The sequence below is a fragment of the Zoogloea sp. genome (assembly GCF_041908905.1).
Lineage (GTDB): Bacteria > Pseudomonadota > Gammaproteobacteria > Burkholderiales > Rhodocyclaceae > Zoogloea.
Map to the genome: position 1 here is coordinate 1 of NZ_JAYREK010000023.1, position 55,397 is coordinate 55,397.

46 protein-coding genes are annotated in these 55,397 nt (G+C 68.7%); 38 read left to right on the forward strand and 8 right to left on the reverse strand.

Features of this window, described 5'->3' with window-relative positions:
• Nucleotides 1–128 precede the first annotated feature (128 nt).
• On the reverse strand, nucleotides 129–902 hold the full coding sequence (locus ACE3OU_RS12675; protein WP_374241919.1) for a glucose 1-dehydrogenase: 774 nt from the start codon (nucleotides 900–902) through the stop codon (nucleotides 129–131).
• Between the two features lie 74 nt (nucleotides 903–976).
• Entirely contained in the window at nucleotides 977–1,972 is a 996-nt protein-coding gene (locus ACE3OU_RS12680) for a flavin reductase (protein WP_374241920.1), read from the reverse strand.
• A 269-nt stretch (nucleotides 1,973–2,241) separates the two neighbouring features.
• On the opposite strand from ACE3OU_RS12680, the gene ACE3OU_RS12685 reads away from it, so the two are divergent.
• From ACE3OU_RS12685 to ACE3OU_RS12695, 3 genes are read left to right on the forward strand one after another with little or no spacing between them, the layout of a single operon-like run.
• A complete protein-coding gene (locus ACE3OU_RS12685) occupies nucleotides 2,242–3,666 on the forward strand; it encodes an aldehyde dehydrogenase family protein (protein ID WP_374241921.1) in 1,425 nt (474 codons plus the stop codon).
• Nucleotides 3,663–4,787, forward strand: a complete 1,125-nt coding sequence (locus ACE3OU_RS12690) for an acyl-CoA dehydrogenase family protein (protein ID WP_374241922.1) — start codon at nucleotides 3,663–3,665, stop codon at nucleotides 4,785–4,787. Before ACE3OU_RS12685 ends, ACE3OU_RS12690 begins: the two co-directional genes overlap by 4 nt.
• Nucleotides 4,784–5,941: an acyl-CoA dehydrogenase family protein gene (locus ACE3OU_RS12695; RefSeq protein WP_374241923.1), complete on the forward strand. Its 1,158-nt coding sequence runs from the start codon at nucleotides 4,784–4,786 to the stop codon at nucleotides 5,939–5,941. The genes ACE3OU_RS12690 and ACE3OU_RS12695 overlap by 4 nt, the downstream gene beginning before the upstream one ends.
• Nucleotides 5,942–5,988: 47 nt before the next feature.
• Here the strand turns inward: ACE3OU_RS12695 and ACE3OU_RS12700 are convergent, their stop codons facing one another.
• The gene (locus tag ACE3OU_RS12700) at nucleotides 5,989–7,476 is read right to left on the reverse strand and encodes an FAD-dependent oxidoreductase (RefSeq protein ID WP_374241924.1); all 1,488 of its coding nucleotides are present in this window, start codon (nucleotides 7,474–7,476) and stop codon (nucleotides 5,989–5,991) included.
• A 213-nt stretch (nucleotides 7,477–7,689) separates the two neighbouring features.
• Here ACE3OU_RS12700 and ACE3OU_RS12705 point away from each other — a divergent pair, with 213 nt between their 5' ends.
• Genes ACE3OU_RS12705 through ACE3OU_RS12720 form a run of 4 tightly spaced genes read left to right on the forward strand, consistent with a single transcriptional unit; the run spans nucleotide 7,690 to nucleotide 13,051 of the window.
• On the forward strand, nucleotides 7,690–9,399 hold the full coding sequence (locus ACE3OU_RS12705; RefSeq protein WP_374241925.1) for an FAD-dependent oxidoreductase: 1,710 nt from the start codon (nucleotides 7,690–7,692) through the stop codon (nucleotides 9,397–9,399).
• Nucleotides 9,400–9,432: 33 nt separating this feature from the next.
• Nucleotides 9,433–10,194: a glucose 1-dehydrogenase gene (locus tag ACE3OU_RS12710; RefSeq protein ID WP_374241926.1), complete on the forward strand. Its 762-nt coding sequence runs from the start codon at nucleotides 9,433–9,435 to the stop codon at nucleotides 10,192–10,194.
• A 2-nt stretch (nucleotides 10,195–10,196) separates the two neighbouring features.
• Entirely contained in the window at nucleotides 10,197–11,792 is a 1,596-nt protein-coding gene (locus tag ACE3OU_RS12715) for a FadD3 family acyl-CoA ligase (protein WP_374241927.1), read from the forward strand.
• A 32-nt stretch (nucleotides 11,793–11,824) separates the two neighbouring features.
• Complete coding sequence (locus tag ACE3OU_RS12720) at nucleotides 11,825–13,051, forward strand: NADH:flavin oxidoreductase (RefSeq protein WP_374241928.1); 1,227 nt, start codon at nucleotides 11,825–11,827, stop codon at nucleotides 13,049–13,051.
• Between the two features lie 55 nt (nucleotides 13,052–13,106).
• Here ACE3OU_RS12720 and ACE3OU_RS12725 read toward each other — a convergent pair whose 3' ends face one another.
• A complete protein-coding gene (locus ACE3OU_RS12725; protein ID WP_374241929.1) occupies nucleotides 13,107–14,717 on the reverse strand; it encodes an SDR family NAD(P)-dependent oxidoreductase in 1,611 nt (536 codons plus the stop codon).
• A 220-nt stretch (nucleotides 14,718–14,937) separates the two neighbouring features.
• On the opposite strand from ACE3OU_RS12725, the gene ACE3OU_RS12730 reads away from it, so the two are divergent.
• The 14 genes from ACE3OU_RS12730 (at nucleotide 14,938) to ACE3OU_RS12795 (ending at nucleotide 32,034) form a co-directional block, all read left to right on the forward strand.
• Nucleotides 14,938–17,262, forward strand: a complete 2,325-nt coding sequence (locus tag ACE3OU_RS12730) for an N-6 DNA methylase (RefSeq protein WP_374241930.1) — start codon at nucleotides 14,938–14,940, stop codon at nucleotides 17,260–17,262.
• Nucleotides 17,263–17,309: 47 nt separating this feature from the next.
• Nucleotides 17,310–17,633 carry a type II toxin-antitoxin system RelE/ParE family toxin gene (locus ACE3OU_RS12735; RefSeq protein ID WP_374241931.1) on the forward strand — a complete coding sequence of 108 codons (324 nt, stop codon included), beginning with the start codon at nucleotides 17,310–17,312 and terminating at the stop codon, nucleotides 17,631–17,633.
• Nucleotides 17,630–17,959, forward strand: coding sequence for an addiction module antidote protein (locus tag ACE3OU_RS12740; protein ID WP_374241932.1), 330 nt, complete (start codon nucleotides 17,630–17,632; stop codon nucleotides 17,957–17,959). The genes ACE3OU_RS12735 and ACE3OU_RS12740 overlap by 4 nt, the downstream gene beginning before the upstream one ends.
• On the forward strand, nucleotides 17,952–19,415 hold the full coding sequence (locus ACE3OU_RS12745; protein ID WP_374241933.1) for a restriction endonuclease subunit S: 1,464 nt from the start codon (nucleotides 17,952–17,954) through the stop codon (nucleotides 19,413–19,415). Before ACE3OU_RS12740 ends, ACE3OU_RS12745 begins: the two co-directional genes overlap by 8 nt.
• A 32-nt stretch (nucleotides 19,416–19,447) precedes the next feature.
• Nucleotides 19,448–22,720, forward strand: a complete 3,273-nt coding sequence (locus ACE3OU_RS12750) for a type I restriction endonuclease subunit R (RefSeq protein ID WP_374241934.1) — start codon at nucleotides 19,448–19,450, stop codon at nucleotides 22,718–22,720.
• 202 nt (nucleotides 22,721–22,922) lie between these two features.
• Complete coding sequence (locus ACE3OU_RS12755; RefSeq protein WP_374241935.1) at nucleotides 22,923–24,098, forward strand: helix-turn-helix transcriptional regulator; 1,176 nt, start codon at nucleotides 22,923–22,925, stop codon at nucleotides 24,096–24,098.
• A gap of 150 nt (nucleotides 24,099–24,248) precedes the next feature.
• Nucleotides 24,249–25,886 carry a DUF1302 domain-containing protein gene (locus ACE3OU_RS12760; RefSeq protein ID WP_374241936.1) on the forward strand — a complete coding sequence of 546 codons (1,638 nt, stop codon included), beginning with the start codon at nucleotides 24,249–24,251 and terminating at the stop codon, nucleotides 25,884–25,886.
• A 25-nt stretch (nucleotides 25,887–25,911) separates the two neighbouring features.
• Nucleotides 25,912–27,279, forward strand: coding sequence for a DUF1329 domain-containing protein (locus tag ACE3OU_RS12765; protein ID WP_374241937.1), 1,368 nt, complete (start codon nucleotides 25,912–25,914; stop codon nucleotides 27,277–27,279).
• Nucleotides 27,280–27,606: 327 nt separating this feature from the next.
• Nucleotides 27,607–28,341: an SDR family NAD(P)-dependent oxidoreductase gene (locus ACE3OU_RS12770; RefSeq protein WP_374241938.1), complete on the forward strand. Its 735-nt coding sequence runs from the start codon at nucleotides 27,607–27,609 to the stop codon at nucleotides 28,339–28,341.
• Nucleotides 28,342–28,352: 11 nt separating this feature from the next.
• The gene (locus ACE3OU_RS12775; RefSeq protein WP_374241939.1) at nucleotides 28,353–28,982 is read left to right on the forward strand and encodes a nuclear transport factor 2 family protein; all 630 of its coding nucleotides are present in this window, start codon (nucleotides 28,353–28,355) and stop codon (nucleotides 28,980–28,982) included.
• Nucleotides 28,982–29,677, forward strand: a complete 696-nt coding sequence (locus tag ACE3OU_RS12780; protein WP_374241940.1) for an EthD domain-containing protein — start codon at nucleotides 28,982–28,984, stop codon at nucleotides 29,675–29,677. The genes ACE3OU_RS12775 and ACE3OU_RS12780 overlap by 1 nt, the downstream gene beginning before the upstream one ends.
• Before the next feature lie 43 nt (nucleotides 29,678–29,720).
• Nucleotides 29,721–30,488 (forward strand): SDR family NAD(P)-dependent oxidoreductase, encoded by a 768-nt coding sequence (locus ACE3OU_RS12785; RefSeq protein ID WP_374241941.1) that lies wholly within the window; start codon nucleotides 29,721–29,723, stop codon nucleotides 30,486–30,488.
• Nucleotides 30,489–30,501: 13 nt separating this feature from the next.
• A complete protein-coding gene (locus ACE3OU_RS12790) occupies nucleotides 30,502–31,563 on the forward strand; it encodes an alkene reductase (RefSeq protein ID WP_374241942.1) in 1,062 nt (353 codons plus the stop codon).
• 15 nt (nucleotides 31,564–31,578) lie between these two features.
• Nucleotides 31,579–32,034: a MaoC/PaaZ C-terminal domain-containing protein gene (locus ACE3OU_RS12795; protein WP_374241943.1), complete on the forward strand. Its 456-nt coding sequence runs from the start codon at nucleotides 31,579–31,581 to the stop codon at nucleotides 32,032–32,034.
• Between the two features lie 27 nt (nucleotides 32,035–32,061).
• Here ACE3OU_RS12795 and ACE3OU_RS12800 read toward each other — a convergent pair whose 3' ends face one another.
• A complete protein-coding gene (locus ACE3OU_RS12800; RefSeq protein WP_374241944.1) occupies nucleotides 32,062–32,895 on the reverse strand; it encodes an SDR family NAD(P)-dependent oxidoreductase in 834 nt (277 codons plus the stop codon).
• A gap of 195 nt (nucleotides 32,896–33,090) precedes the next feature.
• Here ACE3OU_RS12800 and ACE3OU_RS12805 point away from each other — a divergent pair, with 195 nt between their 5' ends.
• The 9 genes from ACE3OU_RS12805 (at nucleotide 33,091) to ACE3OU_RS12845 (ending at nucleotide 42,718) form a co-directional block, all read left to right on the forward strand.
• The gene (locus tag ACE3OU_RS12805; RefSeq protein ID WP_374241945.1) at nucleotides 33,091–33,897 is read left to right on the forward strand and encodes an SDR family oxidoreductase; all 807 of its coding nucleotides are present in this window, start codon (nucleotides 33,091–33,093) and stop codon (nucleotides 33,895–33,897) included.
• Nucleotides 33,898–33,982: 85 nt separating this feature from the next.
• On the forward strand, nucleotides 33,983–34,960 hold the full coding sequence (locus ACE3OU_RS12810) for an OB-fold domain-containing protein (RefSeq protein ID WP_374241946.1): 978 nt from the start codon (nucleotides 33,983–33,985) through the stop codon (nucleotides 34,958–34,960).
• Nucleotides 34,961–34,970: 10 nt separating this feature from the next.
• Nucleotides 34,971–36,104, forward strand: a complete 1,134-nt coding sequence (locus tag ACE3OU_RS12815; RefSeq protein ID WP_374241947.1) for an acyl-CoA dehydrogenase family protein — start codon at nucleotides 34,971–34,973, stop codon at nucleotides 36,102–36,104.
• On the forward strand, nucleotides 36,076–36,495 hold the full coding sequence (locus tag ACE3OU_RS12820; RefSeq protein WP_374241948.1) for a MaoC family dehydratase: 420 nt from the start codon (nucleotides 36,076–36,078) through the stop codon (nucleotides 36,493–36,495). Before ACE3OU_RS12815 ends, ACE3OU_RS12820 begins: the two co-directional genes overlap by 29 nt.
• Before the next feature lie 17 nt (nucleotides 36,496–36,512).
• The gene (locus tag ACE3OU_RS12825; RefSeq protein WP_374241949.1) at nucleotides 36,513–37,691 is read left to right on the forward strand and encodes a lipid-transfer protein; all 1,179 of its coding nucleotides are present in this window, start codon (nucleotides 36,513–36,515) and stop codon (nucleotides 37,689–37,691) included.
• 10 nt (nucleotides 37,692–37,701) lie between these two features.
• Nucleotides 37,702–38,868, forward strand: a complete 1,167-nt coding sequence (locus tag ACE3OU_RS12830; protein ID WP_374241950.1) for an acyl-CoA dehydrogenase family protein — start codon at nucleotides 37,702–37,704, stop codon at nucleotides 38,866–38,868.
• A gap of 24 nt (nucleotides 38,869–38,892) precedes the next feature.
• Nucleotides 38,893–40,092 carry an acyl-CoA dehydrogenase family protein gene (locus ACE3OU_RS12835; RefSeq protein WP_374241951.1) on the forward strand — a complete coding sequence of 400 codons (1,200 nt, stop codon included), beginning with the start codon at nucleotides 38,893–38,895 and terminating at the stop codon, nucleotides 40,090–40,092.
• A gap of 13 nt (nucleotides 40,093–40,105) precedes the next feature.
• On the forward strand, nucleotides 40,106–41,257 hold the full coding sequence (locus ACE3OU_RS12840; protein WP_374241952.1) for an acyl-CoA dehydrogenase family protein: 1,152 nt from the start codon (nucleotides 40,106–40,108) through the stop codon (nucleotides 41,255–41,257).
• A 39-nt stretch (nucleotides 41,258–41,296) separates the two neighbouring features.
• Nucleotides 41,297–42,718, forward strand: a complete 1,422-nt coding sequence (locus tag ACE3OU_RS12845; protein WP_374241953.1) for a DHA2 family efflux MFS transporter permease subunit — start codon at nucleotides 41,297–41,299, stop codon at nucleotides 42,716–42,718.
• A gap of 203 nt (nucleotides 42,719–42,921) precedes the next feature.
• On the opposite strand, the gene ACE3OU_RS12850 is transcribed toward ACE3OU_RS12845, so the two are convergent.
• From ACE3OU_RS12850 to ACE3OU_RS12860, 3 genes are all read right to left on the reverse strand, one after another.
• Entirely contained in the window at nucleotides 42,922–43,293 is a 372-nt protein-coding gene (locus ACE3OU_RS12850) for a hypothetical protein (RefSeq protein ID WP_374241954.1), read from the reverse strand.
• A 270-nt stretch (nucleotides 43,294–43,563) separates the two neighbouring features.
• Nucleotides 43,564–45,696, reverse strand: a complete 2,133-nt coding sequence (locus tag ACE3OU_RS12855) for an FAD-dependent oxidoreductase (RefSeq protein WP_374241955.1) — start codon at nucleotides 45,694–45,696, stop codon at nucleotides 43,564–43,566.
• Nucleotides 45,697–45,701: 5 nt separating this feature from the next.
• Nucleotides 45,702–46,532 carry an alpha/beta fold hydrolase gene (locus ACE3OU_RS12860; protein ID WP_374241956.1) on the reverse strand — a complete coding sequence of 277 codons (831 nt, stop codon included), beginning with the start codon at nucleotides 46,530–46,532 and terminating at the stop codon, nucleotides 45,702–45,704.
• Nucleotides 46,533–46,786: 254 nt separating this feature from the next.
• Here ACE3OU_RS12860 and ACE3OU_RS12865 point away from each other — a divergent pair, with 254 nt between their 5' ends.
• The 8 genes from ACE3OU_RS12865 to ACE3OU_RS12900 all read left to right on the forward strand — a co-directional run bounded on the left by ACE3OU_RS12865 (nucleotide 46,787) and on the right by ACE3OU_RS12900 (nucleotide 55,310).
• Nucleotides 46,787–48,640: a long-chain-acyl-CoA synthetase gene (locus ACE3OU_RS12865; RefSeq protein WP_374241957.1), complete on the forward strand. Its 1,854-nt coding sequence runs from the start codon at nucleotides 46,787–46,789 to the stop codon at nucleotides 48,638–48,640.
• Between the two features lie 218 nt (nucleotides 48,641–48,858).
• Complete coding sequence (locus ACE3OU_RS12870; protein ID WP_374241958.1) at nucleotides 48,859–49,191, forward strand: hypothetical protein; 333 nt, start codon at nucleotides 48,859–48,861, stop codon at nucleotides 49,189–49,191.
• A gap of 7 nt (nucleotides 49,192–49,198) precedes the next feature.
• Nucleotides 49,199–50,410 (forward strand): thiolase family protein, encoded by a 1,212-nt coding sequence (locus ACE3OU_RS12875; RefSeq protein ID WP_374241959.1) that lies wholly within the window; start codon nucleotides 49,199–49,201, stop codon nucleotides 50,408–50,410.
• Between the two features lie 5 nt (nucleotides 50,411–50,415).
• Nucleotides 50,416–51,357: an OB-fold domain-containing protein gene (locus ACE3OU_RS12880; RefSeq protein WP_374241960.1), complete on the forward strand. Its 942-nt coding sequence runs from the start codon at nucleotides 50,416–50,418 to the stop codon at nucleotides 51,355–51,357.
• A 190-nt stretch (nucleotides 51,358–51,547) separates the two neighbouring features.
• Nucleotides 51,548–52,597: a Fic family protein gene (locus tag ACE3OU_RS12885; RefSeq protein ID WP_374241961.1), complete on the forward strand. Its 1,050-nt coding sequence runs from the start codon at nucleotides 51,548–51,550 to the stop codon at nucleotides 52,595–52,597.
• 81 nt (nucleotides 52,598–52,678) lie between these two features.
• Complete coding sequence (locus ACE3OU_RS12890; RefSeq protein ID WP_374241962.1) at nucleotides 52,679–54,079, forward strand: DUF3696 domain-containing protein; 1,401 nt, start codon at nucleotides 52,679–52,681, stop codon at nucleotides 54,077–54,079.
• Nucleotides 54,076–54,603 (forward strand): hypothetical protein, encoded by a 528-nt coding sequence (locus ACE3OU_RS12895; protein WP_374241963.1) that lies wholly within the window; start codon nucleotides 54,076–54,078, stop codon nucleotides 54,601–54,603. Before ACE3OU_RS12890 ends, ACE3OU_RS12895 begins: the two co-directional genes overlap by 4 nt.
• A 5-nt stretch (nucleotides 54,604–54,608) precedes the next feature.
• On the forward strand, nucleotides 54,609–55,310 hold the full coding sequence (locus ACE3OU_RS12900) for an RNA ligase family protein (protein ID WP_374241964.1): 702 nt from the start codon (nucleotides 54,609–54,611) through the stop codon (nucleotides 55,308–55,310).
• The last annotated feature ends 87 nt before the right edge of the window (nucleotides 55,311–55,397 follow it).

Genomic DNA, 55,397 nt, shown 5'->3' on the forward strand with positions numbered 1-55,397 from the left:
GGGGGGGGGGGGGGCGCCCCGGGGGGGGTGGTGGCGGCGCCCCCCCTCCCCGGGCGGGGGGGGGGGGGCCCCCCCCCCCGCGCCGGGGTGTCGGTCGGGTGCCGGCGTGGCGCCGGCCCGGTTGGGGTTCAGCCCGGCCAGACGCTGGATTCTGCGCCCCCGTCCACCTCGAGGATCTTGCCGGTGACCCAGCCGGAGGCGGGGGTGGCCAGGTAGAGGGCGGCGGCGGCGATATCCTCGGTTTCACCGAGGCGCTGCAGGGGGGTGTTGCGGACCATGCCCTCGCGCATGTCGGCGGGCAGGGCCCGGTCGAGGGCGGCGGTGAGGATGGGGCCCGGCGCGATGCCATTGACCCGCACCTGGGGCGCGAAGTCCTGGGCCAGCAGGCGGGTGAGCTGGGTCAGGGCGGCCTTGGCGGCGCCGTAGGCGCTGAAGTGGCGCTGGGCGTAGCGGGCGGCGCCCGAGGTGATGTTGATGATGTTGCCGCCACCGGCCTCGCGCATCGCGGGCACGCACAGCTGGGTCAGCGCGTAGGCGCTGCCCACGTTGAAGCGCAGGATCTCGTCGAAGCGCTGGGGCGACAGCTTGAGCGGGTCGTTGGGGCCGGCGCCGCCGGCGTTATTGACCAGGTGGGTGAGGCGCCCGAACCCGGAGAGGGTGGCGCTCACCGCGGCCGCCAGTTGTGCGGGGTCGTTCACGTCGCAGGCCACCGCCAGGGCCCGGCGCCCCAGGGCGCGGATTTCCCCGGCCACGGCTTCCACGTCGGCCAGGGTGCGGGCGGCGCAGACCACGTCGGCGCCGGCCTCGGCGTAGGCCAGGGCGATGGCCCGGCCGATGCCGCGGCCGGCGCCGGTGACCAGGGCCACCTGGTTGTTGAGGGTGAAGCGATCGATCAGGGGCATGGGCGAGTCCTGTGCATCAAGGTTGAAGAGGGGATCGAACGGCGTCGGACGGGATCCGATGGGCGGGAACGGGCTCAGGCCACGGCCGCCGGTGCGGCGGCGGGTGCCCACAGGTCGGGCAGGCCGGGGTCGGTGCTGGCGATCAGGCGTTTGAGCAGCAGCTTGAGGGCCATCACGTCGCCGACGCCCAGCGCATCCACCAGGTCTTCCTCCACCGCCTTGGCGTGTGCGATCTGGCGCAGGGAGGCTTCGCGGCCGTCGGCGGTCAGCACGAAACGCAGCGCCTCGCCGTCCGGTTCGCGGGCGATGTAGCGCTGGGCCTCGAGGGCGGCCAGCTGGGGGGCGGTCACCGTGAAGCCGGTGTAGCCGATGATCCCGTTGAGCTCGTCGAGGGTCAGCCGGTCGCGCACGCTCAGCGTGGACAGGATGAAGAACGCCGGCTCGTCGAGGGCGTGGCTCGCCAGCAGCCGGCGCAGGGCGAACAGCATCTGGTAGTGGGAGCGGCCCAGCAGGTAGCCCAGCAGATCCTCGGTGTAGCTGCACTCCGGGGGCGGCGTGGCCCCCAGGCGGACCTCCTGCCGCGGCTTGCGGGCGGCGATGGCGTACTGGCCGGCCTGGTAGACCAGGGGCGGTTCGTCGCTGCGGTCGTAGGCCAGCACTTCGCCGACGAAGATCACGTGATCGCCGCCGTCGTAGCGGAAGGCCGTGCGGCACTGGAAGCGGGCGGTGCAGCCGGGGATCAGCGGCGCATGGCTGATGCCGAGGTCCAGCGCCAGCCCGGCGAACTTGTCGGCGCCCTGGGAGGCGAAGCGGCCCGACAGGGGCTCCTGGCTGGCGGCCAGCACATGCACGTTCCAGTGCGTGCCTTCCTCGAAGGCCGGCAGGCTCTTGGCGGTCTTGGCCAGGCTCCACAGCACCAGCGGCGGGTTGAGGGACACCGAGTTGAAGCTGTTGGCGGTGATCCCGACGGGCGCGTCGTCGGCGGCGCGGGTGGTGATGATCGTGACCCCGGTCGTGAAGGTGCCGAGGGCAGCCCGGAAGGCCTGAGGATCAAAGCTGGCTTGGGTCATGTCATGCCTCGCTGGGGCGGTGAGTCATGGCCAGAGTATCGATAGCGCATCCGGCGCGGGCATCGTCCCAACGGACTAGCGGCGGGCGGGGGCGGGCCTCATCCAATCGGACGATGGAGCGCCTTGCGCCGCTTGTTAAGTTGCGGGCCAACAGGCACGGGTCCGTTCGCCCGCACTCCCGGCGGGCGGACGCAACGCCGGCCCCGCCACCGGGCGGCGCAGGCCCCATCATTCCCATACCCCAACCCGATCGAGGTGATCCGGAGACCATGAGCACACACGACCACACTCCCGAAGCCCTGGCCGCCTTGCTGGCGGCCCAGAAACAGGCCTTCACCGCCGCGGGTGCCGTTGATGCGGCCACCCGCCGCCGCCGCATCCAGACGGCCATCGACCTGCTCGTCAAGCATCACAAGCCGCTCGTCGCGGCCATGGACGAGGATTTCGGGGGGCGCCATCCGGGCTTCTCGCTGATGAACGACGTGCTGGGCTCGCTGGCCTCCCTCAAGCACGCGCGGGACCACTTCGAGCCGTGGATGGCCGCCGAGAAGCGCCAGCCCTTCATGCCCTACGACCAGTTTGGGGCCGAGGCCTGGGTGCAGTACCAGCCCAAGGGCTCGGTGGGCATCATCGGCACCTGGAACGCGCCGCTGTTCACGCTTTTCGCGCCCCTGGCCTACGCCCTGGCGGCCGGCAACCGGGCCATCCTCAAGCCCTCCGAGATCGTGCCGCGCACGGCCCGGGTGGTGGCCGAGGCGGTCGCCGAAATGTTCGACCCGCTCGACGTGGCGGCCGTCACCGGCGGGCCCGAGATGGGGGCGGCGGTCAGCGCCCAGCCCTTCGACCACCTGGTGTTCACCGGCAGCACCGAGGTCGGCAAGGCCATCATGCGCAACGCCTCCGCCAACCTGGTGCCGGTGACACTGGAGCTGGGCGGCAAGTCGCCGACCATCGTCGGGCGCAGCGCCGACCTGGCCACCGCCGCCTTCCGCATCGCCGCCGCCAAGGCCGCCAACGCCGGCCAGCTGTGCGTCAATCCGGACGTGGTTTACGTGGCCCGCGAGCAGCTCGAGGGCTTCGTGGCGGCCCTCAAGGACGCCTTCGCCAGCTTCTTCCCCACGGTGGCGGGCAACGCCGACCTGACCGCGGTGGTCAATGAGCGCCACCTGGCCCGCGTCGAGGGCTACCTGGCCGACGCCGTCGCCCGCGGCGCCCGCGTCGAGTCCAGCCCCGCCGAGCCGGTGGCCGGCCGGCGCTGCCCGCTGCGGATCGTCATCGACCCGCCGGCCGGGGCGCGCATCATGGAAGAGGAGATCTTCGGCCCGGCGGTGGTGGTGCAGGGCTACGACGAGGTCGGCGAGGCCATCGCCCACATCAACGGCCGCCCGCGTCCGCTGGCCCTGTACTACTTCGGCGAGGACGCCGCCGAGCAGCAGCGGGTGCTGGACCACACCCTCTCCGGCGGGGTCACCATCAACGAAGCCATGTTCCACGCCGCGATGCACGACGCGCCCTTCGGCGGGGTCGGCGCCTCCGGCATGGGCCATTACCACGGGCGCGAGGGCTTCATCGAGTTCAGCCACGTGCGCACCGTGTTCAAGGCGCCCGCCTACGACCCGCGCCGCGAGTGGGGGATGCTGCCGCCCTATGGCGAGCACTTCCTGGCGGCGATGGAAGCGCAGGTCACCCCGTGAGCGCGATCCTGACCGAGGAGCAGCGCGCGCTCCAGGAGACCGCAGCCGCCTATCTGGCCGAGCATGCCAACGCCCGCGACGGCCGCGACGGCGACCCGGCCCTCTGGCAGGGCATCGCCCAGCTCGGCTGGACCGCCGTCATCGTGCCGGAGCCCTTCGGCGGCCTCGGGCTGGGCCTTGCCGAGGCGGCCGTGCTGCTGGAGGAGAGCGGCCGCCAGCTCACGCGCTCGCCGCTGTTCTCCGGCGTGGCGCTGACCCACCCGCTGCTGGTGCGCTGCGCCAGCGAGGCGGCGGCCGGGCGCCTGCTGCCGGCGCTGGCGGAGGGGCGTTGTATCGCCACGGTGATCGCCGGCCCGGGCCTGTCGCCGTTCGTCACGCCCGCCGGGCTGGAGATCCACGCCCGCCGCGACGGTGACGGCTGGGTGCTCGACGGCAGCGCCCCGCAGGTGCTGGACGGCGACACCGCCGACACGGCCTTCGTGGTGGCACGCCTCGACGAGGGCGGCATGGGCCTCTTCGAGGTGCCGGCCGGGCTCGCCGGCGTCACCCGCAGCCCGCTGGCGGCGTGGGACCTGAGCCGTCCCCAGGCCCGCTGGCAGCTGGCGGGGGTGCGCCTGGGCGCCGAGGCGCGGCTCGATGCGCCCGGCGCGCTGGCCGACGGGCTGGCCGCCGCGCTGGCCTCCACGGCCCTGCTGCTGGCCGCCGAGCAGGTGGGCGGGGCGGCGCGCTGCATCGAGCTGACGGTGGCCTACACCAGGGAACGCCAGCAGTTCGGCCGCCCGGTGGCCGCCTTCCAGGCCGTCAAGCACCGCTGCGCCGAGATGATGGTGAAGCTCGAAGGGGCCCGCTCGGCCCTCGGCGGCGCCCTCGCGGCCGGTGGCGGCCTGCAGGGGGCGCTGGCCCTGGACGAAATCGCCGTGGCCCGGGTGCAGGCCGCCGAGGCCTATCGCTTCTGTGCGGCGGAGGCGATCCAGCTCCACGGCGGGGTCGGCTTCACCTGGGAATACGACCCTCAACTTCATTTCAAGCGCGCCCAGTGGGGCAGCCAGTGGTTCGGCACCCCCGACGCCTGGCGTGACGCGGTGGCCGACAGCCTGCTCGGCCGGAGGAATAGCGCATGAGTACGACGGAAGAAATGGCCTTTCGGGCCGAAGTGGCCGACTGGATGGCCCGCCACCTGACCGGCCGCTTTGAAGTGCTGCGCCACCGGGGTGGCCCCGGTGACGAAACCGCCCACTCCGAGCTGCGCCGGGAGTGGGAGCAGGTGATGGCCTCGGGGGGCTGGATCGGCCTGGGCTGGCCCCGCGCCCACGGTGGCCGCGAACTGCCGGTGTCGCTGCAGGTGGCCTTTCACGAGGAGTACGCCCGCGCCGGCGGCCCCGGCCGGATGGGCCACATCGGCGAGACGCTGATGGCCCCCACCCTGATCGACTTCGGCACCCCCGAGCAGCAGGCGCGCTTCCTGCCCGGCATCCGCGAGGGCAAGGTGTTCTGGTGCCAGGGCTATTCCGAGCCCGGCGCCGGCTCCGACCTGGCGGCCATCCGCACCCGCTGCTGGCTGGAGGATGGCAAGTGGCACCTGCAGGGCCAGAAGGTGTGGACCTCCCTGGCCCACGAGTCCGAATGGATCTTCGTCATCGCCCGCAGCACGCCGGGCAGCGTGGGGCGGGAGGGGCTGAGTTTCCTGCTGGTGCCGCTGGACCAGCCCGGCGTGGAGATCCGCCCGATCCGCCAGATGACCGGCGAGGCCGAGTTCAACGAGGTGTTCTTCGACGGCGCCTGCACCGCCGCCGACTGCATCGTCGGCGCGCCCGGCGACGGCTGGAAGGTGGCCATGGCGCTGCTCGGCTACGAGCGGGGCCTGTCCACCCTGGGCCAGCAGATGCACTTCAGTCACGAGCTGGAGTTGCTGGTGGACGCGGCCCGGGCGGGCGGCGCCGACCAGGACCCGGCCATCCGCCGTCGCATCGCCGACGCCTGGATCGGCCTGCGGACCCTGCGCGCCAACGCCCTGCGCATCTTCGCCCGGGGCGAGGCGGCGGTGGGGCCGGAGGCGCTGGTGTACAAGTATGCCTGGTCCAACTGGCACCGCCGGCTGGGCGAGCTGGCGATGGACGTGATGGGCACGGCCGGCGACCTCCAGGCCGAGGAAGACCCGCTGCGCCGCCTGCAGCAGGTGTTCTTCTTCTCCCGCGCCGACACCATCTACGCCGGCACCAACGAGATCCAGCTCAACATCATCGCCGAGCGCGGCCTCGGCATGCCCAGGGGCTGACCGAGCCCCGGTGCCGGCCCGGTTCGGGCTGGCACCCGCCACGGCCGTCAGGCGTCCGCCGCCGCCTTGCCGGCCATGCGGCCGAAGAAGGTCGAATCCCCCAGCGACAGGCCGGAGCTGTAGCCCTCGCCCCAGCGCGGCAGGCCGCAGGCGCTGCGGCCCGCGGCGTACAGCCCGCGGATCGGCTGGCCGTCGGCATCCAGCACCTCGCCGCTCGGGCGGGTGGCGAGGCCGCCGAGGGTGAAGGCGTGGGCCTCCAGGTCGGTGCGGCAGTAGCTGATCGCCGCAAAGGGCGCCTTGGTGAGCGGGCGCAGCCAGTCGGGGGCCTTGTGGAAGAAGGGGTCGCGGCCGGCGGCGGCCTGTTCGTTGAAGGTGCTCACGGTGTGCACCAGGCTGCCGGCCGGCAACCCCAGCTCCGCCTCCACCTCGTCCCAGGTTTCGCCCACCGCCGCCACGGTGACGTCGGGCTTGATCACCGGGCGGCCGAAGATCTCGTCATCCACCAGCAGCCAGGCCTTGCCCTCGGGTTGGCGCAGCACGTAGTGGGCGACCCGGCCGTGGTAGGCGTCCTCGTTGATGAAGCGCTCGCCGCGCCCGTTGATGAAGATGCCCTTGACCAGCGAGGCCGGCGGAAAGAAGGGCACGGTGGCGAAGAACTGGTCCATGTGGATGGCCGCGCCGCCCACCGCCATGCCCATCCGGATGCCCGAGCCGTCGTCGTTGCCGCCGGACACCTCCTTGTTGCAGGCCAGCGCGCCGGGGGTGAAGCGGGCCAGCATCTCCTTGTTGAGGATGAAGCCGCCGGCGCACAGGATGACGCCCTTGTGGGCCCGGATGAACTTCTCGGCGCCATCCATGCGCGCCACCACGCCGACCACCGCGTGCGTGCGGTCGAGGATCAGGGTGAGGGCGCGGCTGTCGGTGTGCACCTCGGCCCCCAGCTCGGCGGCCTTCGCGCACAGCTTCTCCATCAGCACCTTGCCGCCGCCCCAGCCCACGAACTGGGCGGTGTGGCCGCGGGGCGCCGGGCGGGCCTTGTCGCGGAAGGGCCAGGCCTGCTCGCTGCCGGACCACAGCAGGGTGTCGTCGGTGGTGGGCTCGATCCACTTGCCGGGGAGGTAGCTGCCCTTGAAGGGTACGCCCTGGTCCTGCAGCCAGCGGAAATGCGCTTCCGCGCCGTGGGCGTAGGCATCCACCCGCTCGCCGTCGGCGCCGGGGCCGCCGGCCATCATCAGGTAGGCGGCCAGATCCTCGGTGCTGTCCTCGAAGCCGTGGGCCCGCTGCACGCTGGTGCCGCCGCTGCCGCCCACATACACCTCGCCGCCGGACCACGAGGCGCTGCCGCCGCCGGCCGAGGCCACCTCCAGCACCCGCACCCGGGCACCGGCCCGGCGGGCCTCGATGGCGGCGCAGGCGCCCGCGGCGCCAAAGCCGACGACGACGACATCGGTCTCCAGGTCCCACTGGGGGACATCCTCGATGGGGCAGGGGCGGGCGGGGCTGAAACGGCGGGGCTGGGGCTGTTGTTGGGGCATGGAGCTCTCCGGCGATGAAGCGGTTGAAGGGGTATCGGGGTGACGGAGGTCACCCGCCCGCGATGGTGGCCCGCGGCCCGCCCGCCGGCATCGGCCGATTGAACTAAACCGGGCCGTTCATTCATGGCCGGATTGAGCTAGTCCGCTTTGACGATGGCCGCGCCGGGCGCCCGCGGGAACATCGGGGCCGATACCCACTTCAGCGAGGCCAGCGTGAGCGCACAAGATCAGTCCCAGACCGCCTTCGACGTCATCGTCGTCGGCTCCGGCGCCGGTGCCATGACGGCGGCGATTACCGCCGCCGACCAGGGGCTTTCGGTGCTGGTGGTGGAAAAGAGCGACAAGTTCGGGGGCACCTCGGCCATCTCCGGCGGCGGAATCTGGATCCCCAACAACCATTACTTCAAGCGCATGGGTGGGCAGGACAGCCACGACAAGGCCCTCACCTACCTGCGCGCGGCCACCAACGGCCGGGTGGACGAGAGCCGCCTGCTGGCCTACCTGGAACATGCCCCCAGGATGATCCAGTACCTGGAGACCAAGTCCCGGGTGCGCTACGCGGTGGCCCACAAATACCCGGATTACTACCAGCACCTGCCCGGCGCGCTGCCCGGCGGGCGCAGCCTGGACCCGGAGCTCTTCGACACCAGCCTGCTCGGTGACGAGCTGAAGAACCTGCGCACCCCGTCCCCCTCCACCCTGCTGATGGGCCGCATCGCCTGGACTGCCCGCGATGCCCACAAGGCCATGGCCAAGGAGCGCGGCTGGCGCTTCAAGATCATGGGCCTGATGCTGCGCTACCAGCTGGATCTGCGCTGGCGCCGCAAGACCCGCATGGACCGCCGCGCCGGGCTGGGCAGCGCGCTGGTGTGTTCCCTGCGCCGCTCGCTGATGGACCGCAACGTGCCCCTGTGGCTGAAGACCGATTTCCAGGAGCTGGTGCTGGAGGGCGGCCGGGTGCGCGGCATCGTGGTGGAGCAGGGCGGCCAGCGCCGCACGCTCACCGCCCGCAAGGGCGTGATCTTCGGCGCCGGCGGTTTCGAGCAGAACCAGCAGCTGCGCGAGAAATACCTGCCTGACCCGACCCGCTCCAGCTGGAGCGCCACCCCGCCCGGCTGCAATACCGGCGCGGCGCTGCTGGCCGGCCAGGCCGCCGGCGCCGCCACCGACCTGCTGGAGTGGTGCTGGTGGGCGCCCACCATCGCCGTGCCGAAGGAAGAAAAACCCCGCGGCGTCTTTGCCGAGCGGGCCTTCCCGGGCGCCATCGTGGTCAACGGCCTGGGCCGGCGCTTTATCAACGAAGCGGCGCCCTACCTCGAGTTCGTGGACGCCATGTACAAGGACAACGCCGCCACCGGCGGCCGTTCGATCCCGGCCTGGGTGATCTTCGACGCCCACTTCCGCTTCAACTACGCGATGGGCCCCCTGATGCCCGGCCAGGTGATGCCCGACAGCCGCCTGCGCAAGGAGTGGCTCAACACCGTGTACTGGAAGGCCGACACCCTGGACGCCCTCGCCGGCCAGATCGGCGTGGATGCGGCGGGCCTTGCCGCCACCGTGCAGAAGATGAACGACTACGCCCGCAGCGGCATCGACAAGGACTTCGCCCGCGGCGGCAACCCCTTCGACCGCTACTACGGCGACGTGAACGTGAAGCCCAACCCCTGCCTGGCCCCCATCGGCAAGGGCCCGTTCTACGCCATGCGCCTGGACGCCGGCGACATCGGCACCAAGGGCGGGCTGCTCACCAACGCCCAGGCCCAGGTGATCCGCCCGGACGGCAGCCCCATTCCCGGCCTCTACGCCATCGGCAACACCTCGGCCTCGGTGATGGGCACCGCCTACCCCGGCGCCGGCGGCACCCTCGGGCCGGCCATGACCTTCGGCTACATCGCCGCCCACCACATCGCCGGGGCCGCCTGAGCCCTCCCACGACAGGAATCCAAGGAGACACACATGGCAGGACGTGTACAAGACAAGGTGGCCCTGGTCACCGGCGGGGCGAGCGGCCTCGGCCGGGCCACGGCCGAGCTGCTGGCCCGCGAAGGGGCCCGCGTCATCATCACCGACATCGCCGAGGAGGCCGGCCGGGCGCTGGCCGCCGAACTCGGTGACAGCGCGCTGTTCCTGCGCCAGGACGCGGCCTCCGAGGCCGACTGGAAGCGGGTGTCCGCCGAGGTGCAGACCCGCTTCGGGCGCCTGGACATCCTGGTGAACAACGCCGGCATCCTCATCAAGGGCTCCATCGAGGAGGCCAGCCTGGACGACTGGCAGCGCCTGATGCGCATCAACGCCGACAGCGTCTTCCTGGGCTGCCGGGAGGGCGTCGCCCTGATGAAGGCGGGCGGCGGCGGCTCCATCGTCAACATGTCGTCCATCGCCGGTCTGGCGGGCAAGGACGACTACGCCGCCTATTGCGGCTCGAAGGGGGCCATCGCCGCCCTCAGCCGGGCGGTGGCGGCCCACTGCCGGCGCCAGAAATACCGCATCCGCTGCAACTCGGTGCACCCGGACGGCGTGCTCACCCCGATGAGCGCCGCGGCCTACCCGCCGGGGCTCGATCCGGCCCGCTTCACCATCGACGTGGACCCGATGTTCCGCGCCTGCCTGCCCGCCGACGTGGCGGCCGCCGTGCTGTTCCTGGCCTCCGACGAAGCCCGCGCCATCAACGGCATGGAGCTGCGGGTGGATAGCGGCCAGTTCGTGATGAGCGTCTGACCATGAACGACGCCACGATCCCCGCCGTCGCCTCCACCATCCCGGCCCTGCTGTTTTCCGCGGCCCGCCACCACGCCGCCCGCGCGGCCCTCGAGGAGCCGGGCCGCCGCATCAGCTACGCCGAGCTGCCCGACCAGGCCCTGGCGGTCAGCCGGGCGCTGCTCGCCCACGGCATCCAGCCCGGCGACAAGGTGGCCATCTGGGCCCCCAACTGCATCGACTGGGTGCTGGCCGCCCTCGGCATCCACTGCGCCGGCGCGGTGATGGTGCCCATCAACACCCGCATGAAGGGCGCCGAGGCGGCCGACATCCTGGCCCGCAGCCATGCCCGCCTGCTGTTCTGCGTCGGCACCTTCCTGGGCACCGACTACCCGGCCCTGCTGGCGCCGGTGCGCCCGGCCTGCGTCGAAAAGATCGTGCTGCTGGGGGACGGCGGCAGCACCGCGCCCTGCTGCCAGCCCTGGGCGGACTTCCTGGCCGGCGGTTCCGCGGTCAGCCTGGCCCAGGCCCGCGCCCGGGCCGAGGCCGTGCGCCCGGACGACATCGCCGACCTGATGTTCACCTCCGGCACCACCGGCAAGCCCAAGGGCGTGATGAGCGCCCACGCCCCCACCCTGCGGGCCTTTGCCGAATACGTGCGGATCATCGGGCTGCAGGCGGGCGACCGCTACCTGGTGGTCAATCCCTTCTTCCACAGCTTCGGCTACAAGGCCGGCTGGATCACCTGCCTGATCGCCGGCGCCAGCATCCTGCCCCACCCGGTGTTCGACGCCGAGGCCGTCTTCCAGCGCATCGAGGCCGACCGCATCACCGCGCTGCCCGGCCCGCCCACCCTCTACCTGTCGATGCTGGCCCACCCCCGGCTGGCCGAGGCCGACCTGTCGTCCCTGCGCATCGCGGTGACCGGCGCCTCGACCATCCCGCCGATCCTCATCGAGCGGATGCGCCGCGAGCTGGGCATCCGGGTGGTGACCACCGCCTACGGCCTCACCGAGTGCGGCGGCCTGGCCACCCTCTGCGACCCGGACGACGACGCGGCCACCATCGCCGGCACCAGCGGCAAGGCCATCCCCGGCACCGAGGTGTGCATCATGGACCCGACGGGCCAGCCGCTGCCGCCCGGCGAGCCCGGCGAGATCTGCCTGCGCGGCTTCCACGTGATGAAGGGCTACTTCGAGAACCCGGAGGCCACCGCCGAGACCATCGACGGCGACGGCTGGCTGCACACCGGCGACATCGGCACCCTCGACGCGCGGGGCTACCTGCGCATCACCGACCGGCTGAAGGACATGTTCATCGTGGGCGGCTTCAACTGCTACCCGGCCGAGATCGAGGCCGCCCTCACCACCCACCCGGCGATTGCCCAGGTGGCGGTGGTGGGCGTGCCCGACGAGCGGATGGGCGAGGTGGGCTGCGCCTGCGTGGTGCGCCGCCCCGGCGCGGCGCTGGACGAGGACGGCCTGATCGCCTGGAGCCGGGCCAACATGGCCAACTACAAGGTGCCCCGCTACGTGCGCTTCTTCGACGCCCTGCCGGTGAATGCCTCCAACAAGGTGGCCAAGAACGAACTGCGGGCCCTGGTCAGCCAGGCCGCCTGACCCGCGCCGAACCTTTTCTTGGCCCAACGCCCATGACCGACACCGACAAGCTCTTCCAGCCCCTCACCCTTGGCCCGCTCACCCTGCGCAACCGCTTCATCCGCGCCGGCGCCAACGAGGGCATGGTCTATCAGGACGCGCCCAGCAAGGCGCTGCTGCACCACCACCGGGCCATGGCGGCCGGCGGGGTGGGGCTCACCACGGTGGCCTACGGCGCGGTCAGCGACGTGGGGCGCACCCTCCAGGCCCAGGTCTGGCTGCGCCCCGGGATCCTGCCCGAGCTGAAGGCCCTGGCCGACGCGGTGCATGCCGAGGGCGGCGCCATTTCGTACCAGATCACTCACGGCGGCTCCTTCATCACCTCGCGCCGCGTCAAGGGCGCCACGATGAGCGCGATGAACGGCTTCAACAAGGCCGGCTTCCTGCGCGGCAACCTGTTCCACCGGGCAATGAACCGGGCCGACATGGAGCAGGTCACCGAGCAGTTCGTGAGCGCCGCCCGGGTGTGCCGGGACGCCGGCTTCGACGCGGTGGAGATCCACATGGGCCACGGCTACCTGCTCAACCAGTTCATCTCGCCCCTCTCCAACCGGCGCAAGGACGAATTCGGCGGCAGCGCCCTCAACCGGGTGCGCTTTCCGGCCCAGGTGCTGGCGCGGGTCAAGGCGGCGGTGGGCGACCGGATGGCGGTGATCGCCAAGATCAACGTCGCCGACGGGGTGCCGGGCGGCGCCACGGTGGAGGACGGCATCGTCACCGCCCAGGCCCTCGAGGCCGCCGGCGCCGACCTGCTGGTGCTCTCGGGGGGCCGCAACATCGAATCCGGCTGGTTCATGTTCGGCAGCAACTTCGACATGGCCGAGATGCAGAAGGTGCTGCGCGGCAACTGGCTCACCGGCCTGATGCTCAAGGCCTCGCAGCTCGGCGTGCCCAAGGTGAGCTTCCGCGAGATGTACTTTCTGGAGCATTCCCGCCGCATCCGGCAGGCCGTCAGGGTGCCGCTGGGCTACCTGGGGGGCGTCTCCAGCCTCGACAACGCCGCCCAGGCGATGGCCGAGGGGTTCGACGCGGTGGTGATGGCCCGCCCGCTGATCCACGACCCCAACCTGGTCAACCGCTTCCGCCGCGGCGAGACCACCCGCTCCGGGTGCACCCACTGCAACCGCTGCGTGCCCTACATCTACCACCCGGCCGGCACCTGGTGCGTGATGAACCCGCCCAACGACAAGGCCCTCAACCGCCAGCCGGCCTCGGCCTGAAAGCTGCCTGAAACCACCCGGGCGGCTCCGTTGCAGAGCCGCCCGTTGGCGCTGGTCAGGCGGTGAGCGCGCCGCCGTTGAGGGCGTAAACCTGGCCGGTCACCCACTCCGCCTCCCGCGAGGCCAGATAGGCCACGCCGGCGCCCACGTCGGCCGGCGAGCCGGCGCGGGGCACGAAGGCGCTCTTGCAGGCCACCGCATCCGAGCCCTCCCAGTTGTTCATCGTGCCCAGGGACAGCGCATTCACGGTGATGCCCTTGCGGCCGGTCTCCGCCGCCAGCTGGCGCACGAAGCCCACCACCCCGGCCTTCGAGGCGGCATAGGCGGCAATCCCCATCGGCACCCCGGCCCGCCACGACTCCGAGGTGATCGCCACGATGCGGCCCCAGCCCTTCTCGAGCATGCCCGGCAGCACCGCGTGGCAGCCGTTCATCAGGCCGTACATGTTGAGCTTGACGAAGCGCTCCCAGTCCTCGGGGGTGGATTCCAGAAAGCGCGCGTAGCCCATGCCGGTGGTCGGCACCCCGGCGTTGGAGACGTAGATGTCGATGACGCCGGCCTCGTCCTTCACCCGGGCCACCATGGCCTGGACGGCCGCGTAGTCGGTCACGTTGGCCGGGGCGGCCAGCGCCTTCAGGCCCTGCGCGCGGATCTCGGCGGCGGCCGCCTCGGCCCGCTCCGGGTAGAAGTCATTGACCGCCACGGTGGCGCCCAGGCGGGCCAGGGTCTCGGCCACGCCACGGCCCATGCCACGGCCGGCGCCGGTCACCAGGGCCACGCAGCCGTCCAGATGGAAGAGGGGTTGGGACATTGTTTTTCCTCGTTGTGATTGGGCCCCGTTTCGCGGGGCGCCGGGTTCAGCGCCCCTCGAAACGGGGGGGCGTTTTTCGATGAAAGCCTGCATGCCTTCCTTCTGGTCGCGGGACGCGAAGAGCAGGGCGTTGGCCTTGCGCTCCAGGGCCAGCGCGGTTTCGAGGGGGGCGTCCATGCCGGCCAGGATCACCTCCTTGATCTGCTCGGCGGCCAGCGGCGGCATCGCGGCGATGGTGCGGGCCATCTCCAGCGCGGTGCCCATCACCTCCCCATCGGGCACCACCTCGCTGACCAGCCCGGCCACCCAGGCTTCCTGTGCGGTGATCGGCCGCCCGGTGAGGGCCATGCGCATCGCCTTGGCCTTGCCCACCGCCCGCACCAGGCGCTGGGTGCCGCCGATGCCGGGCATGATGCCGATGCGGATCTCCGGCTGGCAGAAGCGCGCGCCCTCGCCGGCGATCAGGATGTCGGCCAGCATCGCCAGCTCGCAGCCGCCGCCATAGGCATAGCCGCAGATCGCGGCGATCACCGGCTTGGGGCAGTGCTGGATCGGCGCCCACACCCGCTCGGTGTGGCGCTGGTGGATCTCGATCGGGCCGACGCCGGCCATGCTGTGAATGTCGCCCCCCGCCGCGAACACCTTGTCGCCGCCGGTGAGCACGATGCAGCGCACCGACGGGTCGGCGCCCAGCTCGGCGAACAGCCGCGACAGCAGGGCCTGCAGCTCCAGGCTCAGGGCATTGGTGGCCTCCGGCCGGTGCAGGCGGACCACGGCAATGCCGTCTTCCGGGCGTTCCAGCAGGGCCGGCGGCACCGCGCCGACAGATTCGGGGGAAGGGGAGACTGCGGACATGCACATTCCTCGCAACGGACGCCCGGAGCCCGGGCAGGCTGGAATGGATTATTCGGGCGGAGCGGGGGCGGGCTCATCGTCCGTCCGGACGACGAGGGCGGGCCACTGCACAGGGCTTGGCGGCTATCGTCCCGTGGCGCTGATCTGCTACCGTTCGGCTCCCCCCGAGTCATCCCGCCCGCCAGACGGAGCCGGCCGGAACCCGAACATCGCCACCACCATGACCCAAGAAACCAATAACCTCGCCGCCGACATCTGGTCCCTCGCCGATCTGCTCCGGGGCGACTTCAAGCAGAGCCAGTACGGCCGCATCATCCTGCCCTTCACCCTCCTGCGCCGGCTCGAGTGCGTGTTCGCCGGGAGCAAGGAGGCCGTGCTCCGGCAGCTGCCGGTGGTCGAGCAGATGAAGCTGCCGGAGGAGGCGCAGGAGAAGATGCTACTGCGCGCCACCCAAGGCCTCAGCTTCTTCAACACCTCGCCAATGGATCTGGGCACCCTGGGCGAAGCGGGCATCAAGGCCAACCTGGAGCGCTACATCCAGTGCTTCTCGAAGGACGCCCGCGAGATCTTCGATCACTTCAAGTTTGCCGAATTCATCGGCCTCCTGGGCGACGCCAACCTGCTCTACAAGGTCGTGCAGAAGGTCCGCAGCATGGACATCAGCCCCCAGGCGGTTTCCAACTATGAGATGGGCCTGGTCTTCGAGGAACTGATCCGCCGCTTTGCCGAAAGCTCCAACGAAACCGCCGGCGAGCACTTCACCCCGCGCGACATCGTGCGCCTCACCACCTCGCTGGTGTTCATGGAAGACGACGAGGCGCTCACCAAGCCCGGCATCATCCGCAGCATTTACGACCCCACCGCCGGCACCGGCGGCTTCCTGTCGGCTGGCATGGAATACGTGCACGAGCTCAACCCGCAAGCCCGGCTGCTGGCCTACGGCCAGGAACTCAACCCCGAGAGCTACGCCATCTGCAAGGCCGACATGCTGATCAAGGGGCAGGACGTCAGCCAGATCAAGCTCGGCAACACCCTCTCCAACGATCACCTCCATGCCAGCCGGTTCGACTACATGCTCTCCAATCCACCCTTCGGTGTGGACTGGAAGAAGATCGAAGGTGCCATCACCGACGAGCACACCCTCAAGGGCTACGACGGCCGCTTCGGCCCCGGCCTGCCGCGGGTGTCCGACGGCTCCCTGCTCTTCCTGCTGCACCTCATCAGCAAGCTGCGGGATGTGAAGGATGGCGGCTCGCGCATCGGCATCATCCTCAACGGCTCGCCCTTGTTCACCGGCGGCGCCGGCTCGGGCGAATCGGAGATCCGCCGCTACGTTCTGGAAGCCGATCTGCTCGAAGCCATCGTCGCGCTGCCCACCGATATGTTCTACAACACCGGCATCGCCACCTACGTATGGGTGCTGTCCAACAAGAAGACGGCCGAGCGCAAGGGCAAGGTGCAGCTCATCAACGGCACGAACCTCTGCGGCAAGACGCGCAAATCCCTGGGCAGCAAGCGCAACGTGATGGATGAAAGCGACATCGCCACCATCACCCGCTGCTTTGGCAACTTTGAAGTCGTCGACGCCCGGCCGCTCGACAGGCCCGCCGAGCCGAAAGGCAGCCGCGGCCGGCAAGCCGCCAATCCCAAGGCCGAGGCCCCCAAGACCTTCGCCAGCAAGATCTTTGCCGCGCACGACTTCGGCTACCGGCGCATCACCATCGAGCGCCCCCTGCGCCTCTCCTGGCAGTTCAGCGACGACCGCCTCGCCGCGCTGCGCTTTGCCCCCGGTGCGCTCAATGGCGCCATGCAGTGGATTTACCGCGAGTACGGCGCGGAGCACTGGAGCGATGCGCACGACTGCGAACACTACGGCCAGCTCGCCGCCTACACCGACGAAATTCGCGCCCATCTCAAGCGCCACTTTGCCGACCTCAAGGAGAAGCAGCTCAAGGACTTGCTCGACGCCGACACCTGGCTCAATCAAAAACGCATCCTCCTCAAGGCCCGGCAACTGCAGCAGGTGATCGGCGTGGCCCAATGCGACGACTTCAACACCTGGGACGACACCCTCAAGGCCGCCGGCAGCCAGGCCGGCGTCAGCCTCGACACCAAGGAGAAAAAGCAGCTCGCCGACGCCGTGAGCTGGAAGAACCCCGCCGCCGAAAAGGTCGTCAAGAAGCTGCACAAGGGCAAGCCGGCGCCGCTCTACGGCCTCTTTGCGGTGGGCAAGGACATTGTCGAATACCAGGCCGACAGCGACCTGCGCGACTTCGAGAACATCGCCCTCGACCCGGGCCGCCCGGTGAATGAGGTCAATGAAGCCTACTTCATCAAGGAAGTGCAGCCCCACGTGCCGGATGCCTGGATCGACGCCGGCAAGCGCGACGCCCAGGACGGCGAGATCGGCATCGTCGGCTACGAGATCCCCTTCAACCGCCACTTCTACCAATACCAGCCGCCGCGCCCGCTCGAAGAGATCGACGCCGACCTGGACGCGGTGAGCGCCGAGATCATGGCCCTGCTGAGGGAGGTGCATTCGTGAGCCCCGTGCCCTTATTTTTCAGTAGCTTTTAAGCTACACTCAAGCGCATGATTGAACTGTTCCGCTACCAACGCGATGACGGACGTGAGCCTTTCACCGAGTGGTTGAACGGCCTGCGCGACAAGCTCGCACAAGCGCGCATCCGCATTCGCTTGCGGCAAGTGCAGGCCGGAAACTTTGGCGACTGCGAGCCGGTGGGGGAAGGTGTGATCGAGTTGCGGGTACATGTGGGCGCTGGCTACCGCGTGTATTGCGGTCGGCATGGAAAAACCGTCGTGCTTTTGCTGTGTGGTGGCGACAAAGGAAGCCAGACGGCCGACATCAAGCGCGCAAAGGAACTGTGGTCTGAATGGAAACGGAGGCAGGAATGAGCACGATCAAAGGCGCGGTATCTCACCATGAGGCCGAGCTGGCCGAACTGCGGGCCGACCGTGAACTGGCCGTCGCATACCTGAAAGCGGCGATGGAGTCGCTTGACGACCCCGATGACCGTGCCGCCGGGCTGCTGGCCTTGCGCACGGTGGCCGAAGCCTACGGTGGTCTGGGGGCGGTTGCGGCCGAAGCCGGTATCAGCCGGGAATCGCTCTATCGCGCCCTGTCCCCCAAAGGCAACCCGACCCTGAAGACCCTGCTGGCCGTTTTGAAGACGGTCGGCCTTCGTCTGTCGGTCGAGCCCGAGAAACACGCCCATGCGTGAGCGGCAAGAGAAAGTCGCGCGGCGGGTGCGAGAGGCGTCGCTCAGTACCAGACCAGTTGCCGGACAGGAAGCTGCTGCAGGCGAAACTGCACGCGTTCTGTCTGGCGAACGTGGGCGAGGGGGGAGGGGAATGAGTCGGTATAAGGCTTATCCGGAGTACCGGGCTTCGGGGGTGGAGTGGATCGGTGACATTCCGGATTCTTGGCAAGTAACGCCGCTGTTTTCTGTGGCTACCACCGGCATCCAAAAAAACGATAGTGGTTCTGAAGGTAATGTGCTCTCGCTCAGTTACGGAAGAATCATTCGTAGAGACGTTGAGGACAATCACGGGCTTTTGCCAAAGTCCTTTAATACCTATCAGATTGTCGATTCGGGAGACATTATTCTTCGACTGACTGATTTGCAGAATGACAAACGAAGTCTGCGGGTTGGTATGTCGAACGAGAAGGGGGTTATTACTTCTGCCTATCTGAAACTGACATCAAAGGCTCGGTTTCTTGATCGCTATCTTTATCGCTTGCTCCACTCCTATGATACGACCAAAGTTTTCTATGGCATGGGGGGTGGTTTGAGGCAGTCAATGAAATTCGATGAAATGCGTCGTTTGCAAATGCTGTGTCCGTCGCTGGACGAACAGAAACGAATCGCCGATTTCCTCGACCACGAAACCGCGAAGATCGACGCGCTGATCGAGAGGCAGCAGCGGCTGATCGAACTGCTCAAGGAAAAGCGCCAGGCGGTCATCAGCCATGCCGTGACCAAAGGCCTCGACCCCAACGCCCCGCTGAAGGATTCCGGGGTGGAGTGGGCGGACACAGTTCCAGTGCACTGGCGCGTATCAAAGCTGAGCTACCACGCGAGCGTTTCTAACGGCGCTACACCGAGCCGCGACAACTTGTTGTTCTGGGAGAACGGGACTATCGGTTGGCTCAACAGCTCAAAAGTAAATGATGAGGTAATTGAAGATGCTGATCAGTTCATTACGGAGTTGGCCTTTTTAAAGACAAGCGTAAAGCCGGTTGAAAAAGGCGACCTTGTAATGGCGATAACCGGAGAAGGGCAGACTCGGGGTAGGGTAGCCATTTGCAACATCAGCGCAACAATTAACCAGCATCTGGCGGCAATTTCAATCTACGACAGTCGGCTAAATTACCAGTTCCTGTGTCTGTGGCTTGAAGGAAACTACGAGCGAATTCGGTACGAATCTGAAGGGGCGGGTTCTACAAAAGGAGCAATAACCTGTTCCGAGATTGGCGCGTTTCCGGTGATCGTTCCTCCAGCTGAAGAACAAGACGCAATCATTGATTACGTCAACAAGCGGAAGCGCGAATTTGACCGTTTGGTCCACAAAGCAATTTCTGCAATTGAGCTCATGCAAGAACGCCGCACCGCCCTGATTTCCGCCGCCGTCACCGGCAAGATCGACGTCCGCGACTGGCAGCCCGCCGCTGCCTGATCTTCCTTCCCCCCGCCAGCCCGAACCCAGCCATGAGCGACCCAGCCAGCGAGCGCATCTTCCAGGACGACATCCTCCGGCAATTGCAGGCCAATGGCTGGTTGCTCGGTGCTTCCGACCGCTACAACCGCGAGCTGGCGCTCTACCCGGAGGACGCGCTGGCCTTTGTGCAGGAGACGCAGCCGGCCCAGTGGCAGCGTTTCTGCGCCAACCACCCGAAGGACAGCGCGCAGAAGTTTCTCGAACTGATCGCCGGCCAGCTGGCCAGGGCCGACCCCAACGCCACCCACGCCGACCGCCGCCGCTTTGGCACCCTGGGCGTGCTGCGCCACGAGCTGCGCGACCGCAATGCGCGGCTGTCGCTGTGCCAGTTCAAGCCCGAACACGATCTGAACCCGGACACCCTGGCCCGCTACGCCCGGAACCGCCTGCGCGTGGTGCCGGAGCTGGTCTATAGCCCGTGGGCAAGCGAGGCGCGTCAGGCCGAGGGTGAGCACAGCGCAGCTGCCAAGGCCAAAGCCTGGCGCATCGACCTGGTGCTGTTTGTGAATGGCTTGCCGGTGGCGACGCTGGAGCTGAAGTCCGAGTTCAAGCAGGCGGTGGAGCGGGCCATACGCCAGTACAAGACGACCCGCCTGCCCGTCGACCCGGTGGCGAAAAAGCCGGAGCCGCTGCTGAGCTTCAAACGCGGCGCGCTGGTGCACTTTGCGGTGAGCCAGTACGAGGTGCACATGGCGACCCGGCTGGAGGGCGAGCACACGGTTTTCCTGCCCTTCAACAAGGGCACGGCGGACGGCGGGGCCGGCAACGACGTGCCCGCCGACGCGAACCGCTACGCCACCGATTACCTGTGGAACGAGGTGCTGCTGCCGGACAACCTGCTCAACATCCTGGCCCGCTTCGTGCACCTGCAGATCGAAGACAAGGAGGACTGGGAAGGCCGCAAGTACAAGAAGGAAAGCCTGATCTTTCCGCGCTATCACCAGTGGGACGTGGTGGGCAAATTGCTCGACGCCGCGCGCCGCGAGGGGCCGGGGCACAAATACCTGATCCAGCACAGCGCCGGCTCGGGCAAGTCCAACTCGATTGCCTGGGTGGCGCATCAGCTGGCGTCCCTCTACAAGGGCGACGGCGGCAAACTGTTCGATTCGGTGATCGTCGTCACCGACCGCACGGTGCTGGACGACCAACTGCAGGACACCATTTATCAGTTCGAGCACGCCGACGGCGTGGTCGGGCGCATCAACAACAAGGAAGGCGAGGGCTCGAAATCGGAGAAGCTTGCCGCGGCGCTGGAGGGCGCCCAGCCGATCATCATCGTCACCCTTCAGACCTTTCCCTTTGTGTTGAAGGCGATCGAGAACAGCGCGCGCCTCAAGGCGCGTTGCTACGCCATCATCGCCGACGAGGCGCATTCGTCGCAGACCGGGCTGACTGCCAAGAAGCTGAAGGAAGTCTTGCTGATCGAGGGCAGCGCAGGCGACGAGGATGCGGTGGACGAGCAAGACCTGATGGCCGCCGCCGCGGCCAGGGGCATCGGCAATCTGAGCTATTTCGCCTTCACCGCGACCCCGAAGGCCCGAACTCTGGAGATGTTCGGCCGCCTGCCGCGCCCCGGCGAAGTGCCGTCGCTCACCAACAAGCCCGCGGCTTTCCACGTTTACAGCATGCGCCAGGCCATCGAGGAGGGTTTCATCCTCGACGTGCTCAAGAATTACACCAACTACAAGGTGGCCTACAAACTGGCGCTGAAGATTCAGGAGGCCGACCAGGAGGTCGACAGCAAGCGCGCCCGCGTCAAGCTCAACCAGTGGGTGCGCCTGCACGACCACAACATCGCCCAGAAGGTGAAGCTGATCGTCGAGCACTTTCGCGACAACGTGCTCGGCCTGCTGGGTGGGCAGGCCAAGGCCATGGTGGTGACCAGCTCGCGCAAGGAGGCGGTGCGCTACAAGCAGTGCTTCGATGCCTACGTTGCCGACAAGGGCTACCGGAAGATCCACGCCATGGTGGCGTTTTCGGGGGAGGTGGTCTTCAGTGACCGGGACCCGAACGCCGCCGAGCTGGTCGGCAAGCCGTTCACCGAGCACAACCTGAACCCGCAGCTCAAGGGCCGCGACCTGCGCAAGGCCTTCGATAGCGACGACTATCAGGTGATGATCGTCGCCAACAAGTTCCAGACCGGCTTCGACCAGCCCAAGCTGTGTGCGATGTACGTGGACAAGAAGCTGGCCGGGGTGGAGTGCGTGCAGACTCTGTCGCGCCTCAACCGCACTTACCCGAACAAGGCCGAGACGGGCACCTTCGTGCTCGATTTCTTCAACGCCCCGGAGGACATCCTGGGGGCCTTCCAGCCCTATTACCAGACCGCGGAGCTGGCTGATGTCTCCGACCCCAATCTGATCTTCAGCCTGTACGACAAGCTGCGGGCGGCGGGGATCTTTACCTGGCAGGAGGTGGAGCAGTTCTGCGCGGCTTTCTACGTGAAGAACAAGAGCAACGCGGCGATTGCCAACCTCTGCAAGCCGGCGGTGCAGCGCTGGCAGCAGCGCTACAAGTCGGCCGTCGAGGCCTTCAAGCAGGCTCGCGTGATGTTCGAGCGCACCAAAAAGACCGGCGACGTCGTGCTGATCACCAACGCCGAGCACTGCCTGAAGGACTGCCAGAAAGAGAAGGACGCGCTGGAGATCTTCAAGAAGGATCTGGGCAGCTTCGTGCGCTTCTACGACTTCATGTCGCAGATCGTCGATTACGACGACACCAGCCTGGAAAAACTCAGCCTCTATGCCCGCAACCTGCGCCCGATGCTGCGCGAAGCCCTGCTCGACGAGGATGACATCGATCTCGACAACGTGGTGCTCAGCCATTACCGCGTTGCCAAGATCCGCCAGCAGGATCTGCTGCTCAAGCAGGACGGCGCCGAATACAAGCTGGAGCCGGGCGAGGGGATGGGCACGGCGCGACCCCGGGACAAGAAGGAAGAGTTTCTGTCGCAGATCATCAGCCGCCTGAACGAGATCTTCGTGGCCGATCAGCTGACCGACAAGGACATGGTGAATTACGCCTACACCATCCGCGACAAGATCGGCGAAAACCGGACGGTGATGCAGCAGATCGCAAACAACTCCCCCGAGCAGGCCCTGCTCGGCGATTTTGCCAAGGCCATTGACGACGCCATCATGGACAGCAGCGCTGCCCACCAGAACCAGATGCTGCAACTGCTCGCCGACCCCCAGAAGGCGGCCGGGTTTGCCCGCGTCGTTTTTGATCTGCTGGTTTCGGGAAACGCCACCCCCGCCAGGTGAGGCGGAGGCTGCTCGCACGCCGATAAGGCCCACCCGCCCCGCGTGCGGGGGGCTCATCGCGCGCCAGTCTCGGGCGCTGCCAGGGCCGAGGCGAGGCGCCGCGGGCGCCGCCCCGCGGCCGCTCATCGTCCGTCCGGACGACGAGGGCGGCGCGCCCGCATGCAAACCTGCGCGCCTCTCCTTTCTGTCCGGTCTTCTTCCCATGTCGCGTGCGCTCACGTCCGGCCCGATGGAGGCCGGCGCCCTGTTTGCCCGGGCCGGGGTGGATTTTTCCACCTACGAGCGGCTGACCGGGCTGATCCACGACGGCGCCTTCGACCTGAAGGCCTGGGAGGTCTTCCTGCAGCTGCTGCAGGCGCAGCTGCGGGCCAACTACGTCTCCCTGGTGCTGTTGCCCGATCTGGCCGGGCCGGGGCTGCCCATCCTGTTTGCGGGCGAGGCCCGGCCCGCCCTGCTGACGGCCTACACCGACGTGCTCCACGGCCTCGACCCCTTCGTCGATCTGCCCCGCGACTGCATGCTGGGGGTGGAGGCGCTGATCTCGGAGGCGGACTGGCTGGACAGCGTGGTGTACCGCAACTGCCTGGCGCCGCTGGGCATCCGCCACCTGGCGGGGGCCGATCTGGACGTGGGGGGCGAGGCGGTGTGCCGCTTCCGGATCTGCCGGAGCGCCGACAGCGGCCCCTTCGGGGAGGCGGAGCGGGCCCTGTGCGGGCTCCTGCTGCCCCACCTCAAGCGGGCCCTGCGGGCGCGGGCGCTGATGGAAGGCTCCGACCGGGAGCGCCGGCTCTACGCCGGCACCCTGGAGCGGCTGGCGGTGGGAACGCTGTGGGTGGACCGCCGCTGCCACGTGCTGGGCAGCAACCGGGTGGCGGACGAGATCCTGGCCACCGGCGACGGCCTGCGCCTGGTGGGCCGGGAGCTGAGGCCCGGCCTGCGGGCCGAGCGGGCCCAGCTACTGGCGATGGTCGCCCGGGTGGAGGGCCAGCGCGGCCCGGGGCCCGGGCTGGTGGAGGGCATGACCCTGACCCGCCCCTCCGGGCGCCCCCACCTCGGGGTGCTGGTCCGGCCGGTGCCCGCCACCGGCGGGGCCGACTACGGCCCCTGTCCGGCGGCGGTGCTCCACATCAGCGACGTCGAGCGCTCGGTGGGCGCCTCCCCCGCCCTGCTGCGCAGCCTGTTCGGCCTGACCGGGGCGGAGAGCGCGCTGGTCCTGCTGCTGGTGGAGGGGCTCACCCTGGACGAGGCGGCGGCCCGTCAGGACATCAGCCGCCACACGGCGCGCAGCCAGCTGCGCAGCATCTTCGCCAAGACCGGGGTCACCCGCCAGACCGAGCTGCTGCGGCGGGTGCTGCGCAGCGTGGTGCCGCTGGGCTGAGCTTCTTCCCGGCGTTTCACCCGAATGGGGGATGCGACCCGCGGTGCACCATCGGCAGCATCCCTCCGCCGTCACCTCGAAAGGCCCGGAGGGCGTGGCTGTCCGGGCCTTCCGCTCCGCAAACAACAACATGCAGGGAGGGATTGATCGATGCTCCATCACCACCGCTTCACACCATGCCATCCACGCCGGCTGATTGCCCTGGCGCTGGCCGGCGTCGGCCTGCCGGCCGTGGCGGGCCCCGGCTTCCAGCTGGGCGAGACGACCGCCGTCGACACCTCGCTCACCGTCGGCTACACCAGCTCGATGCGCCTCAAGGACGCCTCGCCGGCCTACCTGGCCGACCTCAACAGCGACGACGGCACCCGCAACTTCAAGCGCCACGGCCTCATCAACAACCGCCTCAACGTGCTCGGCGAGGTCAAGGTCAAGCACGACAACCTGGGCGGCATGCTGCGGGGGAGCGCCTTCTACGACACGGTTTACCGGGGCAGCAACGACAACGATTCGGCGGGCACCGTCAACAAGATCGGCCCGGTCAACGAGTTCGTGGACGACACCCGCCGCCTGAGCGGCCAGAACTCCCGCCTGCTGGAGGCCTTCGTGTATGGCAACTGGCAGCTCGGCGAGGTGCCCCTCAACGTCAAGCTGGGGCGCCACGCGGTGGTGTGGGGGGAGAGCCTGTTCTGGCCCAACATCAGCCAGGGCCAGGTGCCGGTGGATGCCACCAAGTTCAACGTGCCCGGCACCGAGGCCAAGGAGAGCTACCTGCCGGTGGGGCAGCTGTCGGCCAGCCTGGGCCTCACCGACAGCCTCACGGTGACCGGCTACTACCAGTACAAGTGGGAGAAATCCCGCCTCAACCCGGTGGGCGATTACTTCGGCAGCGACTACTTCGGCCCCGGCGCCCAGTTCTACCGGCTGGCGCCCGGCGCGATCGGCAGCCTGCCGGACCGCAGCTTTGCCGTCGCCAACTACGCCGGCGAGATCTCGGCGCGGGACTCCGGCCAGTGGGGCCTGGGGGCCCGCTACCAGCTCAGCGACAACACCGAGCTGGGGCTCTTCCACTATCGCTATCACGACCGGGTGGGGGCGATGTTCTACGACTTCACCGGCACCACCCGCTACTCGTCGCTGCCCCGCTTCGGGGCGCTGGCCTCGCCGGGCAGCGCGCCGTATTTCAAGCTGGCCTACTTCGAGGACATCAAGCTCACCGGCGTCAGCGCCAGCACCAAGTTCGGCGACGCGGTGCAGGTGGGCGGCGACCTGAGCTACCGGGACGGCGCGCCGGTGTATCTGGACAACGGCTCGCCGACCCGCGGCAGCTACCTCCAGGGCAACGCCAACTTCGTGTACATCCTCGGCCCGAGCGCCCTGGCGCACCAGACCACGCTGCTGGGCGAGGTGGTGCACCAGCGCATCACCGGTGTCGACACCCTCACCGTGAGCGGCGGCGTACAGAACGGCAGCTTCTCGCGCTACGTGTACGACGGCCAGACCCGCAGCTCCAGCCTGGCCGGGGTCGGCGTGATGCTCGACTACCCCTCCGTGTTCAGCGGCTGGGACCTCAGCACCCGCGCCATCTGGACCCAGAACGTGGCCGGCAGCAGCTTCTCCGGGATGGGCCGCGACGAGCGCCGGCTGACCCTGGGCGCCGACTTCAAGTACCTGGGCAACTTCCAGGTGGGCCTCACCTACGTCACCTACATCGGTTCGGCCAGCGTCGCCGACGGCCGCACCCTGGCCGACCGCGACTACCTGTCCTTCAACGCCAAATACACCTTCTGACCCGCACACGACCATGGACATCCACATGAGCAAGCCGATTTCCGCACTGATCCTCGGCGCCGCGCTGCTGGCGGCCCAGGGCGCCCACGCCAGGGCCACGCCCGACGAAATCGCCCGCCTGGGCAAGGACCTTACCTGCGTCGGCGCCGAGAAGGCCGGCAACGCCGACGGCAGCATTCCGCCCTGGAGCGGCAAGTGGCTGGGCGTGCCGCCGGGGGTGGAGTTCAAGGGCACCGGCTTCCACCCGGTCGACCCCTACCCCGCCGAAAAGCCCCTTTACGTGATCACCGCGGCCAACATGGCCCAGTACGCCCAGCGCCTGTCGGCGGGGCAGAAGGCGCTGTTCAAGCGCTACCCGGCCACCTACAAGATCGCGGTCTATCCCAGCCACCGGGATTTCCGCTTCCCGGAGGCCGTCTGCAAGGTCGCCCTCGAGAACGCCGCCGGCGCCGAGCTGGTGGACAACGGCGAGGGGGTGACGGGGGCCAGCGGCGGCGTGCTGTTCCCGATCCCCAAGTCGGGCCTCGAGCTGCTGTGGAACGCCACCATGCCCTACCGGGCGTGGACCGAGGAGCTGGTCTCCGACAACGCCTACGTGCTGGCCGACGGCAAGGTGAACTGGGGCCGGGTGCGCTCCCGCAACCTGGCCCCGGGCGTCGAGCCCGGCCGCAAGGGGCGCACGGTGGGCAACTCGTCCTACTACCTCAACGAGACCCTGCTGCCCGAACGCGACAAGGGCGAGGTGAACACCGGCACCGAGTTCTGGAACTTCGCCAAGGAACCCCGCCAGAGCTGGCGCTACGACCCGGGCACCCGGCGCGTGCGGCAGTCGCCGGGCTACGGCTTCGACATGCCCTTCCCGGGCACCGGCGGCTCCATCGCGGTGGACGAGGTGCGCCTCTTCAACGGCTCGCCGGAGCGCTTCAACTGGAAGATCGTCGGCAAGAAGGAGCTGTACGTGCCCTACAACGCCTACCGGCTGCACTCCGACAAGCTCAAGTACGCCGACCTGATCCGCCCGGGCCACCTCAACCCGGACGCCCTGCGCTACGAGCTGCACCGGGTGTGGGTGGTGGAGGGCACCCTCAAGGACGGCTACCGCCACCTCTACAGCAAGCGCACCCTCTACGTGGACGAGGACACCTGGTTCATGCTGATGGCCGACAACTACGACAGCCGCGGCGAGCTGTGGCGCACCTCGGTGGTGAACTACTTCTATGCCTACGAGATGAACACCTGGCAGGCCGGGGTGGGCCTCTACCACGACCTCAACGCCGGCACCTACCTCGCCTTCAACCTGGTGAACGAGCAGCCCGGCGCCTACAAGCTCAACCAGGGCAAGTTCACCGAGCGCGACTTCGGCCCCGAGGCCGCGCGGCGCATGGGGCTCTGAGCATCCCCGGGGCCGGGCTCCGCCCTCCGTGGGGGGCAAGGAGTGGGGCGGCCCTGCGTTGCCTTGGGCATCCGGCGCGGTGCATCGGCGGGCGGCAGCCTTCGGGCGGGCCGCCCGTTTCTTTTGCCCGGTGCCGGGGCGCGGCGGTACGGACGCGAAGGCGGGTGCCCGTGGGGCTTGCCGGCATGGGGAAGGCGCTCAGCGGCCGTTTTCTGCCTGCATCTAGTCAGCCTGGACGATGCCCCGAAGGCGCCCAGGGCTAATGATGGCCTCCATCCGGGGGCGGCAGCTCCCACCCCATTCACTCAAAGTATCGTGGAGGCCGGCATGAAGTTTTCCGACAAGGTGGTATTCGTTACGGGTGCAGCCCAGGGCATGGGGCTGGCCATCGTGCAGCGTTTCGCGGCCGAGGGAGCCCGCGTGGTGGCCGCCGACATCAACGCCGAGGCCACCGCCCGGGCCGTCGCCGAACTGGGCGAGCGGGGCCTGGCGGTGGGCTGCAACGTGGCCGACAGCGCGTCGGTGGTGGCGGCCTTCCAGGCCGTCGAGGCCCGCTTCGGGCGCCTCGACGTGGTGATCAACAGCGCCGGCATCGGCTCGATGGATGCCTTCGTCGAGACCCCCGACGAAGCCTGGGTCCGGGTGATCGGGGTCAACCTCACCGGCACCTTCCTGTGCTGCCGCGAGGGCGCCCGCCTGATGCAGCAATGCGGGGCCCGCGGGGCGATCGTCAACGTCTCCAGCACCGCCGCCTTCTCGGGCGAGGGCCCGGCCCACTACTGCGCCTCCAAGGCCGGCGTGATGGGCCTGACCCGCAGCGCCGCCCGCGAGCTGGCGGCCAGCGGCATCCGCGTGAACACCATCGTGCCCGGCCCCACCAACACCCCGATGATGGCCGGCATCCCCGACGAATGGACCCAGGCCATGATCCGCGCCATTCCCCTCGGCCGGATGGGCGAGCCGGCGGAGATCGCCGCCGCCGCCGTCTTCCTGGCCAGCGACGAGGCCGGCTTCATCACCGGCCAGAACCTCGCCGTGAATGGCGGCATGAGCTTCCTGTGAGCGGGCCCGCCATGACCGACGCAAGCCTCGCCGCCCGCGTGGATCGCCTCGAATCCATCGAGGCGATCCGCCAGCTCGCCGGCAAGTATTCCCTGTCGCTCGACATGCGCGACCTGGACGCCCACGTGAACCTCTTCGCCCCCGACATCCAGGTGGGCCGCAAGGGCACCGGACGGGCCGCCCTCAAGGCCTGGGTGGACGAGACCCTGCGCAACCAGTTCACCGGCACCTCGCACCACGTGGGCCAGCACATCATCGAGTTCATCGACCCGGATCACGCGGTGGGCGTCGTCTACTCCAAGAACGAGCACGAGACCGGCCCCGAGTGGGTGATCATGCAGATGCTCTACTGGGACGACTACGAGCGCATCGATGGCCAGTGGTACTTCCGCCGCCGCCTGCCGTGCTACTGGTACGCCACCGACCTCAACAAGCCCCCCATCGGCGAGCGCAAGATGCGCTGGCCGGGCCGCGAGCCCTACCCCGGCACCTTCCACGACCTGTTCCCGTCGTGGCAGGCCTTCTGGGCCGCCCGCCCGGATAAGGACAGCCTGCCCGAGGTGGCCGCCCCGGCCCCGGCGGAAGCCTTCCTGGCCACCCTCCGCAAGGGCGCGCCGGACCCGAAGATCCGGGTGCGCTGATGGCCTGGAAGATGATCTACCTGGCCCGGCGCAACCCGGCGCTGGCCCCCGAGGACTTTCCCCAGGCCTGGCGGGAGCACTCCGCCCTCGGCGCCGGCTGCACCAACGTGCGGGACAAGGTGAAGAGCGTCCGCCAGTGCTCCCGCGACCTGGAGAACACCCCGCGGCTGCCCGGCGCCACGGCCGATTACGACGGGGTGAACCTGCTCGTGCTGCGCGACCGCCAGGCCGCCGACGACATCTGGAGCGACGAGGAGACCCTGCGCATCATGCGGCCCGACGAGCCGCGGGTGTTCTCCACCTACGTCCGCAACTTCACCCTGGTCGCCGAAGAGGCCGTGCTGCGGGAAGGCGAGCCCACCGACTGCATGGTCGTCGCCTTCCTGGGCCTGCGCGAAGGCACCGCTCCGGACGCCCTGGCGCGGGCCCTGGCCGAGGCGGACGCCGCCCGCTGGCTGGCCGATCCGGCCTTCGGCGCCGCCCTGCGGCTGGTCCTCAACCGGGTCGAGGGCACGCCGCCGCCGGGCTACGACTACGCGCTGATCCTCGAGGCCTGGTACCCGGGCCCCGCCGACGCGGTGCGCGCCTTTGACGCCACCCCGCTGCCGGCGCGCCTGCCCCGGGCGGTGGCCGACTGCATCGACCCGGCCCGCTCGGTGACCCTGCTCACCCGCGTTACCCACCGGCGCCCCTGAGCGCCGCTTCCGACCTTTGCCCATCTTCCAAGGAGCACGCCCCATGACCGCACGCCTGCAAGACAAGATCGCCTTCATCACCGGTGGAGGCTCCGGCATCGGCGCCGCCACCGCCGAACGTTTCGCCGAGGAGGGCGCCCGGGTGGTGATCTGCGGCCGCCGCCAGGAACCCCTCGACGAGGTCGTCGCCCGCATCCGCGCCGCCGGCGGCCAGGCCGAGGCCGTGGTGGCCGACGTCAGCGACGAAGCCGCCTTCACCGCCGCCCTGGCCGACTGCGCCCGCCGCCACGGCCGCCTCGACATCCTGGTGAATAACGCCATGGCCTACACCTGGGGCCCCATCGAGAGCATGAGCAGCGCGGACTGGCAGGCCAACTTCGCCACCTCGGTGGATGGCACCTTCTGGGGCACCCGCAGCGCCCTGCAGCTGATGAAGGCCCACGGCGGCGCCATCGTCAACCTCTCGTCGATCTGCGGCACCCTCGGCACGGCCTGGATGGCCGGCTACTCGGCGGCCAAGGCGGCGGTGATCAACTTCTCCCGCGCGGCGGCGGCCGAGGGCGCCGCCCACGGCATCCGCGTGAACGTGGTGATCCCGGCGGTCGTCGAGACCCCGGCTACCGCCGGCATGCTGTCCGACCCCGCCGCCAAAGCCAGCACCGAAAAGCTCATCCCGCTGGGCCGGGTCGGCCAGGCCCGCGAGCTGGCCAACGCCATCCTGTTCCTGGCCAGCGACGAGGCCTCCTACGTCACCGGCGCCGCGCTGCCCGTGGACGGCGGCCGCTCGGCCGTGCTGGTCACCGCGCTGTAAGGGAGCAATGCTGATGGCCACGCTCTTCGACCCGCTCCAGCTCGGCGACCTGCCGCTCGCCAACCGCGTCGTGATGGCGCCGATGACCCGCAACCGGGCAAACCCGGATGGCACCCCCGGCGACCTGATGGTGGACTACTACGCCGCCCGCGCCGCGGCGGGCCTGATCGTCGCGGAGGGCGCCTGGCCCAGCGCGGCCGGCCAGGCCTACTGCCGCCAGCCGGGCATCGTGACCCCGGCCCACATCGCCGGCTGGCGCCGGGTGACCGACGCGGTGCATGCCCGCGGCGGGCGCATCGTGCTGCAGCTGATGCACGCCGGGCGTATCGGCAGCCGCCACATCAAGCCCGAGGGCGTCGACACGGTGGCGCCGTCGGCCATCCCGGCCCAGGTCGAGATCTTCACCGACGCCGCCGGCATGCAGCCCTGCGACACGCCCCGGGCGCTGACGACCGACGAGGTACGCGGCGTGGTGGCGGAGTTCGCCCAGGCGGCCCGCAACGCCATCGACGCAGGCTTCGACGGGGTCGAGCTGCACTGCACCAGCGGCTACCTGCCGATGCAGTTCATGGCCACCGGCAGCAACCAGCGCAGCGACGCCTACGGCGGCAGCCTGGCCAACCGGGTGCGTTTCCCGGTGGAATGCCTGGCCGCCATGGCCGAGGCTATCGGCCCCGGGCGGGTCGGGCTGCGCATGAACCCGGGCAACCGCTTTAACGACATCACCGACGACGACTCGGCCGGGACCCACCGGGAACTCGCCCGCCAGGCCGCCGCCCTGGGCCTGGCCTACCTGCACGTGATGCGGGCGCCGGTTGCCGACATCGACGCCTTCGCCCTCGGGCGCGAGCACTTCGCCGGCCGGCTGATCCTCAACGACGGCTTCGACGGCGCCACGGCCGGCGCGGCCATCGCGGCCGGGGAGGGCGACGCGGTGTCCTTCGCCCGCCACTTCATCGGCAACCCCGACCTGGTGGAGCGCCTGCAGGCCGGCCTGCCGCTGGCCGGCTTCGACCGCCGCACGCTGTACACCGCCGGCGCGGCGGGCTACACCGACTACCCCACCGCCACCTGACCGAAGGAGAAGCCCGTGCTCTACTGGGAAGACATCCCGCTCTTTCAAGCCGTGGTCTCGCCGGCCAGCTACACGCTGACGGCCGACAACATCAAGGGTTTCGCCACCGAGTGGGACCCCTTTCCGCCCCATGTGGACGAAGCCGCCGCGGCCAGTTCGCCGGTCGGCAGCCTGTTTGCGGCGGGGGTGCATCTGCTGTCGATCACCATCCGGCTGAGCCACAGCATCCTCAGCGAGGACACCTCGTCCATCGCCAGCCGGGGGTGGGAGAAGCTGCGCTTCCATCGCCCGGGCGTGGTCGGCGACGAGCTGCGGGTGCGGGTGGTGCATGTGGAGCGCCGCCGCAGCCATCGCCCCGAGCGGGGCATCCTGATCACCCGCTTCGAGCTCTTCAACCAGAAGGGCGACACCCTGGTGAGTTTCGACAGCCAGGTGGTGATGCTGCGACGGACCGCCCTGGACGCGGCCTGAGCCGCGCCTCAGGTGGGCGGCGGCGGTTCAGGCCGCGGCCTGGCCCAGCCCGCGCTCCTTGGCCAGGTTCTGGGCATTGAGCGTGCGTTTCTGCAGCGCATCGGCCTCGGGCGAGGTGGCCAGCCACACCATCACGTCGGCCGGCACCTGGGGCGGGGCGACCCGCCCGCCGAGGGCCTGCACGCCCTTGGCGCCGATGGTGGCCTGCAGGGCCTCGGTGTCGACGACCCCCGGATTCACCGTGAAGGCGCGGATGCCCTGGGCCCCGAGCTCGGTCACCAGCACCCCGGACAGGCGCGACACGGCGGCCTTGCCGGCGCCGTAGGCGTAGCCCCAGCCGCCGCGGGCGGCGGGCACCGGCGGATCGCTCTCGCCGGCGCCGGAGGTCACGTTGATGACGGTGCCGCCGCCGTGCTCCAGCATGCCGGCGACGATGGCCCGGGTCAGCAGGAAGGGGGCCAGCACGTAGCCCTGGTAGACCCGCTTCAGGGTGGCCGGCTCCAGCTCGAGGAAGGGCAGGTTGAGGTCGCTGCCCTGGTAGATCGCGTTGTTCACCAGCACGTCGACCCGGCCGAAGGCGCGCAGGGCCACGTCGGCGGCGGACAGCACCGAGCTGTCGTCGAGCAGGTCGAGGCGGATCTCCCGCACCCGCCGGCCCAGGGCGCGGATCTCGGCGGCGGTGCTGGCCAGGCTGCCGGGCAGGGCGCTGCCGTCGGCGCGGCAGAGGCCGTGGCTGTGCCGCTCGCCGTCCTCCAGGGTGCGCGCGCTGATGATCAGGTCGTAGCCGGCGCGGGCAAACGCCAGCGCCGTGGCCTTGCCGATGCCCCGGCTGGCGCCGGTGATGAATGCCACCTTGTTCATGTCGTCTCCATTGGTCTGGCGGTGTTGTCGAGCGTTCCAGTCTAAGGAGGCGCCGCCGGCGGGCATCGTCAATTCGGACCAGCCGCCGGTCGACTGTCGCCGCCCGGCCCATCGTCCATCGTCCGTTCAGACGACGAAGCGCGTCCGGCCAGTGCCTAGACTCCAGCTCAACTACAGAAGCAAAGGAGCGCAGAGATGGCAGACCCGCATAGGGCAGACCCGCGGACCCAGGCCCCGGCCCTCGATTACAGCGGCAAGGTGGTGCTGATAACCGGTGGCACCAAGGGCATCGGTGCAGGCATTGCCCGCTGCTTCCTCGCCGCCGGTGCGCAGGTGCTGGTGTGCGGGCGCCAGGCCCCGGAGGTGCTGCCGGAAGCCGGCGGCGCCCGGGCCGAGTTCATCGCCGCCGACGTGCGCGAGCTGGAGTCGCTGAAGGCCCTCTTCGCGGAGATCGTGGCGCGCCACGGCCGCCTCGACGTGGTGGTCAACAACGCCGGCGGGGCGCCCCACGCCCTGGCCGACACGGCGTCGCCGCGCTTCCACGAGGGCATCATCCGCCTCAACCTGATCGCCCCCCTCCACGTGGCCCAGCAGGCCAACGCCATCATGCAGCGCCAGCCGGAGGGCGGCACGATCATCTTCATCGGCAGCATCAGCGCCCTGCGGCCGTCGCCGGGCACCGCCGCCTACGGCGCGGCCAAGGCCGGCGTGGTGTCCCTGGCCACCTCGCTGGCGGTGGAGTGGGCGCCCAGGGTGCGGGTGCTCACGGTGAGCCCCGGGCTGGTCCGCACCGAGCAGTCCCATCTTCATTTCGGCGACGAGGACGGCATCGCCGCCGTCGCGGCGACGATTCCCGCCGGCCGCCTGGCCACCCCGGAAGACATCGGCAACGCCTGCCTCTTCATGGCGTCGCCCCTGGCCAGCTACGCGGCGGGGGCCAACCTGCTGGTCAACGGGGGCGGCGAGCGCCCGGCGTTTCTGGCGGCAAGCAGGACCGATTGAGCAAGCGACACCAGGAGGCGGGCACCGGCGGCATGCCGCAGCGGGACCACGCCTCCGGCAACCCTTAACGTGCAGGAGACAGAACTTGGCTGAACAGGATTGGATGTCCGAGGTGCGTGGAATGGTCGGCCGCGAGTACGGCCGGGTCTACGCCTGGGATCAGGTAAACGAGCCCATGATCCGCCAGTGGTGCGAGGTCATGGGGGTGAACAACCCCCTCTACACCGACGCCGCCTACGCGGCCGGCACGGAGCACGGCGGCATCGTGGCGCCGCCGGCGATGCTCCAGGCCTGGTGCCTGGAGGGGCTGCACATGAACAACTATCCGCCGGGCTCGACCACCGAGAACCCCTACGAGGTCCTCAAGCTGATGGAAGGCCAGGGCTACGCCTCGGTGGTGGCGGTCAACTCCGACCTGAGCTTCGACCGCTACGTGAAGCCGGGCGAGCGCCTCTACTACACCACCCGCCTCGATTCGGTGGGCGAGCAGAAGACCACCGCCCTGGGCACCGGCTTCTTCGTGACCCTGGTGATGAGCTTCTTCTCCGAGAAGCCGGAGGGCGACGAAAAGGTGGGCTCGCTGCTGTTCCGCGTCTTCAAGTTCCGCCCCGCCAACCCGGTCAAGCCGGTGGAGGAGGGCAGCGCCGCCGCCGCGGTGCCCAAGTACAAGCGGCCCAAGCCCGGCATCAGCGACGACACCCGCTTCTTCTGGGAGGGCGCCGACGCCGGCCAGCTGCGCATCCAGCGCTGCAAGGGCTGCGGCACCCTGCGCCACCCGCCGGGCCCGGTGTGCTCCAGCTGCCATTCCTTCGAGTGGGATTACGTCGAGGCCGCCGGCACGGGCCGGCTCTACTCCTTCGTGGTGATGCACTACCCGGAGGTGCCGCCCTTCGACTACCCCAACCCGATCGGGCTGATCGAGCTCGACGAAGGCGTGCGCCTGATCGCCGGCCTGGTGGGCGTCAAGCGCGACGAGATCCGCATCGGGCAGCGCGTGAAGGTGGAGTTCCAGACCTTCGACGACGGCCTGACCCTGCCCATGTTCCGCCCGCTCGAACCCTGAGGAGACGTCCATGGACTTTCAACTGAGCGACGACCAGCGCGCCATCGCCGAGATGGCCGGCAGCCTGTTCGGCGACCTGTGCAGCGACGACCGCCTGCGCGCCTTCACCAGCTCCGGTGAGCGCTGGATGCCCGACCTGTGGGCCAAGTGCGTCGAGACCGGCCTGCACGCCCTGGCCATCCCCGAAGCGGCCGGCGGCAGCGGCCTCGGCATGACCGAGCTGATGCTGGTGCTCGAAGCCCAGGGGCGCGGCCTCGGCATGGTGCCCCTGGGGCGGCACCAGCTCGCCGCGGCCACCCTCGACCGCTTCGGCGCCGCCGCCCACCAGCCCCTGGTCGAGCAGGCCGCCACCGGCGAGGCGCTGCTGAGCCTGGCGCTGGACGGCCTCGCCGGCAGCACCGGCGTGGCGCTGGAGGCCCGCCCCGAGGGCGACGGCTTCGCCCTCCACGGCCGCGTGCCGGCCCTGCCGCTGGGCATGGAGTCGGCGGCGGCCCTGGTGCCGGCCACCACCCCCGACGGCCTGCGCCTCGTGCTGCTGCGCCTGGATGCCGAGGGCCTCGACAAGCTGCCCGGTGTGCTCACCCACGGCGAAGGCGTCGCCGAGCTGCACTGCCGGGGCGTCCTGCTGGGCGCCGCCGACGTGCTGCCCGCCGCGGCCCTGGCCTGGCTCGAGCCCCGCGCCATCGCGGCCCTGGCGGCCCTGCAGCTCGGCGTCAGCGCCGAGCAGGTGCGCCGTACGGTGGCCTACGTGAGTGAGCGGGTCCAGTTCGAGCGCCCGATCGGCAGCTTCCAGGCCGTGCAGATGAGCCTCGCCGACGCCCACATGGACATCGAGGCCCTGCGCTCCACCCTGTGGCAGCTGGTGTACCGCCTCGACGCCGACCTGCCGGCCGGCCCCGAGGCCCTGGCCACCCGCTACCTGGCCTGCGAGACGGGCCACCGGGTGGGCCACCGGGCCCAGCACGTGCATGGCGGCATCGGCGTCGACCTGACCTACCCGATCCACCGCTACCTCTACTGGAGCCGGGCCCTCGGCCTGGCCCTCGGCGGCAGTGCCGCCACCCTCGAACGCCTGGGCGACTGGCTCGCCGACAACGACACGCTGGGATGGAAATATGACCTCGCAGAACACCCGACGCTTTGATGAAGTGCGCCCCGGCGACAGCCTGCCGGAACTGGCGGTGCCGATCACCGTGGCCCTGATCGCCAGCGGCGCCATCGCCACCCGGGACTACTTCCCGGGCCACCACGACAAGGACGCCGCCCGGGCCCTCGGCTCCCCCCACGTCTTCATGAACATCCTCACCACCAGCGGCCTGGCCCAGCGCTACGTCGAGGAGTGGGCCGGCCCGGCGGCGGTGTTCAAGGACCTCAGGATCAAGCTCGGTGCGCCCAACTACCCGGGCGACACGATGACTTTCACGGGCGAGGTGACCCACGCCGACGCGGACAGCCGCACGGTGGTGGTGAGCCTCAAGGGCAAGAATTCCATGGGCAACCACGTGACCGGCACGGCCACGCTGGCCTTGCCCTGAGCGGGAGAGGGATGCAGATGAACGACATGAACATCGCCGGCCGCGCCGCCATCGTCGGCCTGGGCGCCACCGAATTCTCCAAGAACTCCGGCCGCACTGAGCTGCGCCTGGCCATGGAATCCGTGCTGGCCGCGCTGGCCGACGCGGGCATCGACCCCAGCGAGGTGGAGGGCTTCAGCTCCTACACCATGGACAAGGTGCCGGAGTACGAGATCGCCCGCCTGCTGGGCTGCAAGAACGTCAAGTTCTTCTCCCAGATCCCCCACGGCGGCGGCGCCGCCTGCGCGCCGCTGGTGCATGCGGCGATGGCCGTGGCCACCGGCATCGCCAAGACCGTGGTGGTCTTCCGGGCCATGAACGAGCGCTCCTGGTACCGCTTCGGCACCGGCGACTACGGCTTCGGCGCCACGCCGATCTTCGAGAACGTGAACTACGGCTGGTACATGCCCTACGGCTTCCACACCCCGGCCGCCTGGGTGGGCATGTTTGCCCAGCGCTACATGCACACCTACGGCGCCACCTCCGAGGACTTCGGCCGCGTCTCGGTGGCGGCGCGGGATTTTGCCGCCACCAACCCGGCCGCCTTCTTCCACGGCAAGCCGATCACCCTGGAAGAGCACCAGGCCTCCAAGTGGATCGCCGAGCCGCTGCGCCTGCTCGACTGCTGCCAGGAATCCGACGGCGCGGTGGCGATGGTCATCACCTCCGCCGAGCGGGCCCGTGACCTCAAGCAGAAGCCGGTCATCATCAAGGCCGGCTCCCAGGGCATCACCGAAGGCCAGCAGAGCATGACCTCCTACTACCGCGACGACATCACCGGCCTGCCGGAGATGGGTGTGGTGGCCAAGGAGCTTTACACCCAGTCCGGCCTCGGCCCCGACGCCTTCCAGACGGCGGTGATCTACGACCACTTCACTCCCTTCGTGCTGCCCCAGCTGGAGGAGTTCGGCTTCTGCAAGCGCGGCGAGGCGAAGGACTTCATCCGCGCCGGCCACCACGCCCGCGGCGGCAAGCTGCCCATCAACACCCACGGCGGCCAGCTCGGCGAGGCCTACATCCACGGCATGAACGGCGTCGCCGAGGCGGTGCGCCAGGTGCGCGGCACGGCGGCCAACCAGGTGGCCGACGTGGAAAACGTGCTGGTCACCGCCGGTACCGGCGTGCCCACCAGCGGCCTGATCCTGGGTTGTGCCTGAGGAGGATGCCATGTTCGTCGATCTGACCCCCGAGCAGCACGCCCTGCGCCTCAAGGTGCGGGACTACTTCCAGAACCTGATGACCCCCGAGCTGCGCGCCGCCCTGCGCGGCATGGAAGGGGGCGACCTGTACCGCGACACCATCCGCAAGATCGGCCGCGACGGCTGGCTGGCCCTCGGCTGGCCGAAGGAGCACGGCGGCCAGGGCTACGCGGCCACCGAGCAGCTGATCTTCTTTGAAGAGGCCAACATCGCCGGGGCGCCGCTGCCCTTCGTGACCATCAGCACCGTCGGCCCGGCGCTGATGGAGTTCGGCACCGACAAGCAGAAGGCCCAGTTTTTGCAGGGCATCGCCGCCGGCGAGATCCTGTTCTCCATCGGCTACTCCGAACCCGGCGCCGGCTCCGACCTCGCCGCGCTGAAGACCACCGCCCGCCTGGAAGGCGACCACTTCGTGGTCAATGGCAACAAGCTGTGGACCTCCGGCGCCGAGGCGGCCGACTACATCTGGCTGGCCGCCCGCACCGACCCCAACCTGCCGCGCCACAAGGGCATCTCGATCCTGATCCTGGACACCCGGGAGGCCGGCTTCTCCCACACGGTGATCCCCACCTGCAGCAACCCCACCGCCGCCACCTATTACGACAACGTGAAGGTTCCGGCGGACATGCTGGTGGGCAAGCTCAACGGTGGCTGGCAGCTGGTCACCTCGCAGCTCAACCACGAGCGGCTCGGCCTGGGCGCCTGGTCCGACAAGGTGGTGGGCCTGTTCCGCCGCGTCTTCCTGTGGGCCAAGGCCAGGGACGAGAACGGCCGCCGCGCCATCGACACCCCCTGGGTGCGCAGCCAGCTGGCCGAGTGCTACGCGCGGCTGGAGGCCATGCGCCTGATCAACTTCCGCATCGCCGCCGACCTGGAGCTGGGCCGGATGGACGTGGCCCTCGCCTCCAGCACCAAGGTGTATGGTTCCGAGTCGGCCATCGAGATCCTGCGCAAGCTCTCCGAGATCGTCGGGGGCAGCGGGCTGGTGCGTGCCGGTTCGGCGGCGGCGCTGCTGCTCGGCGAGCTGGAATACGAAGTGCGCGCCTCGGTCACCCTCACCTTCGGGGGCGGCACCAACGAGATCCAGCGCGGGCTGATCGCCCAGTTCGGCCTCGGGATGCCCCGGGCCGCCTGAGCCCGGGCAGACAAGGAAAAAGCAATGAGCACGACTGACGAGTTCCGCAAGGAAGTCCGCGCCTGGCTGGAGGCCAACTGCCCGCCGTCCATGCGCACCCCGACGCCCGAGGGCGGGCTGGTCTTCGGCGGACGCAACCTGAGCTTCCAGTCCGAAGACCAGCGCCTGTGGTTCGAGCGCATGCGCGACAAGGGCTGGTTCGCCCCGGACTGGCCCGCCGCCTACGGTGGCGGCGGCCTCAGCGCCGAGCAGACCGCGATCCTGGAGGCCGAGATGCGCCGCCTCCACTGCCGCCCGCCGCAGATCAACCTGGGCATCTGGATGCTCGGCCCGGTGGTGCTGGAGTTCGGCACCGAGAAGCAGAAGCAGGCCCTGCTAAAGCCCATGACCCGCGGCGAGATCCGCTGGTGCCAGGGCTTCTCCGAGCCCAACGCCGGCTCCGACCTGGCCAGCCTCAAGACCTCGGCGGTGGACCAGGGCGACCACTTCCTGGTGAACGGCACCAAGATCTGGACCTCCTACGGCGACAAGTCCGACTGGATGTACGCCCTGGTGCGCACCGATCCGGCGGTGCCCAAGCACCTCGGCATCAGCCTGATCGTGCTGGACATGCGCTCGCCGGGCATCACCGTCACGCCGATCGACCTGATCAGCGGCAAGTCGTCGTTCTGCCAGGTCTTCTTCGACAACGTGAAGGTGCCGAAGGGCCAGCTCCTCGGCCCCCTCAACGGCGGCTGGACGCTGGCCAAGGCGCTGCTCCAGCACGAACGGCGGGCGATGTCGAAGTTCGGTGAGTTCAGCCTGCCGACCCACTTCGATCTGATGAGCCTGGCCGAGCGCTACCTGCCGCAGACCAACGCGCCGGCCGACATCGCCCTGCGCGCCCGCGCCGTGGCGATGTCGATGGAGGAGCACAGCTACACCCTCACCGTGCAGCGCATGGGCGAGGAGATGCGCGCCCGCCAGAACGTGTCCGGCCTGATGTCGATCATGAAGCTGGTGCACTCCGAGCAGGAGAAGGACAAGTTCGAGATCCTCCTCGACCTGATGGGTCACCGCGCCCTGGGCTGGGAAGGGGACGAATTCACCGACCCGGAGCTGGCCCTGTGCAAGGCCTGGCTGGGCAGCTTCGCCCAGACCATCGCCGGCGGTTCGTCCGAGGTGCAGCTGAATGTCATCGCCAAGCGGGTGCTCGAGCTGCCCGAAGGCAAAGAGAGCAAGTGAGGAGGCGGTGGTCATGAGTCTGGTTTATTCCGAAGAGCAGCGTCTGCTGGCCGACACCGCCAGCGAGTTCCTGGCCGCCCGGAGCCCGGTCAGCGCCCAGCGCCGGCTGCGCGACGAAGGCAGCGCCGAGGGTTTCGACCCGGCCCTGTGGCAGGAGATGGTGAACCTCGGCTGGAGCGCGATCCCCTTCCCCGAAGCCCTCGGCGGCCTCGATTTCGGCTGCAAGGGCCTGGGGGCCGTGTTCGAGCAGATCGGCAGCAAGCTCGGCGCCGCGCCGCTCTTGTCCAGCGTCGTGCTGGGCGGTTCGGTGCTGGAGCTGGCCGGCTCTGCCGCGCAGCAGTCCGAATGGCTGCCGGCCCTGATCGCCGGCGAGCGGCGCATCGCCCTGGCGCTGGATGAGCAGCCCCGCCACGACCCGGCCGGCACCGCCCTGGCCGCCCGCCGCGAGGGCGAGGGCTGGGTGCTGACGGGCGACAAGGTCTTCGTGGTCGACGGCCTCGGCGCCGAAGCCTTCGTGGTGGTGGCCCGCACGGCCGGCACGCCCGGCGAGACGGCCGGGCTGAGCCTGTTCCTGGTGCCCGCGGCCACGGCCGGCGTGCAGCTGTCGCCGGTGAAGCTGGTGGATTCCCGCAACCACGCCCGGCTGCGCCTCGCCGGGGTGCAGCTGCCGGCGTCCGCGCTGGTGGGCGGCGAAGGCGAGGCCTGGGCGGCCCTGGATGCCGCCCTCGACCGCGGCCGCGTGTGCCTGGCCGCCGAGCTGCTGGGCGCCGCCCAGACGCTCTTCGACACCACGGTCGACTACCTCAAGACGCGGGTGCAGTTCGACGTGCCGATCGGCTCCTTCCAGGCCCTGCAGCACCGCGCCGCGTGGTGCTTCACCCACCTGCAACTGGCGCGCAGCACCGTGATGGCCGGCCTCGCCGCCCTCGACGACCGCTCGCTCGACGCCGCCGGCCGGGCCCGCCTGGCCAGCCTGGCCAAGTGGAAGGCCGGCGAGGTGGCCCACCTGGTCAGCCGCGAGGCGGTGCAGATGCACGGCGGCATGGGCGTCACCGACGAGCTCGACGTGGGGCTCTTCCTCAAGCGCATCCGGGTGGCCCAGGCCTGCCTCGGCGACGGCGATTTCCATTGCCAGCGTTACGCCGACGCCGGCGCGGGGCGCTGACGTGAGCCGCGGCGTCGGCCCGCGGTGTCGGGCGCCCCGATGCTGAGCCTGCTCCTCCCCGCCGCCCCCAGCCGGGACGAGCTGTTCGCCCGCCACGGCGAGCGCTACCGCTGGCTGGCGCTGTTCACGGTGGCGATCGGCGTGATCGCCGCGGTGCTCGCCACCACCAGCTTCAGCGTGGCGGTGCCGGCGATGGGGGCCTACTGGGGCATGGGGCAGGACCGGGTGCAGTGGGTCATCACCGGCTACATGGCGGCGATGACCCTCGCCATGCTGCCGACGCCCTGGCTGCTGGAGCGCTTCGGCTTCCGGCGGGTTTTTTTGGGGACGGTGTTCTTCCTCGGCCTCACCAGCCTGGCCGGCGCGCTGGTCAGCGACTTTGCGGGTACCGTGGTGATCCGCCTGCTGCAGGGGGCCGCCGCCGGCGTCCAGCAACCCCTGTCGATGGTGGTGGTGATGCGCCTCTTCCCGCCCAGCCGGCAGGGGCGGGCGACCGGCCTGCTGAGCTTCGGCATCGTGCTGGCCCCGGCCGTGGCGCCGACGCTGGCGGGCATGCTGCTGGAGCACTTCGGCTGGCAGTCGATATTTTTGCTCAGCGTCCCCTTCTGCGTGCTCGCCGGCGTGCTGGCCGCGCACCTCCTGCCCCGGGAGGAGAGCACCCCGCGGCGCCCCTTCGACTGGTACGGCGTGGCATTGCTGAGCGCCATGACCCTGGCCCTGATCGAGTGGGTGTCGAGCCTGCGGGAAGCCGGCTTGCTGGCCGCCTGGAGCGTGGCCCAGGCCGCGATCGCGCTGCTGTCGGCGGGGCTGTTCGTGCGCCACGCCAGGCGCGCGACGGTGCCTATATTTTCGCTGGAGCTGTTCGCCGAGCGTTCGTTTGCGATGGGCATCGTGGTGTCCTTCGCCTACGGCGTCGGGGTGTATGCCTCGAGCTACCTGATCCCGGTCTTCCTGCAGAACGCCCTCGGCTTTGGTGCCACCCCCGCCGGGCTGGCGCTGATGCCCTCCGGCTTCGTGCTGGCGGTGGCGATCCCGCTGGCCGGCATGCTCGCCGACCGCCACTCGCCGCGCTGGATCACGGTGGCCGGCCTGCTGGTCTTCGGCCTGTCCTTCTTGTATTTCGGCTGGCGCGGCAGCGCCGTGAGCTACGCCGAGATCCTGTGGGACACCGTGATCGGCCGCATCGGGCTGGGCCTGATCATCCCGGCCCTCACCGTCGCCACCCTGCGCCACCTCCAGCCCCGCCTGATGGGCGAGGCCTCGATGGTGAACAACTACGTCCGCCAGCTCGGCGGCGTGCTGGGCATCGCCATCGTCGCGGTGTTCGTGGAGTGGCGGATCACCGTTTACGGTGCGACGCCCGAGGGCATCGACGCAGCCTATTCGGAAGCCTTCATCCTCCTCACGGTAACCTTCCTGCTCGCCACCGTGGCGGCGCTGCGGATGAAGCCGCGGGAGTGAGGGCTTAGGGTAGGGCGGCTTGGCGTATTCGATGAAGCCATGCTAAAGAAAGCAGGGGACGGTTCCCATCCATAACGCAAACGCCTATTGCAGCCGTTTGGAGAACTGAGCGGGCAAGTTCCGCCGCGTGGCACCGCATCATCGACCGCGACGGCAAGGAGCTGTCCGCCAGACGGTTTCTGGTGGCAGCCATCGGCGGGCTCTCAACGGATGTAGAACACTCTGCGTCTGAAATAGGGGATGTAGCAGAGGCTGATGACATCGAGAACGACCCACATGTTCGTCCCTGCTTCAAGCCGCTTGCCTGCGTCGGAGGCGCGGATTCTGTATCCGGGACTGGAAACGGAGCACCCCGAAATGTCTTGATTGCCGCTGCTGTGCGGCAGTTCAAGCCCCTCGTCAGCCTTGGTGATTCCGACTTGGAGGATGCCGTCGATGTCTGGCAAGGCAATCGCCTTGGATTCGCCCGTCTTCACAGAACCGACCTTCTTCCCATTGAAGAACACGGACAACGGCAGTGCTCGTCCAAGTGCATTCCCCAAAAAACTTGATGGCCTGTCTAGTTCGATTTCCAAAACCTAACTCTCTATAGAAAAACACATTTAACATATCAGATGAAATCAGGAATTGCTAATTCCTCTGCTTCTTAAATATGGCCTTCGAAATCGCTAAGGTAGGTACTGTGAGCCGGCGCGGTGGGGGGCGGGGCTGCCGCCGGCGGCGTGCGAAAAGTGGGCAAGGCGAGCCCGGTCGCGCTCCGGGGGCCGGCGCGCTCAGGTCCGTCTTGTCGATGTCTTGAAAGCCCTGCGCCGGGCGGCGCAGGGTGATGCGTGTTGCGACGGATCTCAGACCCGGTTGCCCGCCGCGAAGCCGGAGGCCAGCGCGCCTTCGATGTAGCCGATGGCGGCCCCGTCGCCGATGCTGATCACCGGCACCTTGACGGTTTCCAGCTCCTTCGCCAGCCGGTCGTCCGGGCGGGCGCCGATGGCGAGCACCACCGAATCCACCGCCAGGCTGCGGGCTTCGCCTTCCTGGGTCGTGTAGCTGATCGCCTTCCGCCCGATCTCGTTGATCGTCGCCTGGGTCTGCAGCTCGGCGCCGTGCTGGCGCAGGCCGTCGAGCACCCGCCAGCGGCGCACGATCGACAGCTCCCGGCCGAGGCTGGGGCCTTCTTCGAGTACCGTCACCTGGCGGCCGCGGTCCACCAGGAACTCCGCCAGCTCCAGCCCGACCAGCCCGCCGCCGACAATCGCGACGCGCTTGCCCAGCGGCATCCACAGGCGGGACAGGTTCTGGATGGCATCGCTGCTGTCGGTGACGCCGGCCAGGCTGCCGGCCTTCATCAGCGCGCGCTGGGCGAAGGACAGCTTGCGCTTGGCGATCTCCTCGGCCCGGTCGTCGGTCATCAGGCGGCGCAGCTCGTCGCCGGACCACACGTGGTCCTGCTCGGCGCCGGGGATGGCCGGGGCGCTGCGTTCGGCGCCGGTGGCCACGATCACCGTGTCGGCCTTGAGTTCGCGGATCAGCCCGGGGGTGGCGGCGGTGTTGAGCATCACCTGGATCGGCAGCTTCTTCACCTGGCGGACCAGGTGGTCGAGCAGCGCGCCGTTCTCGGCGTAGGCCAGGCCGGCGAAGAACAGGGTGCCGCCGAGCCGGCCGCTGCGCTCCAGCAGGGTCACCCGGTGGCCGCGGGTGGCGGCGACCCGCGCCGCCTCCATGCCGGCCGGGCCGCCGCCCACCACCACCACGTGGGCGGGCGTGTCGACCGGGTTCAGGCGGGTCTCGAACTCGTGGCCGGTGAGCGGGTTCACCGCGCATTTGACGCGCTGGTTGACGAAGATCTGGCTGACGCAGGCGTAGCAGTAGATGCACGGCCGGATGTCCTCCGGCCGGTTCTCGACCAGCTTGCGCGGTAGCTCCGGGTCGGCGAGCAGCTTGCGGGCCATCGCCACGAAGTCGCACTGGCCGGCGCCGATGGCGGTGTCGGCCACCTCGGGCTCCAGCCGCCCGACGGCGATCACCGGGATCTGCAGCGCGGCCTTGATCTCCGCCGCCCACGGCAGGAAGCCCGCCTTCTGCTGCACCAGCGGGGCTTCGGTGAAGGCCACGCCGGTGCTGGTGTTGGCGTAGGCGGAGACGCTCACCGCGTCCGCGCCGGCGGCTTCGGCCATGCGCGCGAAGACCTTGGCCTCTTCCAGCGTGATGCCGCCGTCCATGCGCAGCTCGTAGGCGTCGAGCCGCAGCCACACCGGGTAGTCGGCGCCGACGCGCTCACGGACGGCGGCGATCACTTCGCGCAGGAAGCGGCCACGGTTTTCGATCGAGCCGCCGTATTCGTCGTCGCGCTTGTTGAAGTAGCCCGAAAGGAAGCCGGCGATGATGTAGGTGTGCGCGGCGTGGATCTCCACGCCGTCGAAGCCGGCACGCCTGGCACGATCCGCGGCGGCGGCGAACCATTCGATCATCTGCGCGATGTCGGCCTTGTCCATGACGCGGATCTTCACGCCGGCCTTCTCGCGGCCTTTGGACGAGCTGATGAAGGCGCCCAGCTCCTCGCGGGTGAGGGCCTGCATCATGTCGGTCTTGAGGGGCGGCGGTATCGACGGCACCCACAGCTCGCGGCCCTCGGCGAGGTCGCGCACCGAGGTCTTGCCGGCGTGCTGCAGCTGCATGGCCACCTTGGCGCCGTGGCGATGCACCCGCTCGGCCAGGGCGTTCAGGCCGGGCACGAAGCGGTCGTCGGAGACGCCCACCTGGAAGGGTTCGGCGGTGCCGGCCGGGTAGGCGATGGCGCACACGCCCATGATCAGCAGCCCGGCGCCGCCGGCGGCGCGGGCCTCGTAGTAGGCCTGGATGCGCTCGCCGCAGGTGCCGTCGGACTCGGCGAAGTTGGAGCCCATCGGCGCCATCACGATGCGGTTGCGCAGTTCCATCCGGCCGATGCGGCCGGGGCGGAGGAGATTGTCGAAGGTTCCCATGGTGCTCAGCCCCGCGTCAGGAAATCGATGCAGCTGCGGTTGAACAGGTCGGCGTGCTCCACCTGCACCCAGTGGCCGCAGCGGTTGAGCATGATGAAGCGGGCCTGGGGGGCGTGGTCAAGGATCTTCATCGCGCCGCTGGCCGGGTTGAAGTTGTCGTTGGTGCCCCAGAAGCCCAGGATCGGGCAGCGCAGCTCGTGCAGCCGCTCGGTCATGTTGGGCACCAGCATGGTCGAGAACAGGTTGGCCGGCTGGGTCGCCGCCACCGCGGCGCGTTCGACCAGCAGCGCGTCGTCCAGCTGGGACGGATCGTGGAGCTGGAGCTGCATCACGTGGCGCATCTGCTCCACCCCCATCGGGCCAGCCGCGTAGGTGGCCACCATGCGCTTGATGCCTTCCATCTGGAAATAGGTTTCCCGCTCCTCGACGCCCCCGGGGGCCATCAGGATCAGGCGCTCGACGAGCTCGGGGCGGGCCAGCGCCTGGCCCAGGGCGATCGCGCCGCCGAGGGAGTTGCCCAGCAGGGTGCAGCGCTCGATGCCGAGCACATCGAGGAAGGCCGACAGCCGCGACACGAAGAAGTCCAGGCTGTAGTGGGCGTCGGCGGGCTTGTCCGAGCGGCCGAAGCCGGGCAGGTCGAGCACGATGTTGCGGAAGCCGGCGGCGGCGAAGGCCGGGTAGTTGCCCTTGAAGTTGCTATGGCCGCTGGCCCCCGGCCCGCTGCCGTGGAGCCACACCACCACCGGCCCCTGGCCCGAGTCCAGGTAGTGCAGGCGCATGCCGTCGGGCAGCTCGGCGATGCGGTCTTGAGGGGGAGGAAGGTCCTGCTGCGTCATCGGTCATGTCTCCTGAGGGTCAATCGCCCGGCGGGCGGGCTCCAGCGTGGATGCTCGTGCAGGTCGGCGCGCGCCGGCATCGTCCGTTCAGACCAGCCCGCGGGATTCCGCCGTACTTAGTCTTTCCGGACGATGTTGCCCGCCCCGGGCAGGCGAATGATGGTCGGCGCGAAAGCCCAACAGCGAAACAGTGGCGCGGCGCGTCCGCCGCCCAGCCCGCCACAACCTGCACAACAGACCGGGGAGACATGTGCATGAACGCAAACGATGCACCACCTAATTTGACTGACCAGACCCAGGGCTGCGTGCCCCGCGAGCTCACCCAGGAGAGGCTGGACCGCCGCGCCGCGGCCAGCGCCCTGATCAAGCCCGCCGACCTGTACACCCTGGCCGACCGCGTGGAGGAGACGGCGCGCCGCCAGGGCGAGCGCCCCTTCCTGCTGTATGGCGGGCAGCGCTTCAGCTATGCCGAGGTGGACGCCCGCGCCAACCAGGTGGCCCACGCCGCCTTCGCCCGCGGCCTGCGCCCCGGCGACGTGTGCGCGCTGGCGATGGAGAACCGGCCGGACTTCTTCTTCACCTGGTTCGGCCTGACCAAGCTGGGGGTCGTGGTGGCCTTCATCAACACCCAGGTCAGCGGCCGGCCCCTGGTGCATGCGCTGGAGACCACCCAGGCCCGCGCCGCGGTGGTGGGCGAGGAGTGCCTGGCCAACTTCGCGGTCACCGAGGGGCTGCCCGACCTGCCCCTGTGGGGCCTGGCCGATGCCGAGAAGCCGTGCCAGGACGCGGCTGCCGGCGTGGCCGACATGGCCTTCACCGCCGAGGTGTCCGCCGCGCCGCGCGAGGCCTTCCCGCGCAGCCACCGGGCCGCCATCACCGCCGAGACGCCGACCCTGCTGATCTTCACCTCCGGCACCACCGGCCTGCCCAAGGCGGCCCGCTACAGCCACATGCGCTGGCTCAGCTCGGGCGACGTGATGGAGGTGACCATCGGGGCCACGCCGGACGACGTGTTCTACTGCTGCCTGCCCCTCTACCACGGCGCCGCCGCCACCTCCGTCACCTCCACCGCGCTGCGCGCCGGCGCGGCCATCGCCCTGCGGCGCAAGTTCAGCACCCGCGAGTTCTGGAAGGACGTGCGGAGCCACGGCATCACCGTGTGCCAGTACATCGGCGAGATCTGCCGCTACCTGATGAACCAGCCGCCCAGCCCCGATGACCGCCGGCATAGCCTGCGCTGCATGATGGGCGCCGGCCTGACGCCGGAGATCTGGCAGCGCTGGATCGAGCGTTTCGGCAGCGTGCAGATCTTTGAAGGCTGGGGTTCCACCGAGGCCAACACGGCCCTGATCAACCTGGACAACCGCATCGGCTCCTGCGGCCGGGTGCCTTACTGGGAGAAGACCAACTTCCGGCTGGTGCGCTACGACGTCGAGAGCGACACCCACCCGCGGGACGACAAGGGTTTCTACCTGCTGTGCAAGCCGGGCGAAGTGGGGGAGGGGCTGGGGTACATCGTCAATCACCCGCAGATCGGCGGCGGCCGCTTCGAGGGCTACACCTCGGCCGAGGCCACCGAGAAGAAGATCCTGCGCAACGTCTTCCAGCAGGGCGACGCCTTCTGGAGCTCCGGCGACCTGCTGCGCTACGACGAGGACGGCTACTTCTACTTCGTCGACCGCATCGGCGACACCTTCCGCTGGAAGAGCGAGAACGTGTCCACCCAGGAGGTGGCCGACGCGCTCTCCGACTGCCCCGGCGTCGAGGTGATCAACGTGTACGGCGTGCAGGTGCCGGACCACGAGGGCCGCGCCGGCATGGCCGCCATCGTGATGCAGCCCGGCCAGTCCTTCGATCCGGCGGGCTTCTACGCCCTGACCGAGGCGCGCCTGCCCCGCTACGCGGCGCCCCAGTTCGTGCGGGTCTCCCGCGAGGCCGACATGACCGCCTCGTTCAAGCTGCGCAAGGTGGACCTGCAGCGCCAGGGCTACGACCCGACCGCCTTCGACGATCCGCTCTACGTGCGGGACGAGGCCGCCGGCACCTACGTGCCGTACTCCCCCGAGGCGCTGGCCCGGGCCGGCTACGCCCCGTTCCGGGCCGGCTGACGGCCCTGCGGCGGTGTGGCCCGGGCGCTTCCGCCGGGTCGGCCGCCGTCTAGTACGTTTGGACGATGTGCGGCGGGGGCGCCTGCCACAGCATTTCCCGCACGCGGTTCGGCAGGATGTGCCGGCAGCTTCGCTTGTGGAAGGCGGGGCGGCGCATCCGGGCCGGAGATGCGAATTCCAAAATACATGGCCCACAAAGGGCCGGAGGAGACCACATCATGTTCATCAAAGCCTTTGCCATCAGCGTCGCCCTGAGCGTGCTGGGTGTCAGCCATGCAGACAAGAGCGACAGATCCGCCCGGGATTGTGACGACGCGGACCCCGCCTGTGCTCCGATCCAGGCCGTCGCCACCGGCATGAATCACCTGCAGGCCCCCTCCCGCCCCTGGGCAGGAGGGGGCCTGTGTCCATCTGTGTCCATCTGTGGCCTGCGCGGCAGTGCGGCGGGGAATAGGCAGGTGGGCCTAGTCGATTTGAACGATTGTCCGCCGTCCGCCCTGTGGCATCTTCTTCCCATGGGCCGGCTCGAGCCGGCCAAACCACCAAGGTGAGGAGAACATGGGACTCAAGGGCAATGCAGCAATCGTCGGAGCAGCGCAGTACCGGCCGGAGAAGTATCAGACCGCGCCGCGCATGTTCCACCTGGAGCAGGTCGCCGACCTGGCCTCGCGGGCCTTGGCCGACGCCGGCCTGCGCGCCGAAGACATCGACGGGCTGGTGATCAACGGCCCGCAGTTTCACGAAGCCTCGGTGTTCGTGCCGGCGATGGCGGCCGAATACCTGGGCCTCAACCTGAACTTCGCCGAAGTGGTGGACCTGGGCGGCTGCACCTCGGTGGCCATGGTCTGGCGCGCCGCGATGGCCATCGAGATGGGCCTGTGCCAGGCGGTGCTGTGCGTGCTGCCCGCCCGCATGGCGCCCTTCGGGCCCGACGAGGACCCGACCTGGATGGCCCGGGCGATGCGCTACGGCGGCCACAGCACGGCCTTCGGCGCCCCCGAGGCGGAGTTCGACCTGCCCTACGGCCACATGGGCCAGAACACCGGCTACGCGATGATCGCCCAGCGCTACGCCGCCCAGTACGGCTACGACCCACTGGCGATGGCCAAGATCGCGGTGGACCAGCGCACCAACGCGCTGGCCAACCCGGACGCGATGTTCTTCGGCAAGCCACTCGCCGCCGAGGAGGTGCTGGCCAGCAAGATGGTGGCCGACCCGCTGCACGTGCTGGAGATCGTGATGCCGGTGGCTGGCGGCGCGGCGGTGATCCTTGCCTCGAAGGAGCTCGCCGCCAGGGCGCGCCACCGGGGCGCGGTGGTCAAGGGCTTCGGCGAACACCTGGCCTTCAAGTCGCCGACCTACGCCGCCGACATGACCCGCACCCCCATCGGCCCCGCTGCCGCCCGCGCCTTCGCGATGGCCGGCCTCAAGCCCGCCGACATGGATGCGGCCCAGATCTACGACTGCTACACCATCACCGTGCTGCTGACCCTCGAGGACGCCGGCTTCGCCCCCAAGGGCGAAGGCATGCGCTGGGTGCGCGAGCACGACCTGACCTGGCGCGGCAACTTCCCGATGAACACCCACGGCGGCCAGCTGAGCTTCGGCCAGGCGGGCAGCGCGGGGGGCATGTCCCAGGTGATCGAGGCCTTCACCCAGATTTCCGGCCGCGCCGGCGAGCGCCAGCTCAAGCGTTGCGACACCGTTTTCGTATCCGGCACCGGCGGCGTGATGAGCGAGCAGGGCGCACTGATTCTCCAGGGAGCTTGACCAGCATGTCCACCAACAAACCGATGCCCGCGCCGACCGAGATCTCGGCGCCCTTCTGGGACGGCCTGAAGAGCGGCCGTCTCACCATCCCGCGCTGCAACAGCTGCGGCCACTGGATCTTCTACCCCCGCCGCCACTGCGACAAGTGCTGGTCCCACGACGTGGCGTGGCACGAGGTCAGCGGTGCCGGCAGCCTGTACACCTACACCCTCACCCGCATCCCGACCCTGCCGGACTTCGCCGACGAGATGCCCCAGGCGATGGCGGTGGTGGAACTGGACGAGGGCGTCCGCATCAACACCACCCTGGTCGGCCTCGCCGAGGACGAGATCCGCGTCGGCATGCGGCTCAAGCCGGTGTTCGATCAGGTGAAGGGCGACGGCACCACGCTGCTGCGCTTCACGGGTGTCGACAAGACCTTCACCCCCAGGCGCCCCGACGCGCCGGCCGCCGAACCCGCCCCCGAGACGCCGCCGGTTGCGGTGACCAAGGTGCCGGTCGCCGACGAGGCTGCCCTGCGCGCGCTGGTCAGCGAGAGCTTCACGGCGTGGAGCAACGAGGTGGTGGTGGACCAGGCGCTGATCGACGAGTTTGCGCGCCTCTCGGGCGACGACTACTGGATCCACACCGACCCCGACAAGGCCCGCAAGATGGGGCCCTTCGGCGGCACCATCGCCCACGGCGCGCTGGTGCAGGTGCTCCAGTCGCGCATGAAGATCCCCCTCGGCTTCGAGGTCACCGGCTTCACCAACATGGTCAACTACGGCTCCGACCGCCTGCGCTTCCCGTCTCCGGTGCCGGCCGGGGCGCGCATCCACGCCCGCGCCCGGGTCAAGAGCGTCGACCGGCTGAAGAGCGGCACCCAGCTCGTCCTCGAGGTGCACACCCACGTGGTCGGCGCCGAGCGCCCCAGCGTGATCAACGATCTGGTGATCCTCTACATGTAAGCCCGGCCGCCTCCTTCGTTTTCCCCGTTGTTGTTCCGTTGTCCTCCAACTTTGTGCCAGCCCGTTGAGGCTGGCGTTTTTTTGGCCTTGCGGTGGGGGCAAAGATCCAGCACAAATAAGGTAATGAGTAATCAAAATACCCTTATTCGAAGTAGTATTGCCCCATTCTTCCTTCCACGGATGCGGCTGCATGCAATCACTCTCGCCGGACTACCTCGCCAGGCTGCGCTTCGAAGCGCGGCAGCTGGCAACACTGCGTGCACTGGGTGAGTACAGGGGCAAGCAGCAGTTCTTCGTGGCGCAGTCGCCCGAAGTCTTGAGCGACCTGCGGCAGGTGGCCGTTGTCGAGTCGACCGAGTCTTCGAACCGTTTGGAGGGTGTGGTCGTCGCTGCACACCGGCTCAAGTCACTGGTGCTCAAGAATGCCATGCCGCAAAGTCGTTCCGAGCAGGAAGTTGCGGGCTACCGAGACGCCCTGGGCCTGATCCACGAAAGCGGCGAGCAGATGCCGTTTTCAGAGGGTACTGTCCTGCAGCTCCATGGCATGCTGTACCGCTACATGCCGCAATCGCGCGGGCACTGGAAGGCCACGAACAACGACATCATCGAACGTCACCCCAATGGCAGCTCGCGCATCCGCTTTCGTCCAGTCGCTGCGCATCTCACCCCCATTGCGATGGCGGATCTGATCGCGCGCTACCGCTCAGCGCTGGATCAGCACTTGGCAGACCCCTTGGTGCTGGTACCCCTCGCCATCCTCGACTTCCTGTGCATCCACCCATTCCCGGATGGCAACGGCCGCATGGCACGGCTGCTGACCCTGCAGTTGCTCGATCACTTCGACTATGCGGTAGGCCGCTTTATCAGCCTTGAGCGCATCTTCGAGGAGTCGAAGGAGAACTACTACGAAACGCTGGAGGCCAGCTCCCAAGGCTGGCACGAAGCTGCCCACAACATCGCCCCCTGGCTCGACTACTTCTGGGGCGCTCTACTGCGCGCCTACAAGGAATTCGAAGAGTGCGTGGGCACCATCGAGCGCGGGCGGGGTGCCAAAGGCGACCGCGTGCGCTCAGAGATTCTCAAGCGCCAACTGCCCTTCTCCATCTCGGAGATCGAGGAGGCCTGCCCCGGAATCAGCCGCGACATGGTGCGGGTAATTCTGCGCGCCATGAAAGCCAAGGGCTTGATTGAATCAAACGGCAAGGGCAGGGGGGCCAAATGGCAGCACAAACAGTCCTGACCTTCTGCTAAGGAAGAATTACCCCACTCGACACCGCCGTCGGGCGGATGGATGCAAAAAGCACGATGGAGATCATTACGGATGCTCACTCACCTGCACATTAAGAACTTCAAGGCCTGGAAAGACACAGGGCCGATTAGACTGGCACCACTTACCGTGCTCTTCGGCGCTAACAGTGCGGGAAAGAGCAGTCTAGGCCACCTCTTGCTAGCCTTGCAGCAGACAGCGCGCTCAACAGACCGAAAGCGTGCTCTGCATCTCGGTGATGCCTCATCCCTGATCGATTTGGGCACTTTCACCGATTGCCTGCATGGCCACGATCTGAAGCAACCTCTGTCCTTCGAGCTGGGTTGGACCTTGCCTAGGGCTTTGGATGTGCGCGACCCATTGCAACCAGATTCCCGCTATCAGGGCACCCGCATGCAACTTGATGTGACCCTGGCTGCGAACAAGGCGCAGCAGCCCGAGGTTCAGGCGCTACGCTATGCGCTTTCTTCGGCTGACAAGGAAGTGCTCGATGTCGCACTGGAGCGCGATGAGAAGCGAAAGCTCAACCTGACGTCTGCACACTACAGCTTCAAAATGGCTGACGGGCGCAAATGGCCCCTGGAGGAGCCTGAGAAGTTCTACCGTTTGTCCGACACCAGCATGGCCCGGTACAAGAACGCTGGTTTCCTGGCGGACTTCGCACTGGCCACCGAGAGCATGCTGGAGCGAATCTCGTATCTGGGTCCGCTACGTAGTCATCCCCAACGTATTTACCAGTGGTCAGGCGATACGCCAGCCAGTGTTGGGCAAATGGGTGAGTACGCTGTAGCGGCTATTCTGGCGGCGCAGGGTGAAGGTCGCCGCCTCAATCGGCAGGCTGGGCATCACACCAAAGGCTTTGCCGAGTTTATTGCAGCATGGCTCAAGGACCTTGGTGTCATCGACGACTTCGCTGTGCGGCCCGTGGCGGTGGGCCGCAAAGAGTACGAGGTTCTGGTGAAGACCCACCCCAAAGCGCCAGAGGTGAAGATCACCGACGTGGGCTTTGGTATCTCCCAGGTGCTGCCGGCGCTAGTGCAAGCCTTCTACTGTCCACCGCATTCCACCGTGTGGATGGAGCAGCCGGAGATCCATCTGCACCCGCAAGTTCAGGCCGAATTGGCGGACGTTTTCATTTCCGCGACCCAGGCCCGTGAGGGCGGTAAGCCTCGCGATGTCCAACTGATTGTTGAGAGTCACTCCGAGCACTTCCTTAACCGTTTGCAGCGCCGAGTCGCCGAGGGAATGGTCGAGCCGGAAGACGTGGCGGTGTACTTCTGCCGCCGCACCGGTTCGGCTACCGAACTGGAGCCACTGAGGTTGAATATGTTTGGAGAGATCGAGAACTGGCCCGAGCACTTCTTTGGCGATGAGATGGCGGATATCGCAGGGCGCACCCTGGCAGCCATGCAGCGCAAGAAGGAGATCAAGCAGCAAGAAAGTGGCGAACAGTGAAAGCAGTGATCGACACCAATGTGCTCTTGGTCGCCAATGGCCAACATGACGAGGTTTCCGAGGATTGCGTGGCCGAATGCGTCAAGCAGCTGCAAGCGGTGCAGCAGAAGGGGATTGTCGTTATTGACGATGGGTTCCGAATCTTGGGGGAATACCAGCACAAAACCAGATTGAACCCGCCTAAAGGCGTGGGAGACGTCTTCTTGAAGTGGCTGTTGCGGCACGCTGGCAGCGCGCAAGTAGAGCAGATCACCCTCAACGAAACCGCAGAAAACTGCTTTGCCGAGTTCCCGGATCCTGCGCTGGAGCCGCTGTTTGATGCCGCGGATCGGAAGTTCGCCGCAGTGGCCCATGCTCACCCAGATAAGCCTGTGATCTGGCAAGCGGCGGACTGTAAATGGTTGGACTGGTGGTTAGCCTTGAGAGCCAAGGGGGTCGAGGTCGATTTCTTGTGCCCGAATGATGCCTGCGCGTTCTACGGTAAGAAGTTTCCAGAGAAACCAGCCCCCCAATTGCCGGCTTGAGTGCCATGGATACAGACTTCTTCCGCTTCCCACACACCCCACATCTGGCCTGGCTGGGGCAGGAAAATCCGCGCGACGACAAGGTGCTTTCGCCTACCGAGGTGCAAACACTGCTGGCGGGGGATGTAGTCGTGGAGGAGAAGCTTGATGGTGCCAATCTGGGCATTTCACTGGCACCGGATGGCAGCCTTCGCGCCCAGAACCGTGGTCAATACCTGGTCGAGCCCCATGCTGGACAGTTTGCTCGGTTACCTGCATGGATTGCTCAGCACGGTGACGCGCTTCGCAGTGTTCTGACGCCCGGCCTCATGGTTTTTGGCGAGTGGTGCGCTGCCCGCCATTCCCTGGACTACGCTGCGCTACCCGATTGGTTCTTGCTGTTTGATGTGTATGACCGGCAGGAAGGCCGCTTCTGGTGCAGTGCGCGCCGTAATGCGCTGGCCGCATCGGCGGGCTTGGCCACGGTGCCTCAGGTCGGACACGGGCGGCACTCCGTAGCCTCGCTGAAAGAGTTGGTAACCACCCGTTCCAGCCACTACCGTCAGGGGCCGTTGGAGGGCGTGGTCATCCGCCGGGAATCTGTCCAGTGGTGTGAGTCCAGAGCCAAGCTGGTCCGGGCGGACTTCACTCAGGCCATCGAGACCCATTGGCGCAAACGAGCCATCGAATGGAATAGGGTCGATTTCTCGACGAACGCTCAACGATGAACCAACCTCAGGGCACCTCGAAAAACCTCGACTCGCCCACCCTTGATAAAATTACATCGTTCTGAATCCGCCCCGAGCCGACTCCGA

Excerpts from the sequence above, each read along its gene's own strand:
- ACE3OU_RS12900 (WP_374241964.1), top strand. The coding sequence starts at position 54,609 with ATGGATACAGACTTCTTCCGCTTCCCACACACCCCACATCTGGCCTGG.
- ACE3OU_RS12760 (WP_374241936.1), top strand. The coding sequence starts at position 24,249 with ATGCTCCATCACCACCGCTTCACACCATGCCATCCACGCCGGCTGATT.
- ACE3OU_RS12865 (WP_374241957.1), top strand. The coding sequence starts at position 46,787 with ATGAACGCAAACGATGCACCACCTAATTTGACTGACCAGACCCAGGGC.
- ACE3OU_RS12730 (WP_374241930.1), top strand. The coding sequence starts at position 14,938 with ATGACCCAAGAAACCAATAACCTCGCCGCCGACATCTGGTCCCTCGCC.
- ACE3OU_RS12860 (WP_374241956.1), bottom strand. The coding sequence starts at position 46,532 with ATGACGCAGCAGGACCTTCCTCCCCCTCAAGACCGCATCGCCGAGCTG.
- ACE3OU_RS12845 (WP_374241953.1), top strand. The coding sequence starts at position 41,297 with ATGCTGAGCCTGCTCCTCCCCGCCGCCCCCAGCCGGGACGAGCTGTTC.
- ACE3OU_RS12775 (WP_374241939.1), top strand. The coding sequence starts at position 28,353 with ATGACCGACGCAAGCCTCGCCGCCCGCGTGGATCGCCTCGAATCCATC.
- ACE3OU_RS12800 (WP_374241944.1), bottom strand. The coding sequence starts at position 32,895 with ATGAACAAGGTGGCATTCATCACCGGCGCCAGCCGGGGCATCGGCAAG.
- ACE3OU_RS12825 (WP_374241949.1), top strand. The coding sequence starts at position 36,513 with ATGAACGACATGAACATCGCCGGCCGCGCCGCCATCGTCGGCCTGGGC.
- ACE3OU_RS12755 (WP_374241935.1), top strand. The coding sequence starts at position 22,923 with ATGTCGCGTGCGCTCACGTCCGGCCCGATGGAGGCCGGCGCCCTGTTT.
- ACE3OU_RS12785 (WP_374241941.1), top strand. The coding sequence starts at position 29,721 with ATGACCGCACGCCTGCAAGACAAGATCGCCTTCATCACCGGTGGAGGC.
- ACE3OU_RS12710 (WP_374241926.1), top strand. The coding sequence starts at position 9,433 with ATGGCAGGACGTGTACAAGACAAGGTGGCCCTGGTCACCGGCGGGGCG.
- ACE3OU_RS12750 (WP_374241934.1), top strand. The coding sequence starts at position 19,448 with ATGAGCGACCCAGCCAGCGAGCGCATCTTCCAGGACGACATCCTCCGG.
- ACE3OU_RS12680 (WP_374241920.1), bottom strand. The coding sequence starts at position 1,972 with ATGACCCAAGCCAGCTTTGATCCTCAGGCCTTCCGGGCTGCCCTCGGC.
- ACE3OU_RS12820 (WP_374241948.1), top strand. The coding sequence starts at position 36,076 with ATGACCTCGCAGAACACCCGACGCTTTGATGAAGTGCGCCCCGGCGAC.
- ACE3OU_RS12805 (WP_374241945.1), top strand. The coding sequence starts at position 33,091 with ATGGCAGACCCGCATAGGGCAGACCCGCGGACCCAGGCCCCGGCCCTC.
- ACE3OU_RS12700 (WP_374241924.1), bottom strand. The coding sequence starts at position 7,476 with ATGCCCCAACAACAGCCCCAGCCCCGCCGTTTCAGCCCCGCCCGCCCC.
- ACE3OU_RS12830 (WP_374241950.1), top strand. The coding sequence starts at position 37,702 with ATGTTCGTCGATCTGACCCCCGAGCAGCACGCCCTGCGCCTCAAGGTG.
- ACE3OU_RS12780 (WP_374241940.1), top strand. The coding sequence starts at position 28,982 with ATGGCCTGGAAGATGATCTACCTGGCCCGGCGCAACCCGGCGCTGGCC.
- ACE3OU_RS12880 (WP_374241960.1), top strand. The coding sequence starts at position 50,416 with ATGTCCACCAACAAACCGATGCCCGCGCCGACCGAGATCTCGGCGCCC.
- ACE3OU_RS12745 (WP_374241933.1), top strand. The coding sequence starts at position 17,952 with ATGCGTGAGCGGCAAGAGAAAGTCGCGCGGCGGGTGCGAGAGGCGTCG.
- ACE3OU_RS12725 (WP_374241929.1), bottom strand. The coding sequence starts at position 14,717 with ATGTCCGCAGTCTCCCCTTCCCCCGAATCTGTCGGCGCGGTGCCGCCG.
- ACE3OU_RS12890 (WP_374241962.1), top strand. The coding sequence starts at position 52,679 with ATGCTCACTCACCTGCACATTAAGAACTTCAAGGCCTGGAAAGACACA.
- ACE3OU_RS12695 (WP_374241923.1), top strand. The coding sequence starts at position 4,784 with ATGAGTACGACGGAAGAAATGGCCTTTCGGGCCGAAGTGGCCGACTGG.
- ACE3OU_RS12790 (WP_374241942.1), top strand. The coding sequence starts at position 30,502 with ATGGCCACGCTCTTCGACCCGCTCCAGCTCGGCGACCTGCCGCTCGCC.
- ACE3OU_RS12770 (WP_374241938.1), top strand. The coding sequence starts at position 27,607 with ATGAAGTTTTCCGACAAGGTGGTATTCGTTACGGGTGCAGCCCAGGGC.
- ACE3OU_RS12765 (WP_374241937.1), top strand. The coding sequence starts at position 25,912 with ATGAGCAAGCCGATTTCCGCACTGATCCTCGGCGCCGCGCTGCTGGCG.
- ACE3OU_RS12855 (WP_374241955.1), bottom strand. The coding sequence starts at position 45,696 with ATGGGAACCTTCGACAATCTCCTCCGCCCCGGCCGCATCGGCCGGATG.
- ACE3OU_RS12885 (WP_374241961.1), top strand. The coding sequence starts at position 51,548 with ATGCAATCACTCTCGCCGGACTACCTCGCCAGGCTGCGCTTCGAAGCG.
- ACE3OU_RS12740 (WP_374241932.1), top strand. The coding sequence starts at position 17,630 with ATGAGCACGATCAAAGGCGCGGTATCTCACCATGAGGCCGAGCTGGCC.
- ACE3OU_RS12720 (WP_374241928.1), top strand. The coding sequence starts at position 11,825 with ATGACCGACACCGACAAGCTCTTCCAGCCCCTCACCCTTGGCCCGCTC.
- ACE3OU_RS12815 (WP_374241947.1), top strand. The coding sequence starts at position 34,971 with ATGGACTTTCAACTGAGCGACGACCAGCGCGCCATCGCCGAGATGGCC.
- ACE3OU_RS12840 (WP_374241952.1), top strand. The coding sequence starts at position 40,106 with ATGAGTCTGGTTTATTCCGAAGAGCAGCGTCTGCTGGCCGACACCGCC.
- ACE3OU_RS12675 (WP_374241919.1), bottom strand. The coding sequence starts at position 902 with ATGCCCCTGATCGATCGCTTCACCCTCAACAACCAGGTGGCCCTGGTC.
- ACE3OU_RS12870 (WP_374241958.1), top strand. The coding sequence starts at position 48,859 with ATGTTCATCAAAGCCTTTGCCATCAGCGTCGCCCTGAGCGTGCTGGGT.
- ACE3OU_RS12835 (WP_374241951.1), top strand. The coding sequence starts at position 38,893 with ATGAGCACGACTGACGAGTTCCGCAAGGAAGTCCGCGCCTGGCTGGAG.
- ACE3OU_RS12715 (WP_374241927.1), top strand. The coding sequence starts at position 10,197 with ATGAACGACGCCACGATCCCCGCCGTCGCCTCCACCATCCCGGCCCTG.
- ACE3OU_RS12685 (WP_374241921.1), top strand. The coding sequence starts at position 2,242 with ATGAGCACACACGACCACACTCCCGAAGCCCTGGCCGCCTTGCTGGCG.
- ACE3OU_RS12875 (WP_374241959.1), top strand. The coding sequence starts at position 49,199 with ATGGGACTCAAGGGCAATGCAGCAATCGTCGGAGCAGCGCAGTACCGG.
- ACE3OU_RS12735 (WP_374241931.1), top strand. The coding sequence starts at position 17,310 with ATGATTGAACTGTTCCGCTACCAACGCGATGACGGACGTGAGCCTTTC.